This window comes from Corallococcus sp. CA041A (assembly GCF_003612075.1).
In the GTDB taxonomy this organism is placed as follows: Bacteria; Myxococcota; Myxococcia; order Myxococcales; family Myxococcaceae; genus Corallococcus; species Corallococcus exiguus.
In genome coordinates, this window is sequence record NZ_RAWF01000042.1 from 1 (window position 1) to 43857 (window position 43857).

The following is a 43857-nucleotide window of genomic DNA, read 5'->3' on the forward strand; positions in this document are numbered from 1 at the left end:
GGACGAGGAGGCCCCGGAGCGCACCATGGTGATGCAGCTGCCCACCGCCCCCGAAGCCGGTGAGGACGACTGGACGGCGCTCGTCGACGAGCTCGACAAGTAGCCCGCACCCCGGCCCTCCCCGCACCCGGGAGGGCCGACCGCCGGAAACGACAAGGGCCCGCGCACTCCCTGGAGTGCCGGGCCCTTCGTCCATCTCAAGACTGTCCCGCGACGGTTACAGCGCCGTGGCCGCCTTCGCCTCACGGATGAGGTCCCGGAAGTGCAGCGCGCCCACCACGTCCCGCACCACCGACACCGGACGGCCCTCTTCCAGCGCCAGCGCCTGCGCCTGCCGCCACCGCTCCAGCAGCGTCCGCGTCGCGATGTACGCAAGCACGAGGGGGAAGCCCCCCGGCATCACCACCACCAGCACCGCCATCGCCAGCTTCAGCCACGCCCACATGACCCGCGACCTCGTCGTCCTGAGATACGCCCGCATAGATGCACGGTGCATGCCCGCGGTGCGAAAATAATTACGCACCCTGATTCCGCAGGGTTACAGCTCCCAAGGTCCTCAAGAGTGCGGACGGCGCCCCCACAACCCTGGCATTTTTGCCGCAGTGGCCACGGAACCGTCGGTTAAGTTGACGGGTGTGAGCCCCCCCCAACTGACTCCGGAGATTCGCTCGTTCACCAGCGTGGAGGACGCGGCGCGTTGCCTGGAGGCGGTGGGCTACCTGTCGTCCCCTGAAATCGCCACGGCGGTGTTCCTGGCGGACCGGATGGGCAAGCCCATCCTGGTGGAGGGCCCGGCCGGCGTGGGCAAGACGGAGCTGGCCAAGGCCCTGGCCCAGGCGTTGGACCGGACCTTCCTCCGCCTCCAGTGCTACGAGGGACTGGACGAGGCCAAGGCCCTCTACGAGTGGGAGTACGCCAAGCAGCTGCTCTACACCCAGCTGCTCAAGGACAAGATTGGCGAGCTGACCCAGGGCACGTCCACGCTGGCGGAGGCCGCGGACCGGCTGGCGTCCGGGGACGCGGTGTTCTTCTCCGAGCGCTTCCTCCTCCCCCGCCCCATCCTCCAGGCCCAGCTGTCGGACACGCCGGCCCTGCTGCTGGTGGACGAAATCGACAAGGCGGATCCGGAGTTCGAGGCCTTCCTCCTGGAGGTCCTCTCTGACAACGCTGTCACGGTGCCGGAGTTGGGCACCATCCGCGCGAAGCATGTCCCGCGCGTCATCCTCACCAGCAACAACGCCCGTGAGTTGTCGGACGCGCTCAAGCGCCGCTGCCTGCACCTGCACATCGACTTCCCGGACCGCGAGCGCGAGTTGCGCATCGTCCGCTCGCGCCTTCCGGATGTTCCCCAGGTGCTGGCCGAGCAGGTGGTGGAAGCCGTCGCCGCCATCCGCGCGTTGGATTTGAAGAAGGCCCCGTCCATCAGCGAGACCCTGGACTGGGCGCAGAGCCTGACGCTGCTCAACGCGGAAGCGCTCAGCGCGGACGTCGTTGCCGCCACGCTCAACCTCGTCCTCAAATACGAGGGCGACATCGAGAAGGCCCGCGCCAACCTGCCCACCATCGCGCAGGCCTGACGCAAAGCGCCGCACGCGGAGTGCAGATCGTTGGCACTTCACGCTTTGCGTCCCCAGTGTGCCTGGGTACAAGTCCCTCAGCTGTCCCACCCCTGGCCCGAGAGGAACATCCCGATGAGCTCAACCTCATCCACCGTGCTGCGCGCCGAACACATCTGGCTCGATGGGAAGCTGATCAAATGGGACGAGGGCAACGTGCACGTGATGACGCACGCCCTCCACTACGGCCTGGGCGTCTTCGAGGGCATCCGCGCCTACAAGACCCATGATGGCCGGCTCGCCGTCTTCCGACTGCGCGAGCACATCCGCCGCCTGCTCGACTCCGCGCATATCATCATGCTGCCGATTCCCTACAGCGAGGACGAGCTGGTCGAGGCCACGGTGGACCTGCTGCGCAAGCAGAAGCAGCAGTTCGCCAACGGCGCCTACCTGCGCCCGGTGGCCTTCATGGGCGACGGCGCCATGGGCCTGGGCGCGGTGAACCCCACCCGCGTGGGCATCACCGCCTGGGACTGGGGCTCGTACCTGGGCGACAAGGGCATGAAGGAGGGCATCCGCGCCAAGGTCAGCTCCTTCACGCGCAACCACGTGAACGTGAACATGGTGCGCGGCAAGATCACCGGCCAGTACGTGAACTCCATCCTCGCCAAGCGCGAGGCGGTGCTCGCCGGCTACGACGAGGCCATCCTCCTGGACATCAGCGGCTTCGTCGCGGAGGCCTCCGGGGAGAACATCTTCCTCGTGAACAAGAAGGGCGTCATCAAGACGCCGCCCCTCTCGTCCCCCGTCCTGGATGGCATCACCCGCGACACGGTGCTGAAGCTGCTACGCGACGCCGGCCACACCACCATCGAGGAGGTCACCGTCACCCGTGACGCCCTCTACATCGCCAACGAGGTCTTCTTCACCGGCACCGCCGCGGAGATCACCCCGGTGCGCGAGGTGGACAACCGGCAGATTGGCGACGGCAAGCCCGGCCCCATCAGCAAGTTCGTCCAGGACATGTACTTCCGCGTCGTGCGGGGCCAGGAAGCCCGCTATGCGGACTGGCTGACCTACGTTTGACGGACAGTCGGCGGACGTGAAGTCCCGGCGGCCGGGGGAATCGGGTACAACCCGTACCCGATGCCTCCCGCCGGCTACGCGTACGAAGACAATCCCTTCAAGCTGGAGAACCCGTCCGTCCTCGACATCGCTCCCAGTGAGCCGAAGTCGCTGGAGGACACGGGCCTGAGGATGGGTCTGCTCGCGGACCTGGGCCTCAAGTTCCTCTACTACGCCGGCACCGGCACGGGCGTGGCCATCGCCGAAAGCATGTGCCTGCCCTGGTCCGGCGTGGTGGAGCACGTGGTGGACTTCCTCGCCGCGGAGAAGCTGGTGGACCTCCGCGGCGGCAAGGGCTTTGGCCGCGCGTCCGTGGAGTTCGCCCTCACGGAGAAGGGCCGCGAGTACGCGCGTGACGCCCTCACCCGCTCCACCTACGTGGGGCCGGCGCCCGTCCCCATCGAGCAGTACAACGCCCTCATCAGCAGCCAGACGGAGGAGACGCCCGTAGTAGGCCAGGAGGACCTCATGGCCGCCCTGGGCCACCTCACCGTCTCCGCGGAGCTGATGGACAAGCTGGGCCCGGCCGTGAACTCCGGCCGCTCGCTCTTCCTCTACGGCCCGCCCGGCAACGGCAAGACGAGCCTGGCGGAGGCGATTTCCCACATGTTCGGCGGCGAGGTGTTCGTCCCGCACTGCCTCGAAATCGACAACCAGATCATCAAGGTCTTCGACCGCATCATCCACACGCCCGTGTCGCTGGAGGCGGGCCGTGACGCCAGCGGCCGCCGGCAGACGTTCGAAATGGACAAGCGCTGGTCGCTCTGCCGGCGCCCCGCCGTGGTGGTGGGCGGCGAGCTGACGCTGGAGACGTTGGACCTCATCTACTCGGAGAGCACCCGCTTCTACGAGGCGCCGTTCCAGGTGAAGGCCAACGGCGGCATGCTCCTCATCGACGACTTCGGCCGCCAGAAGGTCCACCCCACGGACCTGCTCAACCGCTGGATTGTCCCCCTGGAGAAGCGGGTGGACTTCCTCACCCTGCACACCGGCAAGAAGTTCGAGATTCCCTTCGATCAGCTGCTCGTCTTCTCCACCAACCTGGACCCCAAGGAGCTGGTGGACGAGGCCTTCCTGCGGCGCATCAAGTACAAGATTGAAGTAGGCAACCCGGATGAAGAGTCCTACCGGGAGATCTTCCGCCGGGTGTGCGAAGCGGCGGGCATCCCCTACGTGGACCAGGCCATCACCTACCTGGTGGAGCACTACTACAAGCCGCGCAGCATGGAGATGCGCTCCTGCCACCCCCGCGACCTCGTGTCGCTCATCCGGGACGCGGCCCGATACCGGCAAATCCCGCCAGCCCTTTCAAAAGACCTGCTGGATCAGGCGTGCGAAGTGTTCCTGGTGAATCTCTAGTCAGGTTTTATTTGTTCCAACCGCGCGGAATTTCTAGACTCCGCGTGCCGTTGTACCTCCCGGCGCAGCCTCTGAGAATCAGCGCCCGGGGCGGGCCGGAGCGAGAAGGAGCCGCAGTCCGTGAAGGAACGCTACCAGGACATCGACGAGAAGAACGAGCAGCTGCGCGAGTACCTTGAGATCTACAAGGGCAAGCCGCCGGCGCGTGAGTACCTCGACCGCTTCGAGATGTCGTGGATCTACCACGACGCCGCGCTCGAAGGCGTCGTGTACACGCACCAGGAGCTGATGGCCGCGCTCTTCCCGGAGCGCACGGCGGCGGAAGCCTCCATGATCCCGGTGGTGCTGGAGATCCGCAACCACAAGGCGGTGGCGGACTTCATCCGCGAGGAGGCCGTGGGCGCGAAGAAGCAGTCCGCGCTCACGCTCACCACCATCAAGCGGATGCACGACCTCTTCCTGGGCAACACGCCGGAAGCGCTGGCCGAGCGTGCGCGCATGGAGCGCCGCGAGCGCACGGAGAAGGAGCTGGCCAAGGAGCGCGACCGCGCGGGGCTGCGCAAGGACATGCCCCTGCACCGCACCTACTTCCACGACATCACCCAGCCCGCGAAGATCCAGGCGCGGCTGGAGAAGCTCGTGGACCACACCGCCAGCGCGGAGTTCCGCGAGTTCCACCCCATCAAGCAGGCGGCGGTGGTGCAGCACGAGTTCCTGCAGATCTTCCCCTTCACCGAGCACAGCGGGAAGGTGGGGCGCATGTGCAGCAACCTCATCCTGCTGCGCAACGGCTACATGCCCGCGGTCATCCACTCCATCGACCGGCAGCGCTACTACGAGTCCTTCCGCGCGCCCGTGGCCACGTTCCGCACGGTGCTGATGGACGCGATGGAGAACTCGCTGGACAACGGCGTGAAGTACTTCCGCGACCTCGGCCGCAAGTACAAGACGGTGGAGTAGCGCTCGCGGGGCGGCGTGCCCCCGGAGGACTGGCGAGGGAGCAGGCGTCCCGCCCGTCCTCCGCCGCGGCGTGAAGAACGCGCGGCACGTCGACACCATTGGGGTGTTGGACACACCCCTGAACGTCACGGAGAGAACATCCGACTTCTCGAATCCCCGTGGCGGAGGAAGTAAAAGAAGAGTCCCCATGCCTGTCACCCCGTCCCTCCAAAGCCGCCGCGCCCAGCTTCCCGCCGGGAGCGAGCTCACGGAGCCTCCGCCAGCGCGGTTGGCGAAGTTGCCTGCCGCCGACAAGCTGGCCCGCCTGCTCCAGGTGGCCAAGGGTCACCGCCGGGCGCTCATCCTCACGCACGACAACCCGGACCCCGACTCCATGGCGGCGGCGGTGTCGCTCGCCCATCTGCTGGAGCGCAAGGCCGGCATCGAGTCCCACGTGGGCTACGGCGGCATCATTGGCCGTGCGGAGAACGTCGCCTTCGTGCGCGTGCTCCGGCTGCCGGTGTCGCACGTGTCGCAGATCGACTTCAGCCAGTACGACCTCTTCGGCCTGGTGGACACGCAGCCGCCGGTGCGCAACCACTCCCTGCCGGCGCGCTACCGCGCGGACCTGGTGGTGGACCACCATCCGCTGCGAGAGGAGAGCCTGCTGGCCCCCTTCGCGGACGTGGGCGGCGACTTCGGCGCCACCTCCACCATGCTGGTGGAGTACCTGCGGGCCGCTCGGCTGGAGCCGTCCGTGGAGATCGCCACCGCGCTCTTCTACGGCATCAAGGCGGACACGCGGGACCTGGGCCGAGAGACGACCCAGACGGACGTGGACAGCTACCTGTGGCTGTTCCCCCGCTGCGACAAGCAGCTCTTGGGACAGATTGAGCACCCGGAGTTGCCGGCGCGCTTCTTCCAGCTGTTCCACACGTCCATCGAGAAGGCGAAGGTCTACGGCACCGCCATCATCACCGACCTGGAGGAGGTCTATTCTCCGGACCTGGTGGCGGAGGTCGCCGAGCGGATGATGTACCTGGAAGGGATGAAGTGGTCCCTGGCGTACGGAACGTTCCGCAACCAGCTCTTCCTGAGCCTGCGCGTGAAGGACCGGCGCATGAACGCGGGCCGCCTCATCCGCGAGCTGTGCGAGGACCTGGGCGGTTCGTCCGGCGGCCACGGCAGCATGGCGGGCGCGCGGCTGCCCCTGTCCGGCAGCGCGGCCAAGCGCAAGGCGCTCAAGCGCGAGGTGGTGTCGCGCTTCCTCGAAGCCTTTGGTGTCTCCGAGGAGCGGCCGGTGTCGCTGCTGTCCGCGCAGGACACGTGATCTACTGGGACCACAACGCCGCCGCGCCGGTGCGCGCGGAGGTGGGCGCGCTGCTCGCACGGGCCTTCACGGAAGGCGGCTTCGGCAACGCGTCCAGCGTGCACGGAGGTGGTCGCGAGGCCCGGGCCCGGTTGGACGCGGCGCGAGCGAAGGTGGCGCGCGTCCTGGGCTGCGAGCCGAAGGAGATCACCTTCACCGCGTCGGGCAGTGAGGCGGATGCGCTCGCGCTCATGGGCGCCTACGCGGCCCGCCCGGTGAAGGACCGCCGCCGCGTGGTGTCCACCACGGTGGAGCACCCGTCCGCGCTGGGTGCGCTCACGCAGTTGGAGAAGGACGGCGCCCAGGTGGTGCGGCTGTCCCCTGACTCCAACGGCCGTGTGCCGCTGGAGTCCGTGCTGGAGGCGCTCACGCCGGACACCGCGCTGTGTTCGCTGATGTGGGCCAACAACGAGACGGGCGTGCTGCAGCCGGTGGCGGAGGCCGCGCGCGCGTGCCGTCAGCGCGGCATCCTCTTCCACACCGACGCCGTGCAGGCCGCGGGCAAGGTGCCGCTCACGTTGCGCGAAGTGGACGCGGACCTCCTCTCCCTCTCCGCGCACAAGTTCGGTGGCCCCCAGGGCGTGGGCGTGCTCGTGGTGCGCAAGGGCGTGGACGTGCGGGCGCTGACGCCCGGGCACCAGGAGGGAGGCCGACGCGGAGGCACGCAGAACGTGCCCTACGCAGAGGCCCTGGCCCTGGCCCTGGAGCTGGCCGCCGCGGAGCAGGCCAACACCGCCGCGAAGGTAGCGGCACTGCGCGACACCTTCGAACAGCAGGTGCTCCAGCGGCTGCCCGGGGTGTCGGTGAACGGCGCTGGCGCGCCCCGGGTGCCCAACACCAGCAACCTGCGCTTCGACGGCGTGGAGGGGGAAGCGCTGCTGATGGCGCTGGACCTGGAGGACATCCGCGTCTCGTCGGGAGCGGCCTGCGCGTCCGGCACGCTGTCCCCGTCCCACGTGCTGCGCGCCATGGGCCTCTCCCCTACCGAGGCGCGCGGCAGCCTGCGCTTCAGCCTGGGCCCTGGCACCACCGGCGCGGAGGTCTCTCGCGTCGTGGACGCGCTGTGCACGCATGTGCCCCGGGTGCGCGCCCTCGAAGGCTGAGGCCCGCACCGCACAGGGTCGCGAGCACTGACGGACACGCGCTCAATCCTCGGGGCGGATCACCACTTCTGGTCCGGCAGGTTCTTCTCGCGGACCTCTGGATCCGGCTGGCCGTATCCGGGGATGCCCTCCTTGGCCTCGTCGGGCTTGGGCGGAAGCCGCTCGTCGCCCCGCCTTGTCTCCCGGGTGGGCTCGTTCTGCTCGGGCTGCTGCTGCTTTCGCTCGGTCGCCATGGATTCCTCCCGGTGCGGGTTCGCGGGAGGAAAGGTCATCATCCGGAGCAGGCACCGCAGCGGGCTCCATCGGCTGGGAGCCCGCGCGACAGGGCCCTGCCCGCCCGGCTACCCGTTGTCTTCGGAGGGGCCGTTGGACGGCGAGCCCCGGTACGCGGGCATCTCGTCCGTGGTGCCGAACAGGCCGCGCACCACCGCCGCGATGGCCAGCGGCGTCCCCACGTTCTCGTCGAAGTGCGGCGACAGCGCCTTCGCGTACTCCTCCGCGGAGGAGAAGCGGTCCTCGGGGTTCTCCGCGAACGCGCGCGCCAGCACGTCATCCAGCGCCTGCGGGATGTCCGGACGCACCGACCGCAGGGGCCGGTACTTGCGCGACAGGATGCCCGCGAAGACCTCTTCCGGCGTCGAGCCCACGAAGGGCCGGCCCAGCGTGAGCAGCTCGTAGAGCACCACGCTCGCGGCCCACAGGTCCGCCTCCGGCGTGACGGCGCCCTGCAGCGACTCCGGGGACAGGTAGTACGGCTTTCCCAGCACCTCGCCGCCCTGGAGCTTGCCATCCACCAGCACGCGCGACACGCCGAAGTCGCCCAGCTTGATCTCCCCCACGCGGGAGATGAACAGGTTGGACGGGGACACGTCGCAGTGGACGATGCCCAGCGGCTTGCCGTCCGGGCCCGTGGCGGTGTGCGCGTACGCGAGCGCCTCCATCAGCACCTTCGCCAGGTACACCGCGAAGTCGACGGGGAGCGGAATCCCGCGCGCCTTGCACCGGCGCAGGATGTGGCCCAGGTCGCGCCCGTCCACCAAGTCCATCACCAGGAAGGACACGTCGTCCAGCATCCCGGCGTCCAGCACCTTCACGATGTTCGGATGGTCCAGCTGGCGCGACAGCTGCGCCTCGCGGCGGAAGAGGTCCACCGACGCCGGGTCGCGGGTGAGCGCGGGCAACAGCCGCTTGAGCGCGACCGTCCAGCCTTCATAGGGACCGGAGCGCACGCGCGCGCGGTACACCTCGGCCATGCCGCCCTTGCCCAGCAGCGACTGGATTTCGTAGTTGCCGAAGACGCGGATGGGCTTCGACACGGGAGTCGGCGCGTTCACGGGCTGGCGCTGCCAGCTCCTTGCGGATCACGGCCCTGGACCCGCTTGCGACCGCGGGCCTGCTTCACCTGCGCCTCGTACACCGCGCCTTCATTGGCGAACAGCTGGAGCTCGCGCTCCACCAGCGCGTTGCCCTCCGGCGGGGACCACCCCTCCGCCAGCGCACGCCGCAGCGCGACCTGGGCGAACCCCGACTCCTGCGCCGCCCGCTTCACGCACGCGGTCCAGAAGAAGGCCTCCGCCTTGGCCGCGCCGCTGCCCACGTTGCGCGCCTGCTCCAGGTACCTGAGCGCCTCCGGCTGCTGCTTGCGCAGGTAGTGCGACACGCCCATGCCCGTCAGCGCCCAGGCGTTGTTCTTCTCCTTCTCCTGGGCCAGCACCAGCTGGAACTGCTGCGACGCCGCGATGGGGTTCTGCGCCAGCAACGACTGCCCCAGCTTCAAGGTGGCCGCCACGTCCAGCGGCTCCAGCCGGCGCTGCGCCGCCACCTGCGCGGCCCCACCGGACGGCGGGGGCGGCACGGGAGCCTGCGCCTGGCGCTGCTCGGGTGCCTGCGCTGTTGCCGGAGTCGGCGTCAGCGAGGCCCCCTGCTCCGTCGCCCGGAACACCAGCATCCGGCTCTTGGGCAGCGCCGGGGACTCGCAGCTGTCCTCCAGCTTCACCACGCCGCCCAGCGCCCGCTCCTCCACGTTGTAGACGAGCATCACCGGGAAGCTGCGGGACGGGGTGCAGGTGTCCCCCGTCTGACAGAGCGTGAGCTCGCCCAGGAAGACGTTGCCCTGGAAGTCGCCCGTCAGAATCTGCTCGGCGACCTGGCGTTGGCAGGGCCCCCCGGCCGGCGCCGTGCCGACGAGGTGCTCCCCGTCCGAGCGCAACTCGATGGGGCCGAAGGCATCTGCCTGGTAGGTACTGTTCATCTGCGGACCCGCCCAGGCGAATCCGGAGGTGAGGCAGGCTACCGCCGCGAGAGCCAATGTTGGGGTCGGGAGCGACATGTCGGGGACCCGGGCATCATAGAAGTCCACGGGGCGGCTTGTAAACGCGCGAGGACGGCTTGACCGCACGCTTCTCCATCCTTATCATTTTCCCAGAACGCCCTGGGATTTTCCCAGTGATTCTAAGGACTTGTAGCGAGATTTGAGCGGTAAAGGTCTGTTCCCTGCGGGGTGCGTGATGCCCAGCAGAAATTCGAACCGATACGTCCATTCCGGGGTCCGTTTCGGTCGCCATGTGCAAGCCCTCCCCCTTCACCGGGGATGAGGGAAGCCTGCGGTGACATGATTTCGGTCCCCACCTGGCTTCTAAGGGTTCAATGGACGCTGGACACACGGCTCGGCGGGGGACTCTTTCTTTGGAGCGGCGGCGGTGAGCGAGACGGCGGCGGATACGGTGGCGGCGGCGGCGGAGAAGAAGGTAACGCTTCGTGAGGAACTGACGGCTCGCCGCAAGGCGATGACCAATGACCTCATCGACGAGCGTGGCCTCAAGGTCCAGTCTCGATTCCTGGCATCGCCCTACTATCAGAATGCGCGGACGGTAGCGCTCTACGCCCCCATCCGGGGCGAGGTGCCTACCCGGGACATCCTCATCGCGGCGTTGCAGGACGAGAAGATCGTCTGCTACCCGCTGTCCCACGTGCACGGGCGAATCCTGGCCTTCCGGGCCATCAAGTCGGAGAGCGAGTTGGAGCCGGGACGCCTGGGCGTCCGGGAGCCCACGAACTCCTCGGACCTGATCGCGGTGGATCAGATCGACCTGTTCGTGGTGCCCGGTCTGGGCTTCAGCCCGGACGGCAAGCGGCTGGGGCGCGGAGGTGGCTACTACGACGCCACCCTCAAGGCGGCCAGTTCGCGCAGCCGCCGGGTGGGTCTGGCCTTCAACGACCAGATCGTCCAGGTGCTGCCCACGACGATTGACGACGTGGACATGGACCAGATCGTCACGGAGAGCCAGACGATGCGCGGCCTGTGCCGCAGCTTCGACTTCCTGGACACCTGAGCCGGACCTGAGCCGCGGGCCAGGCGGGCGGACATCCACGGGTGGGGCGGACTTGGAAGTCCCGCCCTGCCCGTCGTCTTTTTTGGGCTAGTGTCCGCGGCGCCATGAACCCGGACGCACTGCGCAAGGCGACCCCCGAAGAGCAGTTCGAAGAAGTCACTCGCGGCACCGTGGATTTGCACGTGCCGGAGGACCTGAAGAAGAAGCTTCAGCGCTCCTATGACAAGGGCAAGCCGCTCGTCATCAAGGCGGGCTTCGACCCCAGCCGTCCCGACCTGCACCTGGGCCACACGCTGCTGCTCACGCGCATGCGGCGCTTCCAGGAGTTCGGCCACACGGTGGTGTTCCTCATCGGTGACTTCACCGCCCTCATCGGGGACCCGTCCGGCAAGAACGCGGCCCGTCCCCCGCTCACCCGCGAGCAGGTGAAGGTCAACTCGGAGACGTACAAGCAGCAGGTCTTCAAGGTCCTGGACCCGGACAAGACGGTGGTGAAGTTCAACTCGGAGTGGCTCGACGCGCTGGGCACCGAGGGGATGATCCGCCTGGCGGCGCGCTACTCCGTGCAGCGCATGCTGGAGCGCGACGACTTCAAGAAGCGCTACCGGGAGAACACCTCCATCGCCATCCACGAGTTCCTCTACCCGCTCCTGCAGGGCTACGACTCCGTGGCGCTGAAGGCGGACGTGGAGCTGGGCGCGACGGATCAGCTCTTCAACCTGCTCGTCGGCCGGCAGCTGATGAAGGAAGAGGGCCTGGAGCCGCAGGTCATCATGACCGGCCCCATCCTGGAGGGCCTGGACGCGAAGCTGGTGGACGGCGTCATCACCGGCTCCAAGATGTCCAAGAGCCTGGACAACTACGTGGGCATCGACGAGCCGGCGGACAACATCTTCGGCAAGTTGATGAGCATCACGGACGACCTGATGTGGCGGTACTACAAGCTCCTCTCCGCCATGCCGCTCAAGCAGGTGCTGGAGCTGGAGGAGCAGACGAAGTCCGGCGCGGCGCACCCCAAGGCCGCGAAGGTCGCCTTCGCGCAGGAGATGGCCGCGCGCTTCCAGGGTGAAGAGGCCGGCCGAAAGGCGGCGGAGGACTTCGAGAAGCGCTTCGCCAAGAAGGAGCTGTCCACGGAGGACCTGCCGCTCGTGGAGGTGTCGCTCGCGGGCGCGGAGAAGATGTTCGTCACGAAGCTGCTGCCGGAGACGAAGTTCGTCGCCTCCGCCACCGAGGCTCGCAAGATGATGGGCCAGGGCGGCGTGAAGGTGAACGGTGAGAAGGTCACCGACCCCAAGGCGGAGCTGGGGGCCGGCGAGTACACCGTGCAGGTGGGCAAGCTGAAGGTCACGCGCGTGAAGCTGTCCTGAGTCGCCGCGACGGGTGCCGCCCGGGCCTGTTTCAAGGCGCGGGCGGCTCCTTCGGCAACGCGCCTTCGTACAGCGCGGCCGAGCGCCCCATCATGAAGCCGTGGGGCAGCAGCTTCATCATCGTCGCGAGGAAGCGGTTGAGGACGCCGGGCACGGAGAGCTCGCGGCGGTGCACGAACGCCTCCACGGCGGTGCGCGCGCAGGCCTCCGCGGACATGATGCCCACGTCGCCCGCCTTGAACTTCCGGTCCAGACCGGACACCGACAGCATCTCCGTGGCGATGCCGCCGGGCGCGAAGACGGTGACGGACACGCCCACCTTGCGCAGCTCGTAGGCCAGTCCCCGTCCGTAGCTGATGACGAACGACTTCGTGGCCGCATAGGCCGTCTGGTACGGCAGCGGCGCGAAGCCCGCCGTGCTGGCGACGAGCATCAGCGCCCCGCCCCCGCTCTGCTTCGCGAAGTACGCCCCGAAGAGCTGGGACATGCGCACCACGCTGGTGATGTTGGTGGCGAGCATCGCGTCGAAGGACTCGGGCTGCTGCTCCAGCGCGTGGCCGAAGTAGGTGACGCCCGCGTTGAGGATGACGCCGTCGACGGTGCGGCCGGACGTGGCGGTCTCGAAGACGCGCGCGGCGTCGCCGGGCTTCGTGAGGTCCGCCGACAGGGGCAGCACCTGCACGCCGTGCGCGGACTCCAGCTCCGCCTTGAGCGCGGTGAGCCGGTCCTCGCGGCGGGCGACGGCGATGATGTGGGCGCCGTGCTCCTTCGCGAGGAGGCGGGCCATCTCCAGCCCCAGGCCAGACGACGCGCCGGTAATGAGCACCCAGCGGCCTCGGAAATTCATCGGTTTCATATCGGGCGCGTTTATTTCGCGGCGCGGCGCCGCGCGCAACCGGGGAACAGCGGGCTTCGGGCACCCCTGTTAGAGTCCGGCCACCATGCGCCTCTCCGGGTCGCTCGCCTGCTTCTTCCTGGCACTCTCCACCGCCCCCATCGCCTTCGCGGGGAGCGGCGTCTTCGTCACTGAAGAGGCCGTGGACGCGGTGGACCAGCCCGAGTCCTCCAAGGTCGTCTTCTCCGTGCAGCCGGGCGTGTCCTATCCGCTCATGAAGAAGGGCGGCCCTGAGCGCGCGTGGTGCAAGCTCCAGGGTCCCAAGGCGGAGGGCTGGGTGCTCTGCGATGGCACGCCCACGGATGCCGTCCAGAAGGCACCGGACACGGACGCGCTCGTGCGCGCGGACCATGAGAACACGCGCCAGCAGCAGGCGTCGCGAGGCGGTGGAGTGTCCCTCGCGGAGGCGAGGCCCATCGGGAGCGGAGCCGGTGCGGGTGCTCCCGCGGCGGAGCCGGACGACGAGGAAGAAGTCACGGTGGCGGTGCGCGCACCCGCGGGCCGCGCGGCGGCTCCGGGCGACGCGGCGGCGTGCGCGAGCACGTGTGATCAACCGCCCCTCTTCGCCAAGGCCCCTGCGCTGTCCGCGATGGACCGTGAGGTGCTGGACCTGTGCCCCGCGCGTCCCGATGCGAGCGTGAGCGCCGGAGACGTGCAGCGCTTCTTCGCGAAGCACTACGACGACGCGCGAGTGCAGCGCGCGCTGTCCGCGGCGGGCCGTCCGGGCTCGCGGCAGGCGAACATCGAATGGCTCACGAGCCTGTGGGTGAGCACCGGCCCGCGCAACGCGTTCACGCACGTCTTCTGCGGGGACGACTGGCAGCGCGGCCCGATTGGCGGCCTCCACTTCCTGCCCCGCTACGCGCAGCTCGAGGCGGAAGGAAAGGTCTGCTTCCAGGGCCCGGCCAGGGGCGAAGAAGCCGTGCGCGGTGAGCAGTACCTCATCCGCTTCAAGGGCCTGTCCCCGTGGTCCTGCGGCGTGAAGCGCACGGGCAGCTTCGCGACGTCGCAGGACGCGGTCTCCATCGCCGCCATCGGAACCCGGGCGTTCGCGCGCTGCTGTGCGCGCGGCGGGGCGAAGAAGGAGGGCGGCGTGTACTCGGCGCCGGACGTGGAGGGCGGCAACTGGCGCATCTGGTGCGGCACGCGCAACGGCACCTACGGCATCGCCACGCTGCACCCCACCGACGAAGCCGCCACCTGCTCGGAGTAGCGGACCGGCGCCTCGAAGGAACGCCGGTCCCCTGCCCCGCTGAGGCCTACTGCGCCTTGTCCACGGTGAGCACCGTGCCCGTGGAGTACGAGGTGAACTCCGGCGCGTACATGGACTGCACCGTCGCCGGGCCCACTCGGAAGGTGCCCGCCATGTTCGCGCGCAGCCGGTACTTGAAGTTGTACTCACCGGCCGGCAGCGCTTCGAAGAAGAAGTTCGTCCCCGAGTCGCGCGTCTCCTCGTACCAGACGATGCCCAGGTCCCACTTGTGGCGGGACTGCGCGTTCTCCGGCTCCAGGCCCGCGGCGCGCGGGTCCCTCAGGTGCACGTACTCCGCCGCGTGCTTCGTGCGCAGCGACAGCTGCACCTCCACCTCGTCGCCGGGCCGCAGCCTCGCGCCGTCCGCCAGGGGGCGCAGCAGCGTCTGGTTGCCTTCGCGGATGCGCACGAAGTAGCGGCGCGACACCTGGAAGAAGTCACCGCGCTCCTCCTTGGGCAGCTCCTCCGTGGAGAAGTGCCACGTGGCGGACGCGATGGCGAAGCCCGGCGTCGTCTTCTCCACCACCGTGGTCGCCGTGGTCGCGTTCACCTCCGGACCGGGGACGACAATCTGGTTCTTCTTCCCCGTGTACACGTCCGGCGAGAAGCTCATGGTCACCGCCTTGGAGCCCACCGTCACCTTCAGCTCCTCGCGCGCGGCCAGCGAGCCCTCCGCCTCCATGTAGTTGACCAGCGCGTAGAGCGCCTCCGCCGTGGCGCGCGTGGACTTCCAGTGGTTCACCTTCTTGTCCAGGAGCAGCCACTGCACCAGGCCCGCGCGCCGAGGGTCCTTCGGGCGCAGCTCCGACAGCGTGCGCAGCGCGAAGGCGTGCGTCTCCGTGGAGTCGTTGTACCAGAGCCAGCCGCGGTCCTCCGGCTGCCAGTACGTGCCCAGGTCCTGCGTCGTCTTCGCGGAGTCCATCACGCTGTCCCAGACCTTCTGCGCGTCCTTCGTGCGCTTCGCCCGGTTCAGCGTGAGCGCCAGGTACCCCTTGAGGTACGGCGAGTGCTCCTTCCAGTGCTTGAAGGAGAACTCGAGCATGCGCTGCCGCTCGGCCGCGGTGAGCGCCTCGCCCGTGTAGCGCGCGTCCGGATACGCCGATGCCACGAAGTTGAGGAAGGTGAGGAACTCCCAGCCCAGGTCCTTCTTCATCAGCCGGTTCGCGTAGTCCTCCCGGAAGTGCTTCGCCAGGTAGCCCCACGCGGGCTCCGTCATGGTGGGCGGCACCTCCACCCCGTGCTCCATGGCGCGCGACAGGCCGTGCAGGATGTAGAGCGTCATGTACGGCGACGACGGGCCGCCCGGCCACCAGGGGAAGCCACCGTCCGCGTTCTGCGCCTTGCGCAGCTTCGCCTGCGAGGACGCGCGCTGGGCCTGGGCCACCTTCGGGTCCAACACGCGCAGGAGCGACTGGTCGGACTCCGCGCCGCCCTTCGCCTCGTTGAGCCAGGGCGTCTCCTCCAGCGTCATCTTCCGGTTCGGGTCCACGTCGTCGAAGGTCTCGAAGCGCGTGCTCCGCTCGCTCAGGTCCTTGGCCACCTTCGCCACCGACGGGTACTTGTTGAAGAGGCTGGAGACGATGCCCGTGGACACGAAGCGGTTGAGCGTCTGCTCCGTGCACTCATAGGGGTAGTCCACCAGGTACGGCAGCGCCTGGAGCACGGAGTAGAAGAGCTGCGCGTCCACCGTCACGACGAGCTGCTCGTTCACCCGCGTGGGGTCGTCCGACTTCTTCAGGTCATCGAACGTCAGCGTCCGGCGGTCCTTGTTGTTCAGCATGGCGAAGCGCGACTGCGACAGGTGCATGCGGCCGGGCAGCACCGGCAGGGGCCGCAGCTCGCCGTCGCTGAACGCGCCCGTCTTCGCGACCACGCGGAAGGCCACCGGCCCCACCCGCGCGGGCGTGGTGATGGGGAAGCGCAGGTTCGTGCCCTTCCCCGCCGCCACCGTGAAGGCCTGCGACGGCGTCTTCACGCCGAACTCCGCGAGCAGGCTCTTCTGCGTGTCCGGATCCACGATGTCGAACGTGAGCTGACCCTGCTGCATCTGGGTCCCCGCGTTGTTCACTACGACCTCCAGCTCCGCGCGGTCGCCCTCGCGCAGGAAGCGCGGCAGGTACGGGCGCACCATCAACTCCTTCACGCTGCGAGTGGCGCGCTGAGTGGAGCCACCGCGCAGGTCCCGAGTGAGCGCGTGCACCCAGACGTCCCACGCCGTCACCGAGTCCGGCACCGTGAACTCCAGCACCGCCGCTCCGTCCGGCCCGGTGAGCAGCTGCGGAATCCAGAACGCCGTCTCCGCGAAGTTGGAGCGCAGCGGCCCCTCCGGCCCTTCCCCCGGTTCCGGGGGGCCCGGCTCCCCTTTGATGATCTGGATGATCTCTCGCCGCTTCTGCTCCAGCACCCGGCCGGTCTTCGGCGCGGACTCCGCGGCGGACGGCGCGGGCGAAGGCGGCGGGGGCGGAGGCGGTGCACCGTCCGATTCCCGCTGGACGCCCCCGGGCCTCATGGCGCGCATGCGGTGGCCGCCGTAGTAGTTGCGGTAGCCCGGACCGCCCAACCCGTAGCCTTCGCCGAACTTCAGCGTGTCGTCACTGAGGTCCGGCGCGGAGGGTCTCTCCCGGACGAGTTCATCAAAGAGCCAGTCCGCGCCGAAGACGCCACCCGAAGCACGGAAGTCCACGTAGACGGTCTGCTGCGGATACAGCTGCGCCACCTGCGGCGGCGTGTGCGGTCCGAAGACGTTCAGCGACTGATCGTACATGTACGCGAGCAGCTCCGCGGCCCCCGCCTCCAGCTTCGCGCCCTTCGGCCCCTTCACCGTCACGCGGAAGGTCTCCTTCGCGCCGGGCCGCAGCGTGTCGCGGAACGTGGCGAACTCCAGGCTGAGCTCCTTGTCATCGAAGGGCACGGCCACGGTCTGCTGGAAGCTCAGCGTCTGCCAGTCGCGCACCATCGAGAGCACCACCGTGAAGCCGCCGCGCAGGGCCTCCGTCACCGGAAGATCCACCACCGCGCGCCCCTGCCCCGCCGTCAACTGGCGATGCTCGACGCGCTGGCGCCCCTGGTACACGTCCATCACCAGCGGCTGGCCCTCGAAGCCGGAGGCCACCATCAGGCGCGCCACTTCGCCCACGCGCACGGAAGGGCGCTCCGCCGCCAGCACCGCGGGCAACCCCGCCGGGGCGTGGGCCCCCGCCACCACGAAGTCCCGTTGCGCGGTGGCCTTCTGGCCGAACGCATCCGTCGTCTCGTAGCGCAGCCGGTACGTCCCCGCGCGCAGCGCCGGCAGCTTCACGGTGGCGACACCGTCCGCGCCATGCGTCACGGCCGCCTGCGCCACCTCCGCGCCGTCGTCCCAGCGTTGCAGCGTCTGCTCCACGTCGTAGGCCGTGTCCCAGCGCCCCTTCTGCGCGTCACCCGGCGTGGGATAGGACTCCCTGGCCGACTGCGTGTCCGCGTCCAGGGGCTTGAGCCTGTCCACCGGAACCTCCGACGGCATCAGCGGACGGCTCGGAGCCTTCAAGGCAATGAGCCGCCAGCGGCCCGGTCCGGCCTGCGGCGCGCCATCCAGGTTCGAGCGCACGAGCCGCACCTCCGACGGGAAGTCCTCGCGGACGAAGCCCACATCGGAGTCCACGCGCCCCTCCACCGACACGAAGCCCAGGCGGAAGGACCGGCTCGCGGAGCGCGTCTCACCGCCCTCGTCCGTCAGGTCCGCCTCCACGCGGTAGCGCCACGACATGCCCTGCGCCTTCGCGAGCCGCTCGTCCGCTTCCGGGGTGAACGCCACGGTGAAGCCGCCGTCCTCGCCCACCGTCGCCGTCCCGGAGGCCACCAGCTCCGTGGTGGCCGGGATGCGCTCCCAGAACCACCAGCGCGGCAGCACCGGCTCGCGCGACACGCGCCACTTCACCGCGCCGCGCGTCACCGGGAGGCCGAAGTAGTAGCGGGCCTCGCCCTTGAACGTCGCGCGTCGGTTGAGCCGCAGCGCTTCTGGCGCGTCCTTCAGCGTCACCTCGAAGGTGGGCCGCTTGTACTCCTCCACGCGCACGCTCGCGTAGCCGTTGGGGCGCGTGCGAACCGTCCACTGGCCCAGGGGCCGCCCGGAGGGAATGTCGAACTCGCCCGCCACCGATCCAAACAAGTTGGTGCGAGCCTCGCGCCTGGCCACCTCCTGGCCGTTGGGGTCGACGAGCGTCACCGTGACCGCCGACTCCGGCAGCACCCGGTAGCGCTTCGACGCCTCCTCCGGGCGGTAGGCCACCACCTTCCACAGCAGCTTCTGCTGGGGACGGTAGACGGCGCGGTCCGTGTAGATGAGCGTATGGTCCTGCGGGGTCGACTCGTAGAGGGGGGACAGGTACACCGAGCCCGGGAGCACCATCACGCCCTTGCCCCTGCCCAGCAGCAGTTCCATGTCCTCGTAGCGGTCGGCGTTCTTGCCCGTGAGCAGAAGGTCGCCGTTCGCGTCGGTGCGGCGGCTGACGATGTTGAAGCGGCGGGTGCTGTAGTCCGACTTCACCAACCGCACCTCCACGTTCGCAGCGGGCGCCCCCGTGGCGCCGTCCACCACGTGGACCTCCGCCTGGTGGGGGTTCGCCTTGCGCACCGTCGCGGCCCAGGGCGACACGGACATCGGCAGGGCGAGGATGCGGTTGTTCTTCTTCGCGAAGTCCTCGCGCGTGGACATGGCGATGATGTACGCGCCCGCCTTGAGCGCCGGCGGGGTCACGAACGTCTGGTGCCGCTGGAAGTCTGGCGTGGGCGGCAGCGCCATGCTCCACACGGCCTCCGGCTTGCGCGACGCCACCATGCGGAGCCTCTCCTCGGTGGAGGGGTACAGCGACAGGTCCTCGCCGGGCTTCGCGAGCCGTGCCTCCACATCCACCGCGTACGCCCGGAGGTACACCGTGCCCACGTTGCGGTGGCCCACCAGGATGGAGCGCTTGCCCGGCCCGTCCACCTGCATCCCGGTCGCGTACAGCTCCGGCGCCTCCAGCGTCGCCTTCAGCGCCGCGCACAGCACGCCGCCCACTGACTTCGGCCACGCCTCCGCGCCCGTCTTCGCCAGGGCATGCGCGGTGATGGCGCGGCCCGCCTGCTCCTCCATCTCCGCGAGCTGGTGCTGGCCCTTGGACCACCACGGCACGTCCCGGAAGCCCTTCAGGTGCGCGGCCAGGTGCTCCCGGATGCGCCGCTTGTCCGCGGCTTCGGTGAACGACGTCGACAGCACCTCGTAGCGCCGCAGCCGCGCCTCCAGCGCCGCCTCACGCCGGCCCGCCGCCTGATGCCACGCCTCCAGGTCTCCCAGCACCGCAACCACCTTCATCAGCGGGTGCACGGAAGGGTCCTTCAGCTCCACCTTCGGCGCGCTGTCCAGGAGCGCTCCCAGGTCCAGCCGGTACACGCCCTGCTCCTGCTCCGGCCGCCACAGGCCCGTGTCGGCCAGCGAGCCCACCCACAGGTACGTCACCGCGTCGCGCACCGTGGAGCGGATGCCCTCCGGGTACGTGTTGGGCTGGATGTACTCGGACAGCACCTTCACGGGCTCGGTGCCGAACTTCTGCCGCGACTCCCAGACGGCGGCGTACGTGCGCTGGATCTCCGTTGAAATCTGATCCTTCGTCCACGCCTTCAGGTCCACCGGCCCGGTGGACACCACCTGCTCGCGCTGGCCAATCTCGTAGCTGTACGACTGCTGGTAGTTCGCGAGCACCGCCGCGTAGAACAGGTGGAGCGTGGCCTGCTGCCGCAGCCCCTCCGGCCAGGGCTGTTCACGCAGGAAGCGCACCGTCGTCTCATAGCCATGCAGCCGCGTGCGCAGCTGCACCGTGCGGATCAGCGCGCGCGTCCACTCGTCCGCGTCACCCTGGGCCTTCGCCGCGGCGAGCCGGGCCTCGGCCCCCTGCGCGGCGGACTCGACCTTGTCGTCCTCGACGAGCGCGTCGATGGCCTTCCACGTCGGGGGCGCCTTCGCGGGGGCCGCCACGGACACGGAGGACAGCAGCAAGGACAGCAGGCACAACACGACGACGGACGCACGCGAGCGTGGTGGAGAAGACATAGGGGCGGCACTCTAGACGCCGCCCGCGTCCCTGGCGGTCCCTTCTCTGTTTCAGGAAGCAGCCGGCGCCGGGGCCCGGCGCCGCAGACCCACCACGTAGACCTCCATGCTGGCGCCGCGCGTGGCCTCCGGACGGACGATCTTCACCTCTTCGAAGTGCTGCCGCACCTCGTCACGGAAGGCCTCGAAGTCGCCTCCCATGAAGACCTTGGCCACGAACGTGCCGCCGGGCCGGCCGCGCGTGGCGGCCACCTCCAGCGCCTTGCCCGCGAGCCGCAGGCTGCGCGCCTCGTCCGTGCCCTTGATGCCGGACGTCTTGGGCGCCATGTCGGAGATGACCGCGTCGTAGGGGCCGTCGTACAGCGCGGCCAGCTTCGCGTCGAAGTCGTCCGCGAGCACGTCCAGCACCGCCGTCGTCACCCACTTCTGGGAGAAGGGACGGATGGCCGAGATGTCCACGCCGATGACGCGCCCGTGCATCCCCACCGCGTCCGCCAATATCTGGAGGAACCCGCCGGGCGCCGCGCCCAGATCCAGCACCGCCGCGCCCTTCTTCACGGACCCGGGGAAGCGCTTGAGGATCTCATCGACCTTGAACGCGGAACGCGCTCGCAGTCCCTCTTGCTTGGCTTTCTGGAAATAGTGGTCTTTAGGACGGTAGGGCTTGCCCATGTCAGAAGCCGTCCCTAGCATCCGCTACTGTCTTCGGAAAGCCGGAGCAGTCGCGGCCTGTCGGCTGGCCGCGCCCACGGATTTGCCGGAGGGTTGGTGGCATGGGCACCCGGAGCGTGACAGCGGCCTTGTGCATCTCCCTGCTTTTCGCGGGCGGAGCGGCTTTCTGCTACGCGCGCGCCGAGGCCCTGCAGGCCGAAGGGCGCTGGCTGATGGCCCGGGGCAGCGCCCAGGCCTCCGACTTCGCCCAGAAGCTGGACGGCACCTCGGTGGACGCCCAGCTGAAGACCTTCAAGGAACGCCGTGGGGTGATGGAGCAGGCCCACCGCTGGCAGCGCGGCATGCTGCTGGGCATCATGGCCGCCGTCCTGTCCGGCCTGTCCGCCTACGTCCTCTTCCTCCTCAAGCGGCTGGACGACCAGCTCCTGGACGCCACCGGCGAGCTGCGCCGGCCCCAGGAAGCCTCCTCCCTGCCCGCCCCGGCGTTCGCGACCAGCGTCCAGCGGTAGACACAGACTCTGGCAGGATGCCCCCGTCAGCTTCTGACGGGGAGGACCACCATGCCCGGCTGCGCGCACTGCGGACACGCACTCGACATCATCGCCAACCAGGTCGGCCGGCGCGACACATGTCCCGGCTGTGAGGAGGACCTGCGCTCGTGCCGCAACTGCCGGCACTTCGACGAGTCCGTGGCCAAGGCCTGCAAGGAGCCCTTCGCCGAAGCGCCTCGCGACAAGGACGAGGCCAACTTCTGCGAGCTCTTCCAGCTGGGCGAAGGCGGCCTGCATCAGAAGGCCTCTCGCGACGCGATGGTCAGCGCCGCGGAGGCCCTCTTCGGCAGGAAGTAGCTAGAAGCCGTACAGCTTGGAGATGATCTCCTTCATCACCTCGGAGGTGCCGCCGCCGATGGTGATGAGTCGCACGTCGCGCCACATCCGCGCGATGGGCGTCTCCTCGATGTAGCCCATGCCGCCGAAGAACTGCTGGCAGTCGTAGGCCACGCGCTGGGCCAGGTCTCCGGCGAACAGCTTCGCCATGGAGATCTCCTTCACCGGGTTCTCCTTCCGGTCGTAGAGGTCCACCGCGTAGTAGTTGAGCCGCCGCGCCGCCTCCACCGCCGTCAGGTGCTCCACGAACTTGTGGCGCCACACCTGGAATTTGATCAGCGGCCGGCCGAACGCCTCGCGCTCGTTGCCGTACTGGAGGGCGTCCTCCAGCATCCGGTCCATGCCTCCCACCGTGGTGATGGCCCCCACCAGGCGCTCGCCCTGGAAGTTGGTCATGATGTGGTAGAAGCCCTGGTTCTCCTCGCCCAGCACGTAGCGCGCGGGGATGCGGCAGTCCTCGAAGTAGAGGATGGCCGTGTCCGAGGACAGGTTGCCAATCTTGTCCAGCTTCTTGGAGATGCTGAACCCCTTCACATCCGTGGGGAACGTCACCAGCGAGATGCCGCCGTAGCCCTCCTCACCGGTGCGCACCGCCAGCGTGATGAAGTCCGCGCGCGTGCCGTTGGTGATCCACATCTTGGAGCCGTTGATGACGTAGTCGTCGCCGTCCCGGCGCGCCGTCGTCTTGATGCTCGCCACGTCCGAGCCGCACCCCGGCTCGCTCACGCCCAGCGCCGCGATGCGCTCGCCCTTGAGCGCGGGCTCCAGGAACTCGCGCTTCTGCTCGTCGGTGCCAATCTCGCTGATGATGGGCGTGGCCATCTGGCTCTGCACCAGCAGCGCCATGTTCACGCCCGCGTTGCGGCTGCGCGACAGCTCCTCCGCGAACGCCGTCACGTACCAGTAGTCCAGGCCGCTGCCGCCGAACTTCGGGTCGTGGCTGATGCCCAGGAAGCCCAGCTCGCCGCACTTCTTGAACAGCTCGCGCGGGAAGATGCCCGCCCGGTCCCACTCCAGACCGTAGGGCGCCATCTCCTTCTCCACGAAGGCGCGCACCGACCTGCGAAACGCCTCGTGCTCCTCGGTGAACGGATTGAGCATCGCGAGTCCTTGGGGGTTGTCCCGCTGCGGGTTGATTCGCGAGTCAATAACAGGCGCCCACCGTCAGCCACAAGCAACGCCCCGCGTCCCCACCCCGCCTGACGCCCGCCTTCCTGGTGACGCAGCGCGCCGGCTCCAGTGTTGTGAAGAAGTCTGAAGGCTTGGGGGGCAGGCAGCCAACCCCGCAGGATGACTGGGGAGTGGATAGTCCGCACTCCGGAGTATCCTCTTGACAGATAATCGAGCGTCGGTAATTTCTAGCCCACAAAGAATTAGCCGGAGCAGGTGCCAGGGCGGGTGTCCCGCCGGCGACCCGGCAGGAGTTCGGACGCGTGAATCAGCGAATCTTGGCTGCCGTGGTGGCCGTGGCGGTGTCGACGGCGGGGTGCTCGAAGGCGGGCGCGGAGAAGGCGCAGCTTCCGACTCAGCAGGAAGGCTCCAACGCGCTGGGCGTCAAGGCGATCACCCCGGCCACGGAGCTGGAGCAGAACGTGACGCGCGTGACGGGACAGGTCCGCTCCAAGCAGGAGGCCGTGCTGGGCCCCCAGGCGACGGGCACGCTCGCGAAGGTGAACGTCCGGGTGGGTGACAAGGTGAAGAAGGGCGACGTGCTGGCGCAGCTGGACACGTCCAACGTGTCCATCGCGGTGGACCAGGCGAAGGCCGCCAAGGACATGGCGGAGGCCGGGCTGCAGCTGGCCTCCAGCAACCTGGAGCGCATGCGCAAGGTCGCCGAGTCCGGCGGCGTCGCGGCCAACGCGCTGGAGCAGGCGGAGATCGGCCAGAAGCAGGCGGCGGCCCAGGCGGCCCAGGCCGGCGCGGCGTACCGGCTGGCGGTGGAGAACCTGCGGGACCACAGCATCGTGGCGCCCTTCAACGGCGTCATCACCGCGCGCACGAAGAACGTGGGTGACTCGGTGGCGATGACGCCCTCCACCCCGGTGTTCTCCATCGTGGACGCGGACGGGCTGGAGATCCGGATGATGGTGCCGGAGTCCGTCATCGACAACGTGGCGCCGGGCATCGTGACGCCGGGCACCGTGAACCCCAGCGGCATGCGCTTCGAGGCGAAGGTCGCCAACGTGGGCGCCGTCATCGACGCGCAGAGCCGCACCGTGGAGGTGTTGGCGGACGTGACGGGCAAGACGGAGCACCCGCTGCGTCCCGGCGCGCTGGTGGAGATGGACTTCTCCAAGGCCGCGGGTGACGCGGGCAACGGCCTGTTCCTGCCGGCGCAGGCCGTCAGCAGCAAGGGCCAGGACGGCTTCGTGTGGGTGGTGCAGGACGGCACCGTGCGCAAGCGCGACGTGCGCGTGCAGCGCGTGCTTCCCGGCTACGTGAAGGTGCTGCAGGGCCTGACGGCGGAAGAGCGCGTGCTCGCCGACGCTTCGCTGGACGTCAAGGAGGGGACCGCCGTGCGCGTCGCGCAGTAGCGGTCCCTCCTCCCCTCTTCTTCCCTGGGTATCTGAATGCTCAAGACCTTCATTTCACGGCCCATCTTCACCGCCATGCTGATGCTGGCGGTGGTGGTGTTCGGCCTGTTCGCCTATCCGAAGATCGGCGTGGATCAGTTCCCCGACGTCGACTTCCCCGTCGTCACCGTGACGACCGTCCTCCCGGGCGCGGACCCGGAGAGCATGGAGAAGAACGTCTCCGACCCGCTGGAGGAGGCGCTCAACACGCTCAACGGCGTGGACACGCTCAAGTCCATCAACCTGGAGAGCGTTTCGCAGATCGTCGTGCAGTTCAAGCTGTCCACCAAGGTGGACCTCGCGGCGCAGGACGTGCGTGACCGCGTCCAGGCCACGTTGAGCAAGCTGCCGGATGAGGTGGAGACGCCCGTCGTCGAGAAATTCGACATCGGCGCCGCCCCCATCATCACGCTGGCGCTCGCGGGCGCCCTGCCGGTGGAGGAGCTGACGCGCATCGCGGACGACATCGTGAAGCCGGCGCTCCAGCGCAACCAGGGCGTGGGCAGCATCGACATCGTCGGTGGCCGTGAGCGGGAGATCCAGCTGGTGGTGGATCCGAACCGCCTGCGCGGCTTCGGTCTGGCCATCAGCGATGTCAGCCAGGCGCTCAAGGCCCAGAGCCTGGACGTCCCTGGCGGCCGCAGCATGGACAGCGGCCGTGAGCGCGTGGTGCGCCTGACCTCCGAAGCGAAGAGCGTGGAGGACATCCGCAACATCATCATCACCAGCTCCGGCGGCGCGCCGGTCCGCGTGCGCGACATCGCGGAGGTGGTGGACGGTCCCGCCGAGCAGCGCTCGGGCGCGAAGAGCGGCGATCGCAGCGCGGTGGCGATGGTGGTGCGCAAGCAGTCCGGCTCCAACACCGTGCAGGTGGCGGACCTGGTGCAGGAGTCGCTCGCGGACATCAACAAGACGCTGCCCGCGGGCATCCAGGTGGAGACGGTGACGGACAACGCGCGGTTCATCCGCTCGTCCATCCACGCGGTGCAGGAGGACCTCATCCTGGGCGGCGTGCTCGCCGTCCTCATCGTGCTGGTGTTCCTGCGCAACCTGCGCTCCACCATCGTGGCGGCCATCGCGCTGCCGGTGTCCGTGGTCGGTACGTTCGCGGTGATGGCGGCGCTGGGCTTCACCTTCAACATGATCACGATGCTCGCGCTGACCCTGTCCATCGGTCTGCTCATCGACGACGCCATCGTGGTCATCGAGAACATCGTCCGTCACATGGAAGAGGGCGCCTCGCCCATGCAGGCCGCGCTGGAGGGCGCCGGACAGATTGCCCTCGCGGTGCTCGCGGTGACGCTGGCCATCGTGGCGGTGTTCATCCCGGTGGCCTTCATGGACGGCATGATCGGCAAGTTCTTCTACCAGTTCGGCGTCACGGTGGCGGTGGCCACGCTCATCTCCTACGTGGTGTCCATGACGCTCACGCCGATGCTCTCCTCGCGCCTCTTGCGTGAGCACGGGCACCCGACGGGCATCTCCGCGGCGGTGGAGAAGGTGCTGGTGGGCATGGAGAACGGCTACCGGAAGATCCTGGGTGGCATCCTCCGGCAGCGCGCCCTCACGATGGTCGTCGCGGTGGTGGTGCTCCTCGCGACCTTCGGCATGGCCCGCTTCCTCAAGTTCACGTTCATCCCGGAGCAGGACAACGGCAACATCAAGCTGACGGTGGAGCTGCCCATCGGGTCCACCATCCACCAGACCCAGACGCAGCTGGACACCTTCGCGGCCCAGGTGCGGTCGCTGCCGGGCATCGCCTCCACGTTCACCACCGCCGGTGGCGGTGTGCAGGAGGAGGTCCACAAGGGTGAGGTGCTCATCAACCTGAAGCCGGTGAAGGACCGCGCCTTCAAGCAGAGCGAGCTCAAGGCCTACCTGCGCCAGACCATCAAGGCGCCCCCGGGTGTCGTGGTGGCCGTGCAGGACGTGGCCGCGGTGTCAGGTGGTGGCGCGCGTTCGCAGCAGGTGCAGTTCAACCTGCGCGGCGACAACTGGAAGGAGCTGACGGAGTCCGCGGAGAAGATGCGACAGGCGATGCTCAAGAACCCGGGCCTCACCGACGTGGACATGACGTACCGCTCCGGCAAGCCGCAGTACGACGTGCAGGTGGACCGCGACCGCGCGGCCACGCTGGGCGTGCCGGCCGCGTCCCTGGGCGCCACGCTGCGGTCCTACCTGGGCCGGGACAAGGTGCTGGACTACCGCGAGGGCGGTGAGACGTACGAGGTGAAGCTGCGCCTGCCGCCGGAGACGCTGGCCTCCGCGGACGCGCTCGGCCAGCTGGCCGTGCGTGCGCCGTCCGGGCAGTTGGTGGAGCTGCGCAACCTGGGCCGCATCGTCCCCGCCGAGGGCCCGGTGCAGATCGACCGCCAGGCGCAGCGGCGGCAGATCACCATGCTGGCGAACCTCAAGGAGGGCTACGCGCTCTCCGACGCCATCACCTACATGCAGGGCTACGCTTCCACGGAACTGCCCAAGAGCGTCGTGGGCGAACTGGAAGGCAACGCGAAGGAGCTGGGCAAGTCCGTGGCCGCGTTCGGCACCGCGCTGCTGTTGGGCATCATCCTCATCTACATGATCCTCGCGGCGCAGTTCGAAAGCCTCATCCACCCGTTCACGATCATGCTGTCCCTGCCCTTCGCCTTCATCGGGGCCATTGGCGGCCTGCTGATCACGGGCCAGTACATGTCCATGTTCGCCCTCATCGGCGTCATCATGCTCATGGGTCTGGTGGTGAAGAACGGCATCCTCCTGGTGGACTTCACGCTGCAGGTCCGTGAGAAGGGCCGCACGGCGCACGAGGCGCTCCTCGAGGCCGCTCCGGTGCGTCTGCGCCCCATCCTGATGACGACCATCGCGATGATCGCCGGCATGATCCCGGTGGCCATCGCGAAGGGCGACGGCGCGGAGACGCGCGCGCCCATGGCCATCACCATCATCGGAGGCCTCGTCACCTCCACGTTCCTCACGCTGGGCGTGGTGCCGGTGGTGTACTCGCTGCTGGATCAGCTGGCCGCGCGCTTCAAGCGCGACAAGGGCAGCGACACGGGCTTCGCGGGGGGCTCCGGCCCGGCGCACGGTCCGTCCAACCAGGACCGTGAGCGGGAGGCCGCTGCGGCCGCGGCTCGAGTGGAGACGGCCTGATGCGCCGACCCACCTCCATCACCTCCCCCTCGGAGTCCGAAGTGCGCTCCGAGGGGAAGGACGAGGCCGCTGACGAGAAGGCCGTGATGGAGCGCCTGCTCCAGGATGGGGACCAGTCCACGCCGGACTCGCGCCGCTTCATGGGGCTCATCCGGGAGCTGGCCCACTTCCGCTCCCTGAGGGACCCGCTGGCGAGCCTCTGCGACGACATGCGGCTGACCCCCACCCAGGTGCACGCGCTTGGGTGGCTGGGCATGGACGGCCCCATCCAGGTGGGCGTGCTGGCGCAGCGCATCGGCATCACCAAGAAGACCATCACCGGCGTGGTGGACCGCCTGGAGGACATGGGCATGGTGGAGCGCGGCCGGGACGCGGAGGACCGGCGCGCCGTCACCGCCAAGCTCACCGACCGGGGTTGTGAAATCTACAAGGTCATCCAGTTGATGACGGACGCGGGCATCCGACGGTTGATGGGCCTGCTTCCCGAGGACGACCGCGAGGCGCTGTTCGGAATCATCGAGCGGATGCTCGCCCGCATGAAGGCCGGCGCCCCGCCGCGCTGAAGAGGGCACCCAGGTGCGTGGATGGGCGCGGGCTGCGACACTGCCCGCGCCCATGCTCCCCTCCTTCGTGGCCCTGCTCGGGCTTGGCCTGAGCGCTGCTCCCCCGCCCTCCCCCGCCGCCCCTTCCGCGTCCGCGGTGCTCCACGCGCAGTGCCGCACGCACGGGGCGGATCCGTCCAGACCCTGGGCGCTCGCGCACGGCATGGACCTGGACGGGAAGTCCTTCCGCGCGCGGGATGGCCGCGCGGCCTCGGACGCCATCGTCGCGGGGTACCTGCGCCGCGACGCCCCCGACGCGGGAGGCACGGCCCGCTACTTCTTCGACGCCTTCACCCCGGACGGCACGCCCGTGGAGCCCCACCCGGCGCTCCAGGTGAAGACCTTCCTGCTCGCGGGTTACCCGCGCTCGCATGCGTTCCCCACGGCGTGGGGCAAGGTGACGCTGCGGGAGCTGGTGGCGTCGCTCCAGCACGACTTCCGCCCCGCGCTCGCCGCGTCGCCGGACGGTGCGTGGGCGCTGGACGCGCTGTCACACGTGCTGGAGCCCGGGGGCTCGTTCGTCAACAGCGCGGGAGAGACGGTGCGCATGGACGCGGTGATGGACACCGCGCTCGCCACGCTGGAGTCCGCGAACGCGGAGCTGCTCCGAGGCATGAAGGCAGGCCTTCCCCAGGTGCCCAAGAACAAGCAGGGCATCTACGCGCACCCGTGCGGCGGGCTCCACTTCTTCCAGGCCGTCGCGGGCTGGGCGCGCTTCCCCGCCGTGCGAAAGGCGTGGGGCCCGCGGCTGGACGCGCAGGTGGACGTGCTGGTGTACCGGCTGGGTTCGGAGGCGCGGCAGTACGAGGCCGCGCTCACCGCCGCGCCCGCGTACCGCATCCCGGTGCTGGTGCAGATGGTGAAGTTCCACGGCCACTTCCTGGAGGCGCTGGGGCGATACCGGGACGAGACGGGCTGGAAGCCCACGCCCGCGCAGGCGGTGGCGGTAGCGGAGGCGAAGGCCGCGCTGGAGCACGCGACGCTGAGGCTGGAGGCCACGGGCGCCTTCCGCGACACGGAGGCGCTGTCCAAGACGCAGCCCCAGCTCGCCCTGGACCTGGTGGGCGATGCGTGCCACGCGGCGCGCGGCTGGGACCTGTGGGCCTCCGCGAAGGCCCGTTGAGGCCCGAGGCTCTGGAGCCGCTCAGGGCCCGTCCTGACGCTGGCCTCCTGGCTTGAGCCGCAGGAGTCCCGCGGAGAGCGCCGCCTTCCCGGAGGCCATCCACCGGCGGCCCCGCTGCCGCGCGACCATCACCGAGCCCAGCACGAGCCGCTGCGCGCGCATCTGGAGCAGGTCCGCGCGCAACTCCATGGGCGTCACGGTGCGGATGCGGCCCTGCTCATAGGCTTCCGTGATGGCGCGGCGCTGGAGCTTGCCGCTGCTCGTCTTCTGGAGCTGGCCGTAGCGGATGAAGAGGACGTCCTCTTTCGCGAGCGTCACGCCCACCGTCTCCAGCACCGACTGGCAGACCTGCTTGCGGCTGTCCTCCAGGCGCTCCAACGCGGCCGGGTGGTTCACCTCCGCCAGCACCACGAGACGGCCCTTCACCTGGATGACGGCGGTGCGGCCCGGGCGGATGAAGCCCAGCCGCTCCACGGCCTGCTCGAAGTCCGCGGAGAAGAAGCTCTGCCCGTTCACCTTGATGCGGTCGTTGATCCGCCCGGTGATGAAGAGCTCGCCCTCCTTCTGGAAGCCCAGGTCGCCCGTGGCGTAGTAGCCGTCGTCGCCGCGCAGGGGCCGGTCGTCCAGGAAGTACGACGGCGCCAGGCTGCCGCCGCGCAACTCGATTTCGCCCAGCTCGCCCTCGCCGCACAACCGGCCGTCCTCCGCGCGCAGCCGCACCTCGAACTCCGTCAGCGGGCGGCCCACGGAGATGGCGGGCTGGCCGTTGGGCGCGGTGATGACGCGCACCGTCTGGCGCGGCGGCACGCTCGCGACCATCAGCACCGTCTCCGCCATGCCGTAGCAGGGCATGAACACGTCGCGCCGCAGGCCGCACGGGGCGAGGATGTCCAGGAACTGCTCCAGGTTGGGGATGTTGATGGGCTCGCTGCCCAGGTAGATGCTCTGCACACGCGACAGGTCCAGCCGCTTCAAGTCATCCGCGTCCGCCGACTTGAGCGACTTCAGCGCGTAGTCGATGGCGAAGTTGGGGATGACGGAGCCCATCACCTTCTCGGAGGAGATGAGCTCCAGCCAGCCCATGGGGTCCATCAGGAACGACGCGGGCTGGGCCAACAGCAGATCATTGCCCACCGTGATGCAGGTGAGCAGCCCGCCGATGAGTCCCATGTCGTGGTACAGCGGCAGCCAGCTCGTCACCCGGTCCTCGGACGTGCGGCTGTCGTGCCGGATGATCATCCGCAGGTTCGCGGCCAGGTTCTCCTGGGTGATGGGCACGCCCTTGGGGAACGACGTGGACCCCGACGAGAACTGCACGAACGCCAGCTCCCCGGGCGCCACCTCGCGCAGCTTCACCCCGGGACGCTTCGCGCCCGTGGGCGGCGGCGGCAGGCGCTCCAGGGGCAGCTCCAGTCCAGCGATGCTGGGCACGTCCAGCACGAGCAGCGCGCCATAGCGCTCGCGGATGCGCGCGAGGAAGTCCCGGTAGGGGCCCTTCGGCGTGCTCAGGATGTACGGCTTCACGGACAGGGGCACCGCGCCCAGCTCCATCAACCCCAGGAAGGCGAAGATGACGGACGAGGAGGTTTCGAAGGGCAGCACCACGCGCGTGCCCGGCGCCACGCCGCGCGCGCGGAAGTGTTCCGCCGCCCCGGCCACCCGGGAGGCGAACTCCCGGTAGGGCACGAACTCTGGCGGCCCGACGAAGTCGTCGTAGAGAAACAGGCCGCGCCGAGGGTCCACCGCTTCCAGTCGCTGGATGATGTCGAGCATGCGAAAAACTCCCCTCCTCCGGGTCCTTCAGTCCTTCAGTGCGAGGGCGCCACCTGGCGCATCCACGCGAGTACGCGAGGCAGCACCTCCGCGCGGGCGCGCTCTCCGCGCACCACGTCGAAGTGGCCCGCGTCCCAGCTCAGCCCCTGCGCGCGCCCCAGGACGAACAGATCCTTCCGGGCACTGCCCAGGTGGGCCACCAGCTTCTGCGCGCGCTGGGGTGACGCATGGAACACGTCCGCCGAGCCCACGCCCGCGAACACCGGCAGCGTCACGTTGCCCAGCGCGCTCCAGTAGTCCGTCGCGCCATCCGTGCTCCGGAACGCGCCCGTGGGCGCCCAGTCCGTGAACTGACGCATCACGCCCGCCGGCTCGTCCCAGGGCCCCTGCTTCAGCGCCTTCGCCGGGAAGCGCCCCAACATCCCCGCCACCGTGGACGAGAAGCCCAGCTGGAAGCGCTTCTTGAACCCGCCGTCGCTGTAGTCGTTCACCGCCGAGGACAGCGTGCACACACCGGACAGCGACGCCTGGAGCGAGGGGTCCACCCCCAGCGCCGCCAGCGCCGCGTAGCCCGCCATGCTGTGGGCCAGGAGGAACAGCGGCCCGGTGTGACGCGCGCGCACGGCCCGCACCAGGTCCGGGATGTCGTGGCGCACGTATGTGTCGAAGCTCCAGTTGTACGCGCGCTTCGCGGGCCAGCGGCTCTTGCCATGCCCGCGCAGGGACGCGACGTACGACACACAGCCCGCGTCCACGAACGTGCGCGCGAACCCATCCCCCTGCCCGCCCAGGAAGAAGCGGCCGTCTGAGAACAGCCCCGGCACGAAGAGGATGCCGGGCGCGGAGTCCGGCGTCCCGGACAGGCGCGCCTCCACGACGTGCAGCGCGTGCTCCTGGGACGTGGGCACCCAGAACTCCAGCGACGCGAGCTCCGGCTTCACGTTCGTGCTCATGGGCGCGGATCCTCGACAGGGGCCACCGGGGCGCGCGCGGCATCCAGGAACTGCTGCAGCGACGCGAGCGACCGGGCCCGCGCGTCCAGGAAGGCCACGCTCACCAGCGCCTCCACCGCCACCGGCCCGCCCACCGTCAGGAACACGCGCTGACGGAACCGCGCGCGGTAGTTGAGGCCGTCCGGCTCCAGCTCGTCCGCCGCGGGCGACTCCAGCTCCGTGTGCACCACCACGTCGCCCGGGGGAATCTCCCGGCGGTAGTCCACCTCCACGCGCGACACCACCGCCACCACCGGCCCCCCGCGCGTCAGCCCCTGCCGCTCCAGCCAGGCCCAACGGCCGGCCTCCAGGTACTCCAGCGTGGTGGCGTTGTTCACGTGCCCCAGGATGTCCAGGTCATTGGGACGCACGCGCAGCGTGAGTGACGACTCTTCGAAGTGCACGGGGGGATGTCCTTCGGCTGCCAGGGGGATGACAGCGACTTCAGGGGGACGGAGCGCGCGTCACGATGACCACCGTCGAGACGAACCCTCCGCTATGCGACAGCGATACAGAGACCTGCAGGCCCTCGCGCGCCAGGTGCTCCGCGAGCGTGCCGTGAAACTGGAAGCGCGGCGCGTGCCGGGCGTCGTGGACGAGCTCGGCGTCCGTCCAGAACCAACCGGCGACCGCGGGCAGCGCCTTGAAGAGGGCCTCCTTCGCGCTGAAGCCCGCCGCCAGGCTCTGCACCGGATCCGCCGCGCGCTCGAAGTGGGCGAGCTCCGCGGCGGTGAAGAAGACGTCCGGCTCCCGCAGGGCCCGTGCGGCCTCCAGCTCCGAGATGGCCTGGAGGTCGTGGCCCAGGCCCATCAACACCCGACGAGGTCCATCCAGGTGTCCTCCAGCTCCTCTCGCGACGCCACCGTGATGCCGGTGATGCGCTTGAGGGCGTGGAAGATGAGCTGCTCCTTCTTGCGCAGCGCGTCCGGGGCATAGAAGCTCTCGCGGTGCTCCAGCTGATCCCACCAGTTGACGTGGGTATCGCGGTTCTCCACGCGCTCGCGCTTGCTGCCGTGCACCTCGCCGCCGTCGCGAAGGAAGAGGTGCGCCACCGCGAACGCCTCCTTCGCCTTGTACGCGCCGCTGTCCACCAGCGCCTTGGCGAAGGCGATGAAGTAGTTCATGTGCTGCACTTCGTCCGCGGCCACCTGCTTGAACAGCGCGCGCAGGCCCGGGTCCTGGACCATCTGCGAGCACTGGCCGTAGTCCACCGCCGCCACCACCTCGGAGATGGACAGCAGCGTGAGCGTGCGCAGCATGTCGTCGTCGGGGAAGACCTTGCGGAACTCGATGAAGGTGGCGTCGGTGATGGGCTCCAGCCCCAGCACCGAGGACAGGCGGTTGAACGCCGTCTCGTGGTGCGCCTCCTCCTCGTTCCAGTAGCGGCTCCACGTGCCGCACGCCTGCATGATGGAGGCGACGGTGGGGTTCTTCTCCTGCCACCGGCGGCACTCCTGATCCGCCAGCCGCTCCAGCCGGTCCGCGCCCGGCTTCGTCGTCAGCTCCGCCCGCCCCGCGTTCCACACCAGGTGCCGGTCGGCTTCACCCACGTGCGCGAAGTCCACGTGGGAGAGCAGCTCCACCACGCTCCAGCGCCGCGACTCGTGCAGCCGCTGCTGCTCCCAGGTGATGTCCACCAGGGACCGCCCCCGCTGGGTGAGGGCTTCGTACAGCTCCGCCTGGATGGCCGGGCGGCTTTCGGGCGAGAGGACCTTGGGGGGGGTGACGGTCGCTTCTTCGTGCTCGAGGCTGCGCGCGAGGACGCTCATGCCGACTTCCGCTCCGGGTTCGTGACTTCACCCATGAACACCGCCAGGACCTTGGACACGGGTGTATCGAGGGACAGTGCCGGCAGGCGAACTCTCAGTCCATAATCCTTGCGCAACCCGTTGGAGGTGCGGGCAAAGGCTTCCATCAAGTCCACGCTGTTGGTCATGCGCTCTGAGCGTGTAATCAGCGCCGACAGTGTGAGGTCTTCGGAAAACAACTCTTCTTCCGTGAAACCCACGTTTTCCGCGAACTTCCGTCGGATATATGACTCGAGCTCCTGTGCGTCGGGCACGGGGGACCTTCCTTCCCAGGGCTTGAAAGTCGATTTCCCAGTCTAAAACAGGAAAGACTAACTGTGGCTCCAGACCTGTCAATCATCAACGGGTCACTTTGGATCCGCGTACGAACCCGTCCTCACGGGTTCGTTTCACGCGTCATTCATGCAATCAGGCGCGAGATTTCTTCGGCCGTGAAACCTGCGTCTTCCAAAATGACGCGCGAGTGCTGTCCGAGCGTGGGCGGTGGACGCAGTGCGACGTCGCCCATGCGCAGCGGCGTGAGCAGGTGCGTAACGCGAATGCCGCGCTGCGCATCATCCGTCTCCACGAAGAGGCCGCGCGCGCGCAGCTGCGGATCCGCGAGCACCTCGTCGCCTTCCGCCACCGGCTCCACGCAGAACTCCGCGCCGGAGAGCTGCTCACGCCAGTGCGCCAGGGGCTGGCTCGCGAAGACGCGGGTGAGCTCCGCCTTCACGCGCGCGCCGGCTTCGCCGCCGGAGTACGCGTCGTCCAACAGCTCCGGGCGGCCCAGCTTCGCGCAGAGCGAGCCGAAGAACTTGGGCTCCAGCGCGCCCACCGCGAGCCAGCGGTCGTCCGCGGTGCGATACAGGCCGTAGCTGGGAAAGCCGCCGTTGAGCGCCTCGCTTCCACGCTGGAGCGGTGAGCCCTCCTTCCCCATGAACAGGCGCGAGGCCAGGTGCAGGTGGAGGAACGCCAGCGCGCCGTCCGTCATGGACACGTCCACGAAGCGGCCCACGCCGGTGCGCTCGCGCTCATGCAGCGCGGCCAGGATGCCCACCAGCGCGAAGAGGCTTCCCCCGCCGATGTCCGCCATCTGCACGCCCGGGAACGCGGGCGCGCCACCGGCTTCTCCGCCGTAGCCCAGCAGGCCCGCGCGGGCCACGTAGTTGAGGTCATGCCCCGCCTTGAGCCGGTCCGGCCCCGTCTGGCCGTAGCCGGAGATGGCGCAGTAGATGAGCCGCGGGTTCTTCTGGCGCAGCACCGCCTCGCCCACGCCCAGCTTGTCCATGACGCCAGGGCGGAAGCTCTCCACCAGCACGTCGTAGTGGGACACCAGGCGCAGGAGCGCGTCACGGCCCTCGGGCGTCTTGAGGTTGAGCGTGAGCGAGCGCTTGTTGCGGTGCAGCCCGTAGTAGAGCGCGCCCTCCCCTTCGCGGTGCGGCGGCATGTGGCGGGTGGCGTCCCCCACGTCCGGGTCCTCCACCGTGTCCACGGTGGCACCCAGGTCCGCGAGCACCAGCGTCGCGTACGGGCCGGGCAAGAGGCGCGACAGGTCCAACACCCGCAGGCCCGCGAGGGGGGAAGACGGCTCAGACATGAAAGGGGGGCTCCAGGGGGAGATGGAGACATGCAGACGGCGCGTCCCCATCAGGGTGACGCGCCGTCGGTACGACACGAGACTCAGAGGCTCAGGACAGCAGCTTCGCCAGCTTCATGGCGAGGCCCATGTCCATCGGCTTGAACTTGAGCTTGCCCTGCATGGCGGCCATCTGCGGGTTCAGCTTGCCCTCGCGGATCTTCACGAAGTCGTCGTTGCTGACCGTGACGGTCATCTTCGACGCGCCGTTGAGACCCTCGGACACCCAGCCCTCCGTCTTGGTGGTGTCCAGCGTCCACTTGCCGCCACCGTCGCCGGAGACGTCGAAGTGGATGATGGCGTTGATGTCCTTCGCCAGCTCCGGCTTCGCCTGAAGCTTCTCGGGAATCTGCCCCTCGATGATGTCCTTCGCGGTCGCCATGACTCGCTCCTTGGTTTTAAGCGTTGATTGGTGAATCAGCCCTGCGCGGACCGTAGTGGTGCCCCACCGCTCCGGTCAAGCACGGCCACGGGAGGCGTGCTCAGACGCGAGAGGTGTCCGCCGAGGGGCTGAGGGACTGTCGCACCATCGACAGCAGGTCGTTGAGCTCGAAGGGCTTGGCCAGGTGGCCCATCGCGCCAATGTCCTTCGCCTTGCTGCCGACGTTGCGGTCCGCGCTGAGGACGATGATGGGGATGCCCGCGAAGGCAGGCTTCTGGCGCATGCGCTGGGCGAACTCCCAGCCGTCCATCACCGGCATCATCAGGTCCAGGAGGATGAGGTGCGGAGGGTCCGGCTCCAGGCGCTCCAGGGCCTCCTTGCCGTTGCGGGCACGGCGGATCTCGAAGCCTTCGGCCTCCAAAATCTCGGAGAGGGCCTCCAGGATGTCGGGATCATCGTCCACGACGAGCACCACGGGTGCTTCAGCATGCTGTGCGTTGAGCGAGGTCAGAGGTGTCTCCTCGATACCGCTTCCGGAGGTCGATCTTCCACCATCACTGGCCCCCCGGGTGCAAGAAATCAAGGGTCCCGCGGACGGAGAGGGAGCCCGTTGCAAAACCGACAGTCACTGCCCACCCTTCCGGTGATTCGAGGCTCGGCCAGGGGAGGTCCGCGTGACGTGGATGGGGGAGACGGCTGGAGGCAACGAAACCGCACCGGGGCTCGCGCTGTTGCCCCGTCAAGGGACACCCCGCCTGCTCGGTCCCCTGCTCCTGGACTACCTGGGGTTGGAGGCCCTGCCTCCCCTGCCGGCCGTCACAGGCATCGACGGGCTGATGGCCGCCGTGGGCTTCCGCCGCAAGGACGGCGAGCGCAACCTGTGGGAGCGCCAGGAGCGCACCGTCCTGGTGGGCGAAGAGCCGCTGGAGGACGGCGGACGGCTGGTCTGGGCGCTGCCGGTGCCCTGGAGCGCGGAGCCGGGTTCACCCCAGGTGCCCCAGGCTTCACCGTCAGGCGAGCGCGTGGAGGACCGCGTGCGCTTCCTGTCGCTCGCGTCGCACGACCTGCGCGGGTCGCTGGCCAACATCCGCTCGTACGCGGCGCTGCTGCTCAACGGGCGCATCCCGCTGGAGCCCAAGGCGCAGCGGGGGCTGGAGACCATCCTGCGCAACGCGGACCGGGCGCTCTCCTTCGCCCAGGACTTCTTCGACTCCAGCCGCGCGGACCTGGGCGCGCTGGCGTGTGAGCGCGAGCGCCAGGCGCTCCTGCCCATCCTGGATGCCGCGGTGGAGCGCACGCGGGCCGCGGCGTCCGCAGCCAACGTGGAGCTGGTGCTGGACACGCTGCCGGACCTGCCCGACGTGACCGTGGACTCGGGCCGCATCCAGCACGCGGTGGAGGCCTTCGTGCACCACCTGCTGGCGCGCGCGCAGCCGGGCGAGGCGCTCCACGTGCGCGCCGAGCGCCTGGGTCACCAGGTGCGGGTGGAGGTGCGCCGCGACGGCGCGGCCGTTCCAGAAGAGGACATCACCGCTGTCTTCCAGTGCGAGGAGCGCGCCTTCCGCGAGCGCAAGCTGGAGGATCCGCTGCGCGTCTTCCTGGCCCGGCAGGAGGTGGAGGCCCACGGCGGCCAGGTGGGCGCCCAGGCGGACGCGGGCGGCACCACCCTCTTCCTCACGTTGCCCTTATCGCTTCCAGCGGAACTCGGGCATCCAGCGGGCTGGCAGGCGTGAGCCCTGGCCGGCGGAGTTGCTAGCGCGACCCACCTCCCACCGGTATGCTCCCTCGCGCATTTCGTGAGGAGCGAAGCCATGGGATTGAAGCTTCCTGAGATTCTTCTGATTTTCGCGGCGCTGCTGCTGCTGTTCGGCGGCTCGCGGTTGCCGCAGCTCGGCTCGTCCCTGGGCAGCGCGCTCCGCAACTTCAAGCGCGGCTTCTCCAGCGACGAGGAGAAGGACGACGCTGGCGACAAGAAGACCGGCACGCTGTCCGCGTCCACCACCGTGGACAAGGACGTCGCCGCCAAGTCGCCCAGCCACCACGCCTGATTGCGGTTCCGTCCGGGTGGGCCCGGGAAGGCCCCGCCCCTGACGGCAAAAAGACATCGCTGAACGTTCACCCGTGACGCCCGTACCGTGACCGCTCGAAAGCGGCCTCGGACGGGCGTCGGGCTTTGGTGCGTCAGTCCATGACCTTCGCGCCTTCGTACATGGCGTCGATGGTCTTGATGTACTTCTGGCTGGCGACCTTGCGCTTCACCTTGAGGGTGGGCGTGAGCTCACCGGACTCCTGCGTGAAGTCCGCGTCCATGACGGCGATCTTCTTGATGCTGGAGTACGGAGGAATCTCCGCGTTCACCTTCTTGATGATCTCCTCGACGGCCGTCTTGATCTCCGGCCGCTGGGAGTTCTGCGCGTAGGTGCCCACCGCGATGCCCTTGTCCTCCAGCAGCTTGCGCGCCGGGTCCTCGGACACGGTGATCAACGCCACCAGGAACGGCCGCTTGTCGCCGTACACCATGGCCTGGCTGATGAGCGGGAAGGTCTTGAGCGTGTTCTCGATGTTCTGAGGCGCCACGTTCTTGCCGCCCGCGGTGACGATGATGTCCTTCTTGCGGTCGGTGATGCGCAGGTAGCTGTCGGAGTCCACCTCGCCGATGTCACCGGTGTGGAACCAGCCGTCCGGATCCAGCACCTCCGCGGTGGCGGCGGGGTTCTTGTAGTAGCCCTTCATCACGCAGGGGCCACGCACGAGAATCTCACCGTCCGCGGCGATCTTGATCTCCGTGCCCGGCACCGGCGGGCCCACGGTACCGATCTTGATCTTCTCCACCCGGTTGGCGTTGCACGGAGCGCTCGTCTCCGTGAGGCCGTAGCCCTCCAGCACCTTGAGGTCGAGCAGGTCGAAGAAGTAGGCGATCTTCCGGGACAGCGGCGCGCCGCCGGAGATGAAGATGCGCATGTTGCCGCCCAGCTTCTCGTCGAGCGTCTTGCGCACCTTGGAGAACACGAGCTTCTTCGCCAGGCTGAACATCAGCGTGTCGTACTCGCGCCCCTGGCCCTTGGCCTCGGAGTACTCGTCGAACAGGCCGAAGGCCCACTTGAAGAGCTTGCCCTTCACGCCGGGCGCCGCCGAGCCGTTGGCCACGACGTTGTTGTAGACCTTCTCGAACACGCGCGGCACGGACGGCAGCACCGTGGGGCGCGTCTCCGCCAGGTTCGCGAGCAGCTTGTCCACCGACTCCGCGATGATCAGCCGGAAGCCCATGGACAGCCACGCGGCCTTCACCACCTGGGCGAACACGTGCGCCAGGGGCAGGAAGAGCATGACGGAGTCCTCCGGCTTCATCATGCCCATGGCCTGGGTGGCCTTCGCTTCATAGGCCCAGTTGCCGTGGGTGAGGATGACGCCCTTGGGGTCGCCCGTGGTGCCGGAGGTGTAGACGAGCATGTTGGTCTCGTCCAACTTCACCTGCGACACGCGCTCGGTGAACGCGGACTCGGCCGCCTGCGGCTGGCCCTTGCCGGAGGCCACCATGTCCGCGAGCGACATCTCCTTGTCGCCGGAGATGGGGCCTTCGAAGACGACGATCTTCTGCAGCGTGGGGATGTCCCCCAGCTTGGAGCGCACGCGGGACAGGCGGCCCGCCTGCTTGGCGTCCTTCTCGTCGTTGTCGACGAGCAGCAGCTTCGTCTCCGAGTGGTTCAGGACGTAGCGGCACTCATCCGGCGTGTTGGAGCCATAGATGGGCACCGTGATGGCCTGGGCCGCGCTGATGGCCAGGTCCGCGATGATCCACTGCAAGCTGGTGTTGGCGAAGATGGCCACCCGGTCCCCGGGCTGAACGCCCTGGGCGATGAGGCCCGCCGCCTGCGCCTTCACGTCCTCCAGCACCTGCGCGAACGTGACGTCCTGCCAGCGTCCGTCCTTCTTGTGCGTCACGCCTACCTTGGAGGCGTTCTGTGCCCGCTGAACGAGCAACTGGACGAGGTTCTGCTCCTGCGTCCCGCCCGCCGCGGGAGCCGTCGTGACCTGACTCTCTGCCCTCACTTGAGCTCCTCCTGGATGTCGGCATCCACCTTCTTGGCCCACTGCTGCACGCGCTGCCCCTCAGCGGGGTTGTACGCGGTGCTTCCCTGCTTGACCTTCTCGACGGCCGCGCTCGCTTCCTTCGCCTTGCCGTCCTTCAGCAACGTCTCGGCAAGGTAGTAGTGCGCGCGCAGCGACTGCGGAAACTTGGCGATGGCCTTCTGGTAGTACTCGGCGGACTTGCCCAGGTCGCGCTTCGGCCAGGGCAGCTCATAGAAATAGCGCCCCTTCACCAGCCAGGGACCGCCGTACTCGTACGTGGCGTCGAGCTTCAGCGCGGTGTCCAGGCGCTCGTTGAACTTGCCCTCCAGCCCGTCGCCCAGCGCCTTCATGATTCCCACGGCCTGCGAGTAGGAACCGATGCCGCAGGCGGCGAAGTAGTAGCCCTCCACGCGCGCGGGCTGCAGCTTGGAGGCCTTGTCCCCGGCCTCCCAGGTCTGCTTGCCCAGGACCATCTTGAGCTTCTTCTCCGTGGCGCCGTCCGCCTGCCACTGGAGGATGCGCGCCTTTCGCCACGCCAGCTCGAAGTCGTCCGGCGCGGCCTTCAGCGCCTCGGACACGTCCTTGTCCAGCGCCTTCACGGACTCCGCGTCACTGCGCTTCGCGTACAACGCGTCGAGTTGGTCGAGCAGCGCGGGATCCGCAGCGTTCGCCGGGATGGCCCAAAGCACCCAAAGGGCAAGCAATTTCAAGCGCATCGAAAAGCCTTAGCACGCACGCTCGCCTACCATCAACCGAACGTGCCAGACGCAGCGCGGCAAAAACGAAGACGGGACCGGCAAGGTGTGAACACCCCGCCAGGTCCCGTCATCGATGCAACAGATGCTGCCTTTCGCGCTTGGCGCTTCAGGCCGCGTCGGCCGTGGCGGTGTGCTCCTCGTTCTCGTTGAAGGCGATGAGGTAGCGCTCCAGGAAGTTCTTCGTCTTCAGCTCCACCTGGCGCACGCGCTCGCGCGACACGCCCCAGCGCTGGCCCAGCTCCTCCAGCGTCAGCGGCTTGTCCTGCGTGAGGCGCTCCTGGAGGATGTCCCAGCCCAGGTCGCCAATGCGCTTGCGCACCTTGGACAGGGCATCCTGGATTTCGGTGTCCTGCTCGCGGGAGAGGAACGTCTCCTGCGGGGAGGGACCGCCGTCCTCCAGCCGGTCGAGGAAGGTCGTCTCGCCCTCCTCGTCGATGGTGGCGTCCAGCGAGAAGTCCACCATGCTGCCGCGCTCCGCCTCACCGCCGCGCACCTGGCTGCGGTTGTCCTTCAGATAGCGGGTGATGTAGGCGCGGATCCACCACACGGCATAGGTGGCGAAGCGCACGTTCTTCTTCGGGTCGAAGTGCTCGATGGCCTTCATGAGGCCGACGTTGCCTTCCTGGATGAGGTCGTCCAGGCGGGCCCCGCGGTTGGCGAACTTCTTCGCCACGGCGACCACGAAAGCGAGGTTGGAGCTGGCGAGCGTCTGTCGGGCGCTCTCGTCACCCTTGCGGGCCTGGCGAGCCAGTTCGTACTCCTGTTCACGCGTGAGCTGCTGGTGGCCGCCCAGGTGACGCAGGTAATGCGAAAGGCCCTCTGCCGCGAACTTCGTCGAGTTGGCCATGATTTCCCGTCCTTCCGTTCGAAACTGCCGGACGCGATGAATCCCCCGACGAACCGCGTCCACCTGTCACTAGGACGCGCAACGGCGGAAAGGGTTTCTCATTCCTTCCAAGAAGAGCGTTTCGCCCTCTCACCCTTGTCAAATGCCCGTCACGCACTCGCACTTCCGGGCCCTTGGAAGCGCGTGACGTGTCGGGTGGGACAGCACCTACGTTTCCGGTCACGAAGTCTTCAACGCTTGAGCGCGGGGAAGATTTTCTCGGGATTGAGCAGACCTGATGGATCGAAAAAGACCTTCAGGCGGCGCTGCAGTTCCAACAGCGCGGGCGATTGCTCCAGCGCCAGATATTCCCGCTTCGCGTGCCCCACGCCGTGCTCACCGGTGATGGTGCCCCCCAGCTCCACGGTGAGCACCAGCATGCGACGCAGCGCCTCGTCCACGAGGGGGCGCTGGCTGGGACCTTCGTACAGGATGTTGGCGTGCAGGTTGCCGTCGCCCGCATGGCCATACGTGGCCACGGTGAGCCCCAGCTCCGCGCCCATCTTCTTCAGCCGCTCGATGATCTCGGGAATTTTCGAGCGGGGTACCACGATGTCCTCGGAAATCTTGGCTGGCTTGAGCGCGCGCAGTGCCGGGGAAATCATCCGCCGCGCCGCCCACAGCTTTTCGCGCTGACCTTCGTCCTGGGCCACCAGGGTCTGGGTGGCCCCGTGCTGGGTGCAGATGTCCCCCAACAGTTGGAGCTCCGCGAACACGCCTTCGGGAGTGTTGCCGTCGACCTCGGCGATGAGGGCGGCGCCCGCGTCCGGGGGGAACTGGAAGCTGCCCCGGTGCACGATGGCCTGGACGGCGACCTCGTCGATGAGCTCCAGGCAGCGCGGCAGGATGCCGGCGGCGAGCACCGCGGAGACGCCCCGCGCCGCGTCCAGCACGGACGGGAACACCACCAGCGCGGTCATCACCTGGCGGGGCAGCGGAATCAGCTGCACCGTGATTTCAGTGGCCACGCCGAGCGTGCCCTCGGAGCCCACGAAGAGCCCCACCAGGTCATAGCCGGCCACGCCCTTGATGGTGCGCCGGCCCACGCGCAGCACCTCGCCGTCCGGCATCACCCACTCCAGGCCGATGACGTAGTCGCGCGTGACGCCGTACTTCAGGGCGCGCGGGCCGCCGGCGTTCTCCGCCACGTTGCCGCCCAGCGTGCAGAACTCCCAGGAGTTCGGATCCGGCGGATAGAAGAGGCCCTGGGCCTCCACGGCCTTCATCAGGTCGCCCGTCACCACGCCGGGCTCCACCACCGCGGTGAGGTCCTCCTTGGAGATGGAGCGGATGCGGTTCATGCGCTCCAGGCTGACCGCCATGCCGCCCTTCAGGGGCAGCGAGCCGCCGCTCTTGCCGCTGCGCGCGCCGCAGGGGGTGAAGGGCACGCCGTGTGCCTGGCACGCCTTGAAGATGGCGGACACCTGCGCGGTGGTCTCCGGCAGCAGGACGGCGTCAGGCCGGTACACGCCGCTGTCGGACTCGTCGCGCGCGTAGGCGTCGAGCGTGGACTCGTCGCGCTTCACCTGGCCCTGGGACAGCACGTCCGCCAGGGCCTCCAGCACCTTCGCCACGCGCTCGGGCGCCACCCGCTCGAAGGTCTGGGAGGCGGGGTTCATCGGCCCGCTCCCGTGCGAGCCCCCACGCGGGCCCACAGCTCGCGGCGCAGGGGGCCGTCGCGGCGCAGGCGTCCTTCATAGGCCTCCGCGTGGGTGACGGCGTCGCGTTGGTGATCGGCCCTCAGCCGCAGGCACGCCTGCTCCGCTTCCAGGATGCAGGCGGTGGCGGGACTGTCGAGCACTCGGGCGAGCGAACGCGCCACCTGCCGGGCCAGGTCCTCCTGGAGGATGAGCCGGTGCGCGAAGACATCCACCAGCGCGCCGATGCGTCCGAAGCCCACCACGCGCGAACCCGGCACGTAGGCCACGTGCGCGCGGCCGGTGAAGGGCAGCAGGTGGTGCGGGCACATGGAGTGGAAGCGCAGGTCCGTCACGACCACCAGTTCGCCGGAGGAGTCCGCGGGCGCGGGGTACGTCTTCCCGAGCGCCTCTTCGGGCGTGCGGCCGTAGCCGTCTAGGAAGCCGTTCGCCCACACGTCGGCCACGCGCGTGGGCGTGTCCAGCAGGTTCACGTCCTGGAGGTCGAGCCCCGCGGCGGTGAGGAAGTCGCGGACCGCCCGGGCCATACCGGCGGGGTCGGGG

The 43857-nt window shown here is 68.8% G+C and carries 39 protein-coding genes and 1 other RNA gene; 18 read left to right on the plus strand and 22 right to left on the minus strand.

Features of this window, described 5'->3' with window-relative positions:
- Positions 1-217: 217 nt before the first annotated feature.
- Positions 218-445, minus strand: coding sequence for a hypothetical protein (locus D7V77_RS10065; RefSeq protein ID WP_120565972.1), 228 nt, complete (start codon positions 443-445; stop codon positions 218-220).
- Positions 446-635: 190 nt separating this feature from the next.
- On the opposite strand from D7V77_RS10065, the gene D7V77_RS10070 reads away from it, so the two are divergent.
- The 6 genes from D7V77_RS10070 (at position 636) to D7V77_RS10095 (ending at position 7451) form a co-directional block, all read left to right on the plus strand.
- Positions 636-1577, plus strand: coding sequence for a MoxR family ATPase (locus tag D7V77_RS10070; protein WP_120576048.1), 942 nt, complete (start codon positions 636-638; stop codon positions 1575-1577).
- A gap of 114 nt (positions 1578-1691) precedes the next feature.
- Entirely contained in the window at positions 1692-2642 is a 951-nt protein-coding gene (locus tag D7V77_RS10075; RefSeq protein ID WP_120576049.1) for a branched-chain amino acid transaminase, read from the plus strand.
- 60 nt (positions 2643-2702) lie between these two features.
- Complete coding sequence (locus tag D7V77_RS10080; protein ID WP_120576050.1) at positions 2703-4040, plus strand: AAA family ATPase; 1338 nt, start codon at positions 2703-2705, stop codon at positions 4038-4040.
- A 120-nt stretch (positions 4041-4160) separates the two neighbouring features.
- Positions 4161-5000 carry a Fic family protein gene (locus D7V77_RS10085; protein WP_120576051.1) on the plus strand — a complete coding sequence of 280 codons (840 nt, stop codon included), beginning with the start codon at positions 4161-4163 and terminating at the stop codon, positions 4998-5000.
- Between the two features lie 187 nt (positions 5001-5187).
- Positions 5188-6309: a bifunctional oligoribonuclease/PAP phosphatase NrnA gene (locus D7V77_RS10090; RefSeq protein ID WP_120576052.1), complete on the plus strand. Its 1122-nt coding sequence runs from the start codon at positions 5188-5190 to the stop codon at positions 6307-6309.
- On the plus strand, positions 6306-7451 hold the full coding sequence (locus D7V77_RS10095) for a cysteine desulfurase family protein (protein ID WP_120576053.1): 1146 nt from the start codon (positions 6306-6308) through the stop codon (positions 7449-7451). Before D7V77_RS10090 ends, D7V77_RS10095 begins: the two co-directional genes overlap by 4 nt.
- A gap of 59 nt (positions 7452-7510) precedes the next feature.
- Here the strand turns inward: D7V77_RS10095 and D7V77_RS44245 are convergent, their stop codons facing one another.
- The 3 genes from D7V77_RS44245 to D7V77_RS10110 all read right to left on the minus strand — a co-directional run bounded on the left by D7V77_RS44245 (position 7511) and on the right by D7V77_RS10110 (position 9702).
- Positions 7511-7684: a hypothetical protein gene (locus D7V77_RS44245; RefSeq protein WP_167548636.1), complete on the minus strand. Its 174-nt coding sequence runs from the start codon at positions 7682-7684 to the stop codon at positions 7511-7513.
- 108 nt (positions 7685-7792) lie between these two features.
- Complete coding sequence (locus D7V77_RS10105) at positions 7793-8704, minus strand: serine/threonine-protein kinase (RefSeq protein WP_233596791.1); 912 nt, start codon at positions 8702-8704, stop codon at positions 7793-7795.
- Positions 8705-8781: 77 nt separating this feature from the next.
- A complete protein-coding gene (locus tag D7V77_RS10110) occupies positions 8782-9702 on the minus strand; it encodes a type IV pilus biogenesis/stability protein PilW (RefSeq protein ID WP_120576056.1) in 921 nt (306 codons plus the stop codon).
- A gap of 236 nt (positions 9703-9938) precedes the next feature.
- Here D7V77_RS10110 and ssrS point away from each other — a divergent pair.
- The 3 genes from ssrS to tyrS all read left to right on the plus strand — a co-directional run bounded on the left by ssrS (position 9939) and on the right by tyrS (position 12150).
- A non-coding RNA gene (ssrS, locus tag D7V77_RS10115) (6S RNA) lies at positions 9939-10131 on the plus strand.
- Positions 10132-10150: 19 nt separating this feature from the next.
- Complete coding sequence (locus D7V77_RS10120) at positions 10151-10783, plus strand: 5-formyltetrahydrofolate cyclo-ligase (protein WP_169820740.1); 633 nt, start codon at positions 10151-10153, stop codon at positions 10781-10783.
- 104 nt (positions 10784-10887) lie between these two features.
- The gene (gene tyrS / locus D7V77_RS10125) at positions 10888-12150 is read left to right on the plus strand and encodes a tyrosine--tRNA ligase (RefSeq protein WP_120576057.1); all 1263 of its coding nucleotides are present in this window, start codon (positions 10888-10890) and stop codon (positions 12148-12150) included.
- 31 nt (positions 12151-12181) lie between these two features.
- Here tyrS and D7V77_RS10130 read toward each other — a convergent pair whose 3' ends face one another.
- Positions 12182-13006, minus strand: coding sequence for an SDR family oxidoreductase (locus tag D7V77_RS10130; protein ID WP_120576058.1), 825 nt, complete (start codon positions 13004-13006; stop codon positions 12182-12184).
- An 85-nt stretch (positions 13007-13091) separates the two neighbouring features.
- Between D7V77_RS10130 and D7V77_RS10135 the strand changes: the two genes are divergently transcribed.
- A complete protein-coding gene (locus D7V77_RS10135) occupies positions 13092-14258 on the plus strand; it encodes an EndoU domain-containing protein (RefSeq protein ID WP_120576059.1) in 1167 nt (388 codons plus the stop codon).
- A 46-nt stretch (positions 14259-14304) separates the two neighbouring features.
- Here the strand turns inward: D7V77_RS10135 and D7V77_RS10140 are convergent, their stop codons facing one another.
- On the minus strand, positions 14305-20364 hold the full coding sequence (locus tag D7V77_RS10140; RefSeq protein ID WP_120576060.1) for an alpha-2-macroglobulin: 6060 nt from the start codon (positions 20362-20364) through the stop codon (positions 14305-14307).
- Positions 20365-20415: 51 nt separating this feature from the next.
- Complete coding sequence (locus tag D7V77_RS10145; RefSeq protein WP_120576061.1) at positions 20416-21057, minus strand: RlmE family RNA methyltransferase; 642 nt, start codon at positions 21055-21057, stop codon at positions 20416-20418.
- A gap of 80 nt (positions 21058-21137) precedes the next feature.
- Here D7V77_RS10145 and D7V77_RS10150 point away from each other — a divergent pair, with 80 nt between their 5' ends.
- Complete coding sequence (locus D7V77_RS10150; RefSeq protein ID WP_120576062.1) at positions 21138-21545, plus strand: hypothetical protein; 408 nt, start codon at positions 21138-21140, stop codon at positions 21543-21545.
- A gap of 51 nt (positions 21546-21596) precedes the next feature.
- A complete protein-coding gene (locus D7V77_RS10155; RefSeq protein WP_120576063.1) occupies positions 21597-21884 on the plus strand; it encodes a hypothetical protein in 288 nt (95 codons plus the stop codon).
- On the opposite strand, the gene D7V77_RS10160 is transcribed toward D7V77_RS10155, so the two are convergent.
- On the minus strand, positions 21885-23024 hold the full coding sequence (locus tag D7V77_RS10160) for an acyl-CoA dehydrogenase family protein (RefSeq protein WP_120576064.1): 1140 nt from the start codon (positions 23022-23024) through the stop codon (positions 21885-21887). It abuts the gene before it with no gap.
- A 332-nt stretch (positions 23025-23356) separates the two neighbouring features.
- On the opposite strand from D7V77_RS10160, the gene D7V77_RS10165 reads away from it, so the two are divergent.
- Genes D7V77_RS10165 through D7V77_RS10180 form a run of 4 tightly spaced genes read left to right on the plus strand, consistent with a single transcriptional unit; the run spans position 23357 to position 29368 of the window.
- Entirely contained in the window at positions 23357-24457 is a 1101-nt protein-coding gene (locus tag D7V77_RS10165; protein WP_120576065.1) for an efflux RND transporter periplasmic adaptor subunit, read from the plus strand.
- Positions 24458-24493: 36 nt separating this feature from the next.
- Positions 24494-27643, plus strand: coding sequence for an efflux RND transporter permease subunit (locus D7V77_RS10170; RefSeq protein ID WP_120576066.1), 3150 nt, complete (start codon positions 24494-24496; stop codon positions 27641-27643).
- Entirely contained in the window at positions 27643-28206 is a 564-nt protein-coding gene (locus D7V77_RS10175; protein WP_120576067.1) for a MarR family winged helix-turn-helix transcriptional regulator, read from the plus strand. The genes D7V77_RS10170 and D7V77_RS10175 overlap by 1 nt, the downstream gene beginning before the upstream one ends.
- 52 nt (positions 28207-28258) lie before the next feature.
- Positions 28259-29368 (plus strand): hypothetical protein, encoded by a 1110-nt coding sequence (locus tag D7V77_RS10180; RefSeq protein WP_120576068.1) that lies wholly within the window; start codon positions 28259-28261, stop codon positions 29366-29368.
- Positions 29369-29389: 21 nt separating this feature from the next.
- Here the strand turns inward: D7V77_RS10180 and D7V77_RS10185 are convergent, their stop codons facing one another.
- The 9 genes from D7V77_RS10185 to D7V77_RS10225 all read right to left on the minus strand — a co-directional run bounded on the left by D7V77_RS10185 (position 29390) and on the right by D7V77_RS10225 (position 36416).
- Positions 29390-31141, minus strand: coding sequence for an AMP-binding protein (locus D7V77_RS10185; protein WP_120576069.1), 1752 nt, complete (start codon positions 31139-31141; stop codon positions 29390-29392).
- A gap of 35 nt (positions 31142-31176) precedes the next feature.
- Positions 31177-32094, minus strand: coding sequence for an alpha/beta fold hydrolase (locus D7V77_RS10190; protein ID WP_120576070.1), 918 nt, complete (start codon positions 32092-32094; stop codon positions 31177-31179).
- The gene (locus tag D7V77_RS10195; RefSeq protein WP_120576071.1) at positions 32091-32537 is read right to left on the minus strand and encodes a thioesterase family protein; all 447 of its coding nucleotides are present in this window, start codon (positions 32535-32537) and stop codon (positions 32091-32093) included. Before D7V77_RS10195 ends, D7V77_RS10190 begins: the two co-directional genes overlap by 4 nt.
- A gap of 40 nt (positions 32538-32577) precedes the next feature.
- Positions 32578-32943 (minus strand): holo-ACP synthase, encoded by a 366-nt coding sequence (locus D7V77_RS10200; RefSeq protein ID WP_120576072.1) that lies wholly within the window; start codon positions 32941-32943, stop codon positions 32578-32580.
- Positions 32943-33902, minus strand: a complete 960-nt coding sequence (locus D7V77_RS10205) for a ferritin-like domain-containing protein (protein ID WP_120576073.1) — start codon at positions 33900-33902, stop codon at positions 32943-32945. The genes D7V77_RS10200 and D7V77_RS10205 overlap by 1 nt, the downstream gene beginning before the upstream one ends.
- Positions 33899-34195 (minus strand): hypothetical protein, encoded by a 297-nt coding sequence (locus D7V77_RS10210; protein ID WP_120576074.1) that lies wholly within the window; start codon positions 34193-34195, stop codon positions 33899-33901. Before D7V77_RS10210 ends, D7V77_RS10205 begins: the two co-directional genes overlap by 4 nt.
- A gap of 146 nt (positions 34196-34341) precedes the next feature.
- Positions 34342-35520: a CaiB/BaiF CoA-transferase family protein gene (locus D7V77_RS10215; protein ID WP_120576075.1), complete on the minus strand. Its 1179-nt coding sequence runs from the start codon at positions 35518-35520 to the stop codon at positions 34342-34344.
- 91 nt (positions 35521-35611) lie between these two features.
- Positions 35612-35941 (minus strand): SCP2 sterol-binding domain-containing protein, encoded by a 330-nt coding sequence (locus D7V77_RS10220; RefSeq protein WP_120576076.1) that lies wholly within the window; start codon positions 35939-35941, stop codon positions 35612-35614.
- Positions 35942-36041: 100 nt separating this feature from the next.
- Complete coding sequence (locus D7V77_RS10225) at positions 36042-36416, minus strand: response regulator (protein WP_120576077.1); 375 nt, start codon at positions 36414-36416, stop codon at positions 36042-36044.
- Positions 36417-36624: 208 nt separating this feature from the next.
- Here D7V77_RS10225 and D7V77_RS10230 point away from each other — a divergent pair, with 208 nt between their 5' ends.
- Positions 36625-37674: a sensor histidine kinase KdpD gene (locus tag D7V77_RS10230; RefSeq protein ID WP_120576084.1), complete on the plus strand. Its 1050-nt coding sequence runs from the start codon at positions 36625-36627 to the stop codon at positions 37672-37674.
- Positions 37675-37752: 78 nt separating this feature from the next.
- The gene (locus tag D7V77_RS10235) at positions 37753-37989 is read left to right on the plus strand and encodes a twin-arginine translocase TatA/TatE family subunit (RefSeq protein ID WP_120576078.1); all 237 of its coding nucleotides are present in this window, start codon (positions 37753-37755) and stop codon (positions 37987-37989) included.
- A 133-nt stretch (positions 37990-38122) separates the two neighbouring features.
- On the opposite strand, the gene D7V77_RS10240 is transcribed toward D7V77_RS10235, so the two are convergent.
- The 5 genes from D7V77_RS10240 to folE form a co-directional block, all read right to left on the minus strand.
- A complete protein-coding gene (locus tag D7V77_RS10240; protein ID WP_120576079.1) occupies positions 38123-39991 on the minus strand; it encodes a long-chain fatty acid--CoA ligase in 1869 nt (622 codons plus the stop codon).
- Positions 39988-40728 carry a tetratricopeptide repeat protein gene (locus D7V77_RS10245; protein WP_120576080.1) on the minus strand — a complete coding sequence of 247 codons (741 nt, stop codon included), beginning with the start codon at positions 40726-40728 and terminating at the stop codon, positions 39988-39990. The genes D7V77_RS10240 and D7V77_RS10245 overlap by 4 nt, the downstream gene beginning before the upstream one ends.
- 148 nt (positions 40729-40876) lie before the next feature.
- The gene (locus D7V77_RS10250; protein ID WP_120565939.1) at positions 40877-41617 is read right to left on the minus strand and encodes an RNA polymerase sigma factor RpoD/SigA; all 741 of its coding nucleotides are present in this window, start codon (positions 41615-41617) and stop codon (positions 40877-40879) included.
- A gap of 230 nt (positions 41618-41847) precedes the next feature.
- Positions 41848-43275, minus strand: coding sequence for an FAD-binding oxidoreductase (locus D7V77_RS10255; RefSeq protein ID WP_120576081.1), 1428 nt, complete (start codon positions 43273-43275; stop codon positions 41848-41850).
- Positions 43272-43857 (minus strand): GTP cyclohydrolase I (folE, locus tag D7V77_RS10260; RefSeq protein ID WP_233596790.1); only part of this gene is annotated, 586 nt, incomplete at its 5' end. The genes folE and D7V77_RS10255, both read right to left, overlap by 4 nt.

What these genes read in the sequence shown, in the direction of transcription:
- D7V77_RS10065 (WP_120565972.1), bottom strand. Translation starts at nt 445, where the DNA reads ATGTGGGCGTGGCTGAAGCTGGCGATGGCGGTGCTGGTGGTGGTGATG.
- D7V77_RS10075 (WP_120576049.1), top strand. Translation starts at nt 1,692, where the DNA reads ATGAGCTCAACCTCATCCACCGTGCTGCGCGCCGAACACATCTGGCTC.
- D7V77_RS10080 (WP_120576050.1), top strand. Translation starts at nt 2,703, where the DNA reads ATGCCTCCCGCCGGCTACGCGTACGAAGACAATCCCTTCAAGCTGGAG.
- D7V77_RS10090 (WP_120576052.1), top strand. Translation starts at nt 5,188, where the DNA reads ATGCCTGTCACCCCGTCCCTCCAAAGCCGCCGCGCCCAGCTTCCCGCC.
- D7V77_RS44245 (WP_167548636.1), bottom strand. Translation starts at nt 7,684, where the DNA reads ATGGCGACCGAGCGAAAGCAGCAGCAGCCCGAGCAGAACGAGCCCACC.
- D7V77_RS10105 (WP_233596791.1), bottom strand. Translation starts at nt 8,704, where the DNA reads ATGGCCGAGGTGTACCGCGCGCGCGTGCGCTCCGGTCCCTATGAAGGC.
- D7V77_RS10110 (WP_120576056.1), bottom strand. Translation starts at nt 9,702, where the DNA reads ATGAACAGTACCTACCAGGCAGATGCCTTCGGCCCCATCGAGTTGCGC.
- tyrS (WP_120576057.1), top strand. Translation starts at nt 10,888, where the DNA reads ATGAACCCGGACGCACTGCGCAAGGCGACCCCCGAAGAGCAGTTCGAA.
- D7V77_RS10130 (WP_120576058.1), bottom strand. Translation starts at nt 13,006, where the DNA reads ATGAAACCGATGAATTTCCGAGGCCGCTGGGTGCTCATTACCGGCGCG.
- D7V77_RS10135 (WP_120576059.1), top strand. Translation starts at nt 13,092, where the DNA reads ATGCGCCTCTCCGGGTCGCTCGCCTGCTTCTTCCTGGCACTCTCCACC.
- D7V77_RS10140 (WP_120576060.1), bottom strand. Translation starts at nt 20,364, where the DNA reads ATGTCTTCTCCACCACGCTCGCGTGCGTCCGTCGTCGTGTTGTGCCTG.
- D7V77_RS10145 (WP_120576061.1), bottom strand. Translation starts at nt 21,057, where the DNA reads ATGCTAGGGACGGCTTCTGACATGGGCAAGCCCTACCGTCCTAAAGAC.
- D7V77_RS10150 (WP_120576062.1), top strand. Translation starts at nt 21,138, where the DNA reads ATGGGCACCCGGAGCGTGACAGCGGCCTTGTGCATCTCCCTGCTTTTC.
- D7V77_RS10155 (WP_120576063.1), top strand. Translation starts at nt 21,597, where the DNA reads ATGCCCGGCTGCGCGCACTGCGGACACGCACTCGACATCATCGCCAAC.
- D7V77_RS10160 (WP_120576064.1), bottom strand. Translation starts at nt 23,024, where the DNA reads ATGCTCAATCCGTTCACCGAGGAGCACGAGGCGTTTCGCAGGTCGGTG.
- D7V77_RS10170 (WP_120576066.1), top strand. Translation starts at nt 24,494, where the DNA reads ATGCTCAAGACCTTCATTTCACGGCCCATCTTCACCGCCATGCTGATG.
- D7V77_RS10175 (WP_120576067.1), top strand. Translation starts at nt 27,643, where the DNA reads ATGCGCCGACCCACCTCCATCACCTCCCCCTCGGAGTCCGAAGTGCGC.
- D7V77_RS10180 (WP_120576068.1), top strand. Translation starts at nt 28,259, where the DNA reads ATGCTCCCCTCCTTCGTGGCCCTGCTCGGGCTTGGCCTGAGCGCTGCT.
- D7V77_RS10185 (WP_120576069.1), bottom strand. Translation starts at nt 31,141, where the DNA reads ATGCTCGACATCATCCAGCGACTGGAAGCGGTGGACCCTCGGCGCGGC.
- D7V77_RS10190 (WP_120576070.1), bottom strand. Translation starts at nt 32,094, where the DNA reads ATGAGCACGAACGTGAAGCCGGAGCTCGCGTCGCTGGAGTTCTGGGTG.
- D7V77_RS10200 (WP_120576072.1), bottom strand. Translation starts at nt 32,943, where the DNA reads ATGGGCCTGGGCCACGACCTCCAGGCCATCTCGGAGCTGGAGGCCGCA.
- D7V77_RS10205 (WP_120576073.1), bottom strand. Translation starts at nt 33,902, where the DNA reads ATGAGCGTCCTCGCGCGCAGCCTCGAGCACGAAGAAGCGACCGTCACC.
- D7V77_RS10215 (WP_120576075.1), bottom strand. Translation starts at nt 35,520, where the DNA reads ATGTCTGAGCCGTCTTCCCCCCTCGCGGGCCTGCGGGTGTTGGACCTG.
- D7V77_RS10220 (WP_120576076.1), bottom strand. Translation starts at nt 35,941, where the DNA reads ATGGCGACCGCGAAGGACATCATCGAGGGGCAGATTCCCGAGAAGCTT.
- D7V77_RS10230 (WP_120576084.1), top strand. Translation starts at nt 36,625, where the DNA reads ATGGGGGAGACGGCTGGAGGCAACGAAACCGCACCGGGGCTCGCGCTG.
- D7V77_RS10235 (WP_120576078.1), top strand. Translation starts at nt 37,753, where the DNA reads ATGGGATTGAAGCTTCCTGAGATTCTTCTGATTTTCGCGGCGCTGCTG.
- D7V77_RS10245 (WP_120576080.1), bottom strand. Translation starts at nt 40,728, where the DNA reads ATGCGCTTGAAATTGCTTGCCCTTTGGGTGCTTTGGGCCATCCCGGCG.
- D7V77_RS10250 (WP_120565939.1), bottom strand. Translation starts at nt 41,617, where the DNA reads ATGGCCAACTCGACGAAGTTCGCGGCAGAGGGCCTTTCGCATTACCTG.
- D7V77_RS10255 (WP_120576081.1), bottom strand. Translation starts at nt 43,275, where the DNA reads ATGAACCCCGCCTCCCAGACCTTCGAGCGGGTGGCGCCCGAGCGCGTG.